The sequence below is a fragment of the Nitratireductor sp. ATLC21 genome, from assembly GCF_057196525.1.
The window spans coordinates 570,571-628,241 of sequence record NZ_JBXUOU010000002.1 but is presented as its reverse complement, the minus strand read 5'-3'; the positions used below and the strand labels follow the sequence as shown (position 1 = coordinate 628,241).

Genomic DNA, 57,671 nt, shown 5'->3' with positions numbered 1-57,671 from the left:
CAAATTCCGGCCGTCGGCCGGGAAAATCTTAAAAAGCCGAAGGTAACGGATGCCAAAGGAAGAAGTCCTGGAGTTTCCAGGCGTGGTCACGGAACTGCTGCCCAACGCGATGTTTCGCGTCAAACTGGAAAACGAACACGAGATCATTGCCCACACGGCCGGTCGCATGCGCAAGAACCGCATTCGCGTTCTTACGGGCGACAAGGTGCTCGTTGAAATGACGCCTTACGACCTGACCAAGGGTCGCATCACCTATCGCTTCAAGTAAACGCTGTCGCGGCTGGTGGAATTGCAATGAGCGCACTGCACAAACTCGTGCTGGCTTCCGGCTCACCCCGCCGCGTCGAGCTTTTGCAGCAGGCCGGTCTCGAGCCTGATCGCCTGGCGCCTGCAAACATTGATGAAACGCCGCTCAAGAGCGAACACCCGCGCTCGCTTGCCAAACGTCTGTCGCTGGGCAAGGCAGAGAAGGCGTACGAACGCCTGAAGAAGGACGATGAGGCAGAAGGTTGCTATCTGCTGGCTGCTGACACGGTGGTTGCTGTCGGGCGGCGCATTCTGCCCAAGGCCGAGAGGGTAGACGAGGCCTCCAACTGCCTGCAACTCCTCTCCGGACGCACGCACCGGGTCTACACCGGTCTTTGTGTCATCACGCCTTCGGGAAAGGTGCGCCAGCGCCTTGTCGAATCGCGCGTCCGCTTCAAACGTCTCTCGCATGAGGAGCTTGAAAGCTATCTGGCGTCCGGCGAGTGGCGAGACAAAGCGGGCGGGTATGCCATTCAGGGGCTGGCAGGCACTTTTGTGGTCAAGCTTGTAGGCTCCTACACCAATGTCGTAGGGCTGCCGCTCTACGAGACCGTCAACCTGCTGGTGGCAGAGGGATACAAGGTCCATTTCAACTGGCTCTCAGGTGCCGGAGCCCGTTAGAATGAACCAGAGTTCGACTGAAAAAGTCACGCCGCTGCGTCCAAAACGCCCCTGCCCTGAATGCAGCAAGCCCTCGGAACGGGCATTCTACCCGTTCTGTTCGAAACGCTGCAAAGATGTAGACCTCAATCGCTGGCTTTCGGGCAGCTATGCAATCCCCGGTCGCGCGGTGGACGAGGAAGACGGCGACCCCGCCTGATCCGTTTGTTCCATTCCGACAAAAAAAGCCCGGTCCGAGGGACCGGGCAATGTGCAGGCTGCCGGGGGGAAGCCGGCCTAGCGGGAGTCATGCCTGCATAGGGAGCTGAATCTTCTTGCTCTCAGAATCTCGGCGCTGTCAGGCTCCAGGCGTCGCCCCGCCGTGGAGCGCGCTCATGCGTGTGCGTTCATGTGCGATTTCCTGAAGAGCCTGCGTTGCAAGCTTTCGCGGTGCCCGCAAAGTCACCATGTCCACATCGCTTCGTGTCAGACCGATGTCGGCGAGTTGCCAGTCGGACATTTCCGACAAATGGCGCATCGCGGTTCGCGCCTGCCAATAATTCTTTGTCTTGGCCAGAATCGACACTGCAATCGCGCGCACCACGCCGGCCGGCTGTGAAACAGCGGTCATGGCGAAGGTCTGGGTCTCGGCGCGGGTCATCGTTCTGATCCTTTGTGTCTTGAACGAAAGTGATGAGCGGGCATCCCATCCGGCAGATCCGAAGGGCCCGTCTCGTGAACGATGGCAGAGTGACAAACTGTTATTGATTAGTCGAACGAATGTTTTTAATCTCTGTCATCAACATCTATGATAGGTTTTACCATGGCGGCCCCGCTCGACCTCGACCAGCTCTCGACCTTTATTGCAATTGCCGACACGGGAAGCTTCACGCGGGCGGCCGAAGAAGTGCACCGCACCCAGTCGGCCGTCTCCATGCAAATGCGTCGTCTTGAAGAGCGTATTGGCAAGACGCTCTTTCAGAAGGATGGCCGGACCAATCGGCTGACCGAGGAGGGCGAGCGGCTCCTGACCTATGCGCGCCGCATGTTGCGCCTCAACCGCGAGACCTTGGCGGCCTTCGACGACGCCAGCCTTGAGGGCCACATCCGCATCGGCACGCCGGACGACTATGCCGATCGCTTTCTGCCCGAGATCATGGCGCGCTTTTCCCGATCCAATCCAAGGGTCGAACTTTCGGTTGCCTGCGAACCCACAACCAATCTTGTAGAGCACATCAGGCGTGGAAACCTTGATCTTGCGCTTGTGACCCATGACGATTCCAAGGGTGGTTCGGAGCCGGTCCGGCGAGAGCCGGTGCTGTGGGTGAGCTCGGCAAATCACACGGTGCACGAACGCGATGTGCTGCCCATGGCGTTCGGACGACCCAACTGCCTGTGGCGACGCACCGCCTGCGCTGCGCTGGAAGAGGAAGGCCGGCAGTATCGAGTCCTGTTCACCAGTTTTTCGGCCACGGTGATCGCCACCGCCGTTCTGTCCGGGCTTGCGGTCTCTGTGCTGCCGGAATGCGCGTTGCGGCCCGGCATGCGCGTTCTGGGCGAGGCTGATGGTTTCAAGCCCCTGCCCGATTGCCATATCGGGCTCATGCGCGGACATACCGGACAGGTGGAGATCATCGATGCACTCGCGCGGCATATCAGCGAGAGCCTGGACAATCTCTCCGTCCCGGCATTCATTGAAGAAAACGGCAGTTTCGACTTTCAAGGCGCGTTTCTCAATTCGCGCAGCAAGCGGCTGCGGCCCGGTCAGGTGATGAACGGCTGGTAGGAGAGCCATGTGGATGGACTTGGCTCGCGGGCTTGACCCTGCGGGTGCGGCCCGTCTCAATTCCGTACCATGAACACATCCCGCCCAGCCGATTCGCAGAGCAATGTCGCGGAATTTTCCGTCAGTGAAATTTCCGGTGCGCTGAAACGCACAGTGGAAGACGCGTTCGGCCATGTGCGCGTGCGCGGTGAAGTCTCCGGCTATCGCGGGCCGCATTCCTCCGGCCACGCCTATTTTGCCCTCAAAGACGATCGCGCACGGATCGAAGCCGTGATCTGGCGCGGGGTTTTCTCCAAGCTGAAGTTTCTCCCGCAGGAGGGCTTGGAGATCATCGCCACCGGCAAACTGACCACGTATCCAGGCTCCTCGAAATATCAGATTGTCATCGACAGCATCGAGCCGGCCGGCGCCGGCGCGTTGATGGCACTTCTGGAAGAGCGCAAGAAGAAACTTGCCGCCGAAGGCCTGTTCGATGACGCCCGCAAGAAGCCGCTGCCGTTCATGCCGCGCGTCATCGGCGTGGTCACCTCCCCCACCGGCGCTGTCATCCGCGACATCATCCACCGGATTTCCGACCGTTTCCCCGTTCATGTCATGGTCTGGCCTGTGCGTGTGCAGGGAGAGACCACGGGCGAAGAGGTTTCCAATGCCGTTGCCGGCTTCAATGCTTTGCCACAAGAAGGCCCGCTGCCGCGGCCGGACCTTCTGATCGTTGCGCGTGGGGGTGGCAGTCTTGAAGATCTGTGGGGCTTCAACGATGAAGCGGTGGTTCGGGCCGTTGCTGCATCCGATATCCCGGTCATCTCCGCTGTCGGTCATGAAACGGACTGGACGCTGATCGACCTCGTTGCCGATCGACGCGCGCCCACGCCCACGGGAGCTGCGGAAATGGCAGTTCCGGTCAAGGCGGAGATGGAAGCCTCGCTTGCGCGGCTTTCGGCACGGTTAAAGGGTGCGATCTCCCGTGAGGGAGACCGCAAGCGGCAGGCTTTGCGGGCGCTTTCACGCGCCCTGCCTTCGCCCGACCAGCTTCTGGCCCTGCCCCGGCGGCGCTTTGACGAGGCAGCGGGCCGGCTAGGCCGTGCCCTCTCGGGAGCCACGCAGCGCAAGCGCATTGCCTTCAACAGCCTGCGCCTTTCGCCAGCGACCCTGGAACGCCGGTTGAGCGAGGCGCGGCGTCGCACCAACGTCTCCGGCGAGCGGCTGCCGGGCGTTTTTCTCGCCCTTGTGCGCGCCCAAAGGACTCGCTTCGATCGCGACGCAGCCCGCGTGTCTCCCGTTGCCCTTAACCAGCGCATCGCCCATTGGCGTGATCGTCTTGCTCAGACAGGGCGGCGCGCGGACACTCAGGTCGATCTGCTGTTGAAACACGGCCGCGCCAGTGCGGATCAGGCCATGCGGCTTGCCAAGTCGCTTTCTCACGAAGGTGTTCTGGAACGCGGGTTTGCTCTCGTGCGGGGGCCAGACGACCTGCCGTTGAAGCGCGCGAGCGAGATCCAACCCGGTCTCGAACTGCAAATTCAGTTTGCCGACGGGGTGGCACGTGCCGTTGCCGCCAGCGATGGGCGAAAAACTGCGGCAAGCGCAAAGAAAATCAAAGCTTCCGAGGACGGACCGAAGGGTCAGGGCAGCCTCTTCTAGAGACGCGCACAGGAAGCCCATGAATGGGGCTTCCTTTACCCCATGGAAACCTTGAGGGCCTACCGTTCCCGCAGAATGAGGGCGGTAGAATGACGACAGCGCTGCTGGTTTCCGGCGTATTGCAGAATTTGGGGATCGCGGCGATTGCCGCATTGTTTTACGATATCGTCCTGCGCAGTTGTCCTACGCCCAGTGTTCGTCACACGCTGGTTGCGATGGTTTTCGGTGCCGGCGCTGTCGGCTCGATGATGCTTCCGGTGGAGGTAGCCCCAGGCATTATTTTCGATCTGCGCAATGCATTCGTCATTCTTGCGATGACTTTCGGTGGATGGCTCGCCGTCGCTGTTACGACCCTTGCAGCCTTTTCCTATCGAGTGTGGCTGGGCGGCGCTGGCGCAGTTCCCGGTGGTGTCGGCATATTGATGTGCGCAAGTGCCGGCATTGCCTTCGCCCTCTACTTCAAGGGTCGACGCACTGGGCTGGTCGCCTTCGCCCTGCTCGGTGTTTTCTGCGCGGCTTCGCTGGTCTCGATGTTTCTTCTGCCATTCGAAACAGCGATAGCCATCTTGAAAAAGGTCGGCCCCGTGATGCTGGTCATGAATATTCTGGGCACAATGATTGTCGGAGGTATCGTCGATCGGCAAAAGCGACAGTTTGAACGTGAGAGCGTCCTTAGCCAGGAAGCTTCCACGGATTCCCTGACGCGTCTGGCAAACCGGCGCGCCTTCGATCTGCGGGGGCCGGATCTGATGGAATCAGCGAATCAGCGGGGCGACGCCTGCGCACTCATGCTGATCGACATCGATCACTTCAAGCAGATCAACGATGCGCACGGGCACGATGTTGGAGACAAGGTCCTCCAGCACCTTGCCGTTCTCGTTCGCTCCAACGTCCGCAAGACGGATCTGGTGGCACGTTATGGCGGCGAGGAGATTGCCCTTGTCCTCCCCTCTCATGACGCCAAACGCGCGTTCAGCCTGGGCGAGCGGCTTCGCAAGGCTGTCGCCGGAACACCCTATCGCCATGAAGGAAAACTGGACATTACCCTCAGTGTGAGCATCGGGCTTTACGCAAATGACGGTTCCACGGAATCGGAAGCTTTCACTACCGCCTTCAAGCGCGCCGATATGGCGCTCTACCGTGCAAAGGAAGCGGGCCGCAACCGGGTCGAGATCGCCTTGGCAGCCTGAGAGGCCAAATCTTTGCCAAGCTCATGGACGGTCGATGTTCCGCCATCTTTGAAGCAGTTCTGCTTCCATGCCCTTGAAGCAGAAATAGAAGATCACGATCAGCAGTCCTTTCGCGAGGATTGACAGGAACTGCAGGAGGCCACCGTCTGCAATTCCCATGAGGCCATGCTTCAGGATGAATTCGAGATTCGCCATCGCGATGTTGACGAGCTGAAACGACAAAAATGCTGTGGCGAAGGCACACAGGGCCATCACCAGGAACAGAACCACCCAGTGGTAGCGCGACAATCGAAGCAGGTCTCGCATGCTTGTCCTCGTTTGCGCCGCCGCCCGCGGTCCACTCCCATCACGGGTCGAACTAGCAATGTCGGCCCCTAAAAGCGCCGGCGCACGACGCCGAAAATCATCAGGCTACCGCCGATCACCGACGTGGCTTCCCATGCTGCCGTATCAATGGCAATCATGGCGCCGGCCCCGACCAGTTCCAGCGCATCGTCCACCAGCTTCCTGCGTTCTGCCGGCGTGGCCCGGATCGCATCATTCCTCGCCTTCTCAGCATAGCTGCAACAGATTTCCTTGGACACCTGAAAGAGGCGGTCGAGATCTTCGGTTTCGGTGATCCACCGCTCTGCCTCGGCAGTATGCGTGACGATGCCGCGGAGCGCCGCAAGAAGTCTGTCCGCGACCTGTTCATCCATCTGGGACTGGACGAGGAGTGCGCGTTCGCGCTGTGCAAATCGCTCGAAGAACCCGCGGAAATCTTCAAGCCACCCTGGTGCGTCGGTGTCCACCGTGTCACGCAAGGCGACCACCTCTTCCAGATCGCGCGCGTATTCCGGATCGGCCAACACCTCCGAAAACGTTCGACAGCCGATCTCCAAAATTTCTGAAAGCTCCTGGTTCGAAATCGGCCGGTCGGGTGGCGGAAAGCTCAACCACATCCTGTTTGTGGCCATTACCCAAAACTTCTCATCGACCAGAACACCCATCTCTTCCTCCCTGCCTCGGGCATGGTGGCAGTCTGGGAGAAGCAACAGAGATCGGCAAATGATAAAAAGGCGTAGGCCGCCACCAGGAAACCTGCAGCACCGGGGCTGAATTACTGTAGCGCGGCAAAGAATGGATGGAGGCAGAAGAAATTGGGAGAAATGGTACGGTTGGGTGGATTCGAACCACCGACCTCAGGAGCCACAATCCTGCGCTCTAACCAACTGAGCTACAACCGCACGTGACCGGTGACCGGCGTCCGCGTCAATACGGGCAAATGATCGCTTTTTCAAGCCAAAAGAACAAAAGAAAAAAGACCGGGGGGAGGATCCCGGTCTTTTTCACAAGGGACCGAAGGGAGGAGGTTTCGGGCCCACTCGGCAGCGACGGGAGGAGGAAGGCGCTGCCGGACTTTCTTTTGCGCTAAACGCCTCAGGCGACGCGAAGTTCCTTGACCGTTTTCTCAAAGACATCCTTCATCGGCTTTGCAACCGTTTCGGCCGACTTCTGCGAGGTGGCCTGGAAGTCCTTCATCTGGTCCAGAGCCACTTCCATGCGCTTGCGCATGAAGTTGCTCTGCATCTCGATCAACTCTGCGAAGGAACGGGCGCCAGCCAGAGCCTCAAGATGGGCCAGATTGGCTTCGGTGCCCTCGCGCAGCGCAGCAATCGACTTGGTGGTGAACTCGTTGCCAGCCGATTTGGCATTTTCAAAGGTCGCCTCGAGAGCCTTCTGGGTCTCCTCGGCATTCACCTTCATGCGAGCGTAGACTTCCTTCGTCTGCTCGGCGCTCTTTTCGGCGAAAGCGCGAAACTGCTCGCTCGCCTGCGTCGCGTCAAACGCTGGGAACTCAACGGTTCCGTTGTGTTTCTGCGTGGTCTTGGTCATATCCAAGGTCCTTTGGTTCTCATTCATGGCGGTCTCCGTCTGGTTGACACCCGCCCGACAATTCATGGAGCGTATATAGCACCTCCTATTGTGCATTGCAACATTCATGTTGCGATGCAGCATTTTTGCCCGCAGGCGATTAACCAATCAGCGAGAATTCATAGCCATCGGCCATATGCATTTGTGGACCTCGCCGCCACATGCTTTTATTAATAAGGTGTTAACGTCGTTGTCGGGATGCCGCGTTCTGCGGTTGAGGATGGCAGCCCGATGCTGTTTGAACCGTTGCGATTGCCGTGTCCTGCGAATCTCCGGCCGGCCCGCGTGAAAAAAATTGTTTGGCTCGTTTGAATGGCGTCTGTCTCATATTCCTTTGTTGACATAGCGGTTCTGGATCAGGTGCGGGAGCGCTTTGCGGCTGGCGATGCCCTGCTCATCCTCACCACCGCACTCGACACGGTAATCTGGGCGAACGGCCCGGGTGCCGCGCTGATCGGCCATCGCAATATCGATGAAGCCATTGGCGCCGAGAGCGGCCTCTCCACGACAACCCGGCGCCAGATTTCCGCCGCGCCAGGGTTTCCGAGGATTTCCGGGGAACGCGGTGTCGCCACCCGGCTTGGGCGTGGCGTCAGATCTCCGATCGTCAATCTGAGTGCGTCGACGATTGTGTTGCCCGGCGGCGAGGCGGCAATATTGCTCGCGTCCAAGGCCATTTCCACCCGCATGCGCGACGACAGCTTCCGTGCCACAGCCGCGGTCCAGGGCTTTGACGCGGCAGACCAGTTTGCCGCCCTTGTGGACGAGAACGGCTCCATTGCCGCAGCTTCCAACAATTTCGAGGCTCTCGGCATCGAGCACGAGACGCTCCGCGCGCTCGTTGAAGAAGTGCGCGGTGAGAAAGACCGGTTGGTCAAGCGCATGGTGGAAGGTGGCGCGCGCCGCCGCCCCGCGGCCTTCGCAAGGCTGACTGACGACCCCGCCTGGCATCTGCTCGTGGTTGTCGACGAGCAGAACGCGGCCTTGCAGCAGGACGGGCCGCCGAGCCTGGAACCGGATCTTGCGGGTAGAGACACCGCGCCGTCATTGACGGATCCAGCGCTTGTCGAGGCCCCGGAGGCTGAGGATCCCGAGCCCGTTTCTGACACAGAAGCGCTGGCGGAGACACCTGTCGCAACCGAAGGCGAACCCTCTGGCGACAGGGAAGCCCCGCAGGAAACCCCACCGGAAACCCCGCAGGTCATTGCGGAAGCAACACCTGACCGACCCGCTGCGCACGCGCTTGAAGACGCCCCATCGGCTCCGGCTGAACGGCCCAGAGGCACGGTCCGCTTTGCCTGGCGCACGGACGCTGAAGGCCGCTTCACCGCGTTGTCTGATGCTTTCGCCGAGGCTGTGGGACCGGCTGCAGCCGATGTTATGGGCCGCCGGTTCCGCGAGGTGTCCAACGCGTTCGGGCTGGACCCCGAAGGCCGAATTTCAGCCCTGCTGGAGCGTCGTGATACGTGGTCCGGTCGCACGGTCATGTGGCCTATAGAAGGAACAGACCTGAAGGTTCCCGTCGATCTGGCCGCCCTCCCCATTTATGGCCGTGGCCGCATTTTCGAAGGCTTTCACGGGTTCGGCCTGGCGCGCATGAACGACGCTGTGACAGACCCCGAGGGCATTGGTCTCGTGCTCGCACCCGGCGCGCCCCTACCCTCACACGAGGCACCAGAGACAACTGCGCTGGACGTAAGCCACGAATCCCAACCGCAGCATGACAAGGAACCGGCCGCAGAGCTGCCACACCCGCCAGCCGGTTCCGCCGACGCGGAGGTCGAAATCCTGGCCACGCCTCAGCCTTCTCAGGAACTGGATGAAGCGCAACCCGAGCAGGTGAAGATAATCCGCCTTGCCGAACACCGCACCCCGCCGACCACCGAAGGCGGCCTCTCTCCAACGGAGACAACCGCGTTTCGTGAAATCGGAGCGCGTCTGCGCCGGGAAAATCTCGCAGAGGAAGAATCCGGGCAGAGCGACACACCCGCAGGCGAAACTCCTTCGCAGGCGGGCGAACCGCCATCGGAAAACACCCCAGTCGAGCTGGTGTCTGCCTCCGACAGTGCGCGCGTAGACGAAACCTCACCGGATCAGCAAGAGCCTGATGCAGCCGCGACAGATGATGTGGCCGAGCACTCCACCGAAGGTGATAAACCTGCGCCTGCTCCGACTGCGTCACCGGCAATCGTTCCCTCGGCGTTCTACACCATGCCAGCAGGCAGCGACGAGAGCAGTCCCGGTTTGCTCGCCGGGCTACCACTGCCAATACTCATTCATGCGGGAGACAGGCTCCATTACGCCAACAAGGCGTTTTTCGATCTGACCGGCTATCCGGATTTGAAAGCGCTTGAGGAAAGCGGCGGCCTCGACGTGCTTTTTCCGGAAAGCTACGGGGCTTCCGACACCGCAACCGACGCCCAGGCGTTGACAATTCGGACCGCCCAAGGGGACGAGCACGATGTGCATGCGCATCTCCAATCCGTTCCCTGGCGCGATGGAAAAGCCCTTCTTCTCGCGTTACAGCCCATCGAAAGCGAGATAGAGGCTGCTGCCACAACGGCAGAGGCCGGCACAGCTGACACTCAGGCGGAAGCGGTAAACGATGCCGAGCTCGAGGCGCAAACCGCCGAACTACAGATGCATCTGGCCGAGATGCGGGCGATTGTCGACACCGCGACAGACGGTGTGGTTGTCATCGACAACGACGGCAATGTCCGCTCGACCAACCGCCCGGCGGAAGCTCTTTTCGGTTTCGACGCCCAGGACGTGACCGGCAAACCATTTACCGCATTGTTTGCCATTGAAAGTCAGGGAGCGGTGCGCGCGCACCTGGAAAGCCTTTCCGACAATGGTGTCGCCAGCGTTCTCAACGATGGCCTGGAGGTAATCGGACGCGAGGCTCAAGGGCGTTTTATACCACTCTTCATGACGATCGGACGCCTGCCTCACAGCAGCGGGTTCTGCGCCGTTCTCCGCGACGTCACACAGTGGAAGCGCGCGGCCGAGGAATTGACGCAGGCGCGTGCCGAAGCCGAACGCGCCTCCTCGCAGAAAACCGAATTTCTAGCGCGCGTCAGCCATGAGGTTCGCACACCGCTGAACGCGATCATCGGCTTTTCCGAGTTGATGCTCGATGAGAAGTTCGGCCCCATCGGCAATGACCGCTATCGCGACTACCTGCAGGACATCAACCGTTCGGGCAATCATGTGCTCGACCTGGTCAACGACCTGCTCGACATTTCCAAGATCGAAGCCGGCGAGCAGGAGATGCACTATGAGGCGGTGTCCCTGAACGATGTTCTGGGTGAAACCGTCGCCATGATGCAGCCGCAGGCCAACCGCGAACGCGTCATCATTCGTTCTAGCTTCGCTTCCAATCTGCCGGATGTGGTCGCCGACCCGCGCAGCGTCCGACAGATTGCGCTCAATCTTCTGTCCAATGCGGTGCGCTATACACCCGCGGGCGGACAAGTGATCATCTCGACGGCCTATAGTTCGGACGGCTCGGTGATCATGCGTGTGCGCGACACTGGTATCGGCATGAGTCCCGCAGAGGTCGAAGAAGCGCTGAAACCTTTCAAGCAAATCAACAGCTTGAAGCGTAAGCGCGGGGATGGAACGGGCCTTGGCCTGCCGCTGACCCGCGCGATGGTGGAAGCCAATCGCGCGGCCTTTTCCATCAATTCGGTGCCGGGCGAAGGAACGCTGGTAGAGGTTTCATTCCCCCCGACGCGCGTCCTTGCCGACTGAGCTGCCGGTCAAGCCGATATTAGAAAAGATGACATTTGCAGTTTAGAATATTTCTAAACTAATGATATTGTTTGTATTTTTCTTGACGCACGGTGTTTTTTCCGCGAGATGTCCCCGCATTGCGGAGCAAGAGCTGCGCATTCCCTGGGACCTTTAATCCCACAGGTTTGGAGACACCAATGCTGACAAACAAATTGATCGCTGCCCGCGCCGGTCTCGCCGCGCTCGTCGCAGCGGGAACGCTTGCCACCACCCTGTCTGCGGCCCAGGCCGAGGGAACGGTGAACATCTATTCCTATCGCCAGCCCTTCCTCATCCAGCCGCTGCTCGACGCTTTCACCGAAAAGACCGGGATTGCGACCGAAGTCCTGTTCCTCGACAAGGGTCTTGAGGACCGCATCGCGGCGGAAGGCTCGAACTCGCCAGCGGACGTCATCCTGACCGTCGACATTGGTCGTTTGATGAACGCCAAGGAGAAGGGCATCACGCAGCCCGTCGAGGACGAGACCGTCAATTCCGAAATTCCGTCCGAGTTCCGCGATCCGGAAGGCCACTGGTTCGGCGTCACCACACGCGGCCGTGTTGTCTATGCCTCCAAGGAGCGCGTCGAGCAGGACACGATCACCTATGAAGAGCTTGCCGATCCCAAGTGGAAGGGCAAGATCTGCATGCGCAGCGGCCAGCACAATTACAACATCGCCCTGTTCGCCTCCATGATCGCCCATCACGGCGAGGAGAAGGCCGAAGAGTGGATGAAGGGCCTCAAGGCCAATCTCGCTCGCAAGCCGAGCGGCAACGACCGCGCGCAGGCACAGGCCATCTATGCCGGCGAATGCGATCTGGGTATCGGCAACACCTATTATGTCGGCCTCATGATCAACAATGAGAAAGAGCCGGAGCAGAAGGACTGGGCCGCTTCGATGAAGGTCCTGTTCCCCAATTCCGAGGATCGCGGCACGCATGTCAACATTTCGGGCATGGCAATGGCCAAGCACGCGCCGAACCGTGACAACGCGCTTGAGCTGATGCGATTCCTGGGCAGCGCCGAGGCCCAGTCGATCTATGCCGAGACCAATTACGAATATCCGGTTCTTCCCGGCGCCACGGTTTCGGAAACCGTGCAGTCCTTCGGCAAGATCAAGCCGGACAGCCTGCCGCTTGCCGAGATCGCAAAGAACCGCAAGGCGGCCTCCGAAATGGTTGACCGTGTCGGTCTCGATGACGGCCCGGCGAGCTGATCCATCTTTAACATGTAAAAGCCGGGTCCTTCGCGGGGCCCGGCTTTTTGCATTTGCGGGGACACCCGCAATCATATCGCACCTGTGGTCATGACCCTCCAGCCAGCGCCGACAGCACCTCTTCGTGAACACCGCTTTCCCCGCGTTCGGGGAGAGCGCCACGGTGCCGCGCGGCTTGGCAGTCTCATAATCGCGCTGACGGTCCTTCTTCCCATCGCCACGATCCTGTTCGTTGCTCTCTCCGGCACGGGCGAAGCCTGGCCGCATCTGTTGCGCTACGTGCTGCCGCAGTCGCTCGGAACGACACTCGCGCTGCTCGGACTTGTCGCCATGGGCACGGCCGTCATCGGTGTCGGATCGGCCTGGCTGGTGGTCGGCTACGAGTTTCCGCTGCGCCGGTTCCTCTCATGGGCTCTGGTGCTGCCGCTCGCCGTGCCCACCTATCTGGCCGCCTATGCCTTTGGCGAATTCTTCCACTATGTCGGCCCCTTGCAAACCGCGTTCCGTGCCGTCTTCGGTTTCGAAAGCGCGCGCGACTACTGGTTTCCCGACATCCGCTCCACCTGGGGCGCCGCCCTCGTGGTGACGTCCGTCACCTTCCCCTATGTCTATCTCACGGCCCGCGTCGTCTTTCTCATGCAGGGGCGCAACATCGCCGATGTGGCGCGCACGCTGGGAGCGCGGCCGGCGCGTGTCTTCTTCCGCATTCTTCTGCCCGTCGCCCGCCCGGCCATTGTCGCAGGCCTGGCGCTGGTGATGATGGAAACGCTTAACGACATCGGCGCGGTGGAATATCTCGGCGTTCGCACGCTCACCCTGTCGGTCTATTCCACCTGGCTCAATCGCGGGAGCCTCGAAGGGGCGGCACAGATCGCTTCCGTGATGCTGGTGATCGTGTTCCTGCTTCTGACAGCCGAGCAATGGGCGCGCCGCAAACAGCGCTTTCACAGCGCCCGCGGCACCCAGATGCACGTGCGCCCGCCTCGTCTGCCGCTCAGAGGTTTCAAAGGCATTCTCGCAACCGGTGCTCTCATCCTGCCCATCCTGTCAGGCTTCGGCGTTCCGCTTTTCGTCTTCGGTCGCTACGTCTCGAAGCGGCTCTACCAGTTTGCAGATCCGCAGGTTCTGCAGGCGTTTCTGACCAGCGTGACGGTGGCCAGCATCACCGCGATCGCGACCGTCGTCATCGCGCTGCTGCTTCTCAATGCCATGCGTCTCTCGCGCTCACCCTACACCATGGCGCTCGTGCGGCTTGCCTCAATCGGATATGCCCTGCCCGGCACGATCCTCGGCCTCGGCCTGCTTCTCTCCCTCGCCGCCATCGACAACACAGTCGACAACGCTGCGCGCAACTATGGTGGTTTTTCGACCGGGCTTCTCCTGACAGGTACGGCAGCCTCGATCGTCATTGCCTGCACGATCCGCTTTCTCGCACTTGCTGAAAGCGCGGTCCGCTCGGGTCTGGAAAAACTGCCTCCCAATCTGGATCAGGCCGCCCGCAGCCTCGGCAAGACGGCAAACCAGAGCGCCCTGACCATTCTCCTGCCGCTTCTGAAGCCCGCCATCCTGACGGCGGCCATCCTCGTCTTCGTGGACACGGTGAAGGAACTTTCAGCGACCATTCTCCTGCGCCCATTCGGCTTCCGCACGCTCGCCACGCATGTTTATGAAAACGCGTCCCGCGGCGTGGTGGAGGATGGCGCCGTGGCCGCGCTCCTCATCATCGCGACGGCCATCGTGCCGGTGATCCTTCTGTCGCGCCCACTCATGCGCGACCACAACACCTGACATCCAATCGAGACACTGGTTCGCCCCGTTGATGCACCGCATCGGCGCACAAGAATCCGGGCAAAAAAAAAGCGCCCGGAAAGGGCGCCTGAAGGATCTTGAATGCTGTCAAAAACGGGGCTTGGCGAACATCTGAATGAACAGTCGGAACCTGTGTCCGGCTCGTCAAGTTAGCCGACACTATCGCGGGCAAACCCTTAACAGAACCTTACCGGATCGCGGAGAAATTTACCGAACCGTACCACTTGTGAAGTCTCGGTAAATTTCAGCTTCATCATTTGTTTACCATGCCGACCCGGCCTCAGGCGCGAAGCTCGGGAAGGTCGCGGAATAGATCCAGCGCCTCGGGGTTGGCAAGCGCTTCCCTGTTTTTCACCGCGCGGCCATGAACGATGTCGCGCACGGCAAGTTCGGTGATCTTGCCGGATTTCGTGCGCGGGATGTCCGCCACGGCAACAATGCGCGCGGGCACGTGACGCGGGCTTGCTCCTGTCCTGATCTTGGTGCGGATCGTTTTCTCCAGCGCCTCGTCAAGTGCTACGCCATCAGAAAGCCGCACAAAAAGAACGACACGCACATCGTCTTCCCACTCCTGTCCGATGCAGATCGCCTCCAGGATTTCCGGCAGTTGTTCCACCTGGTTGTAGATTTCCGCCGTGCCGATGCGCACGCCGCCAGGGTTCAGCGTTGCGTCGGAACGGCCATGGATGACGATGCCGCCATGCTCCGTCCATTCAGCGAAATCGCCGTGGCACCACACATTGTCGAACCGGTCGAAATAAGCCGCATGATATTTTTCGCCTTCCGGATCGTTCCAGAATCCGATCGGCATTGCCGGGAAGGCGCGGGTACAGACGAGTTCGCCCTTTCCCTTCTCAAGCGGACGCCCTTCATCGTCCCACACTTCGACCGCCATGCCGAGCCCGGCCGCCTGGATCTCGCCGACCCAGACCGGCAAGGTGGGAACACCGAGCACAAAGCAGGAGACAATGTCCGTTCCGCCTGAGATCGAGGCGAGATGGATGTCTTTCTTGATCCCCTCATATACGAAGGCGAAATTCTCCGGCGCTAGCGGCGAGCCGGTCGACGATATTGTCTCCACCGTCGAAAGATCATGGGTCTGCATCGGCTTCAGACCGGCCTTGCGTAGCGCATCGATGAACTTGGCAGACGTGCCGAAATAGGTCATCCCCTCAGCGTCGGCATAATCGAACAGCACGTTGCCATTGGGATGGAAGGGAGAGCCGTCATAAAGCAGCAGCGTGGCCTCGGAAGCCAGCCCGCTCATCAGCCAGTTCCACATCATCCAGCCGCAGGTGGTGAAATAGAACAAGCGGTCGCCGGGCTTGAGCCCAGCGTGGAGACGGTGCTCCTTTACATGTTGAAGCAGCGTGCCGCCCGCCGAATGCACGATGCATTTCGGGATGCCGGTCGTGCCAGAGGAAAACAGGATGTAAAGCGGGTGCGAAAATGGGAGACGCTCGAAGGTTGGCTCCCTTGCCTCATAGCGCTCCACAGCCTTGCCATAGGCCTCAGCCTTGCCCAGCTTTGCAGCGGATTCTTCCGCATGTCCTAGATAGTCGACGATCAAGGCCAGTTTCACGCTCGGCAGTTTGTCGAGGACAGCAGCTACCTTTTCTGTAACGTCGAAAGACTTGCCACCATACCAGTACCCGTCCGGCGCAATGAAAATTGTCGGCTCAATCTGTCCGAACCGGTCGAGAACACCTTGAACGCCAAAATCGGGCGAACAGGACGACCAGACGGCACCAAGCGACGTCGCAGCGAGCATCGCCGCGAGCGCTTCGGGCATGTTCGGCATCATCGCCGCTACCCGGTCACCGGCTTTCAAGCCCCGGTCACGGAAGAGCTGCTGCAGGCGCGACACCTGCGCACGCAGGGCATTCCAGGAGAGCCTTCGCTCTACCTTGTCTTCGCCCCGGAAAACCACCGCATCATCGTTGCCAGACCTTCGCAGAAGGTTCTCGGCAAAGTTCAGCCTCGCATCGGGAAAGAAGGAAGCGCCCGGCATTTGGTCGCCATTTTCCAGAATGCGCGCACCCTTGTCGCCGATGACATCGCAAAAGTCCCAGACAAGAGACCAGAACGCTTCACGGTCTTCTATCGACCAAGCATGGAGCGCATTATAATCGGGTAGGCTACGGCCAGCCACCTTCTCTGCCCGCCCGGCGAAAGCCGAGATCGGCGCTTCGGTCTTCCGATCCTGAGATGGTGTCCAAAGTGGCTCCGATGCCTTCATTCTTTCCTCCTCACTGCCCTCCAGGCGTCTGCTCTTCTTATGCATTTCCGCCTCGCAACGGCAATGGTCTCTTGAGAAACAATTCCCCTATCGTGCATCAAACCCGCCAGGACGCTGCAGAAAGCGGTGCAATACCCTCCCGCTACGCGACAAGTCCTTGAAATGCCATACGTCATGTTTAAACCCGTAAGGAGCTGTGAAGTCGGTTTGCCGGCATAGCTGTGTTGTGGCATTTCCGGCCATCAAGTTGACCGCGTTCACTCTGGCCCCAAAGCTGCCGGGCGGAACGCCGAGGATGAGGTTCCATGCCCTCGTCGGCAATGAAGAAAAGCATTTGGGCTCTGTTGATCGCCGCCGTGGTTGCGGCGCTGGTGGTCGTTTGTCTGCCTATTCTGGCGTCCACCCAGATTGTGCGCGACAGTGTGGCCCAGCAGCTCAGCGCCTGGAGCGGATATCGCATTCGGCTGGACGATGCCCCCCAAATCCGCGTCTGGCCTTCCTTCAGCGCAGTGCTGAATGATGTCGTCCTGTCCGACTGGAACGCCGATGGCGCGCCGGTCATGGAAGCGGAGCGTGTCGAAATCGACCTTTCCGCACTCGCAGCCCTGCGCGGCAAGGTCGTGTTCACCAAGATCCGGCTGGTGAGGCCAGTGCTGCGGCTGGATGACACCGACGGTGTGATGCGCGTTCCGACCATACCCAATTGGGGCAAGCTCGCCCAATCGGTCGAGGCGGCACGCGAACTGCTTGCGGCGGATCCGGCAGCGCCTGACAAAAGTGCATTGCCAAGCGACAGTTTCGCAACCGTCGAAGTCGAGGATGGCCGGGTCATCGCGCTCAACGGGGCCAACAAACCGCCCTTTCTCAGCGGTCTCACGGGGACCTTCAATTGGCCCGCCCTCAACCGCGCGGCCACCCTGTCGGCCAAAGGCATATGGCATGGCGAAAGCCTCTCTATCGATGCCTCGACCGACGAGCCGCTCTTTCTGCTCGCGGGGGGGAAGACAGCTCTTTCACTCTCGCTGAAAAGCGCCCCATTGACGCTGTCGTTCAAAGGTGAAGCCGATCTCGTCGACAATGCCTTCATCAATGGCACTCTGGAAAGCTCAGCCCCCTCCCTTCAGCGTGTGCTGGAATGGACATTGCTTGAGGACTGGCCCGGCAGCACGATCAAGGCCGCGAAGCTCCGGAGCACCGTCATAGGCGACGCCAAGCGCGTCAAATTCGAGGCCACGGCGTTCAGCCTCGGAGACAGCAGCGCAACCGGTGTCTTCGACGTGGCTTTCAATGATCCACGCCCGACCATTTCCGGCACTCTTGCCTTCAACGCTCTTGATCTTGGCGCACTTTTGAAAACCCTTGCGCCCGAGCCCGACACGCCGGCGCAGGCAGTAGCGGCTTCTTGGGCGCACGATCTCAACTTCGACCTCCGCCTCTCGGCCACGGAAGCATCAGCCGGTTCCGTGTCGATGACCGATGTGGCCGCAACCGCGCAGGTTCGTGACGGGCTCGTGAGCCTCGATATTTCCGATGCCACGGCTTTTGGAGGCATGCTTCAACTCGGTGTCCGTCTCGACAATGTGGAGGGCCGTGATCACGCCGAACTTCGCATTGCAGCCGAGAACATCGATGGCGGGCTGATGGGAGAGAAGCTCCATTTCACCGCCTTCATGCCGAGAGCCAAAGGCTCGTTCTCGGTGTTCCTGAAAGGACATGGCGAAACGCTGAACCAGATCCTGGAAACATCAGATGGTTCCATCTCGGCCAGCTTCGGCAAGGGCAGCATTGTCGGCCTCAATCTCGAGACCTTTCGGGAGCACAATGACAAGGGCAGCTTTTTCCCCTTGCAGGACATTGCCGATGGCGAACTCCCCATCGAGGGCGCGGATCTGAAGGCCACACTGGCAGGTGGCATTGCGTGGATCGATACTGCGGAAGCGCGCCTGAGCACCGGAGAAAAGATCACAATTGGCGGGCTGGTCCCGTTTGCTGGCCGGGGCATTGCCCTTTCCGGCAGCATCATGCCGCCGCAAACACCGGCCAGCGGGGAGACTGCCGCAGAGGAAGACAGTCAGGATCAGGGACCGCGCGAAACCTTCTTCGTCGGCGGGTCCTGGAATGCGCCCTTTATCGCGCCGTTTCTGATCGAATAGCCGGGGTCCAGCGTCTGGCTCAGGCTGCCACTCTTATGGCCGCCTGCTCGTCGCGGCGCCGCTGAACTTCCTGCCGTTTGGTGACGATCGATGCGGCAATGACGCCCAGCGCCACAATCCCGATCAAAATGGTACAGACCGCATTGATTTCCGGTGTCACACCGAGCCGTACCTGGCTGTAAATCTTCATGGGCAGCGTCGTCGCACCGGGACCTGAGGTGAAGCTTGCAATCACGAGATCATCCAGTGACAGAGTGAAAGCCAGCATCCACCCTGAAATCACCGCCGGCAAAATCACCGGAAGCGTCACCTGGAAAAACGCCTTCACCGGCGTCGCGCCGAGATCGAGCGCAGCCTCTTCAAGCGACTGGTCAAAGCTCATGAGGCGGGACTGAACCACCACGGCCACAAAACACATGGAAAAGGTGATGTGCGCGATGGTGACGGTGAAAAACCCACGATCGAAATTGATCGCCACAAAGAGAAGCAGCAGCGAAAGGCCGGTGATGACTTCCGGCATGACGAGCGGCGCAAACACCATTCCGGAAAACAAAAGCCGTCCGCGAAAGCGCGTGTAGCGTGTCAGAGCGATGGCCGCCATCGTGCCGAGCACGGTTGCCACCGTTGCCGAAAGGAAGGCGACCCGTGCCGTCACCCAGGCGGCGTCCATCAGGCCACGATTGGAGAAAAGCTCCACATACCACTTTGTCGAGAAGCCGGCCCACACCGTGACGAGACGCGACTCGTTGAACGAATAGATCACCAGAAGAAGGATCGGCAGGTACAGAAAGGCAAAGCCCAGCACGAGCGACACGATGTTGAAACGTCCCCAGCTTCCGGCCATGGCTAATTCCCCGCCTCGCGTGAGCGCGCCTGTGAACGCTGGAAAAGCATGATGGGCACGATCAGGATCAAAAGCAGGATCACCGCTACGGCGGAGGATACCGGCCAGTCGCGATTGTTGAAGAACTCGGTCCAGAGTGTCTTGCCGATCATCAGGGTCTGCGATCCGCCGAGCAGATCGGGAATGACGAATTCGCCCACCGCCGGAATGAACACCAGCATGCAACCGGCCACCACACCAGGCAACGACATGGGAAAGGTCACTTTCCAGAACGCGGCCATGGGCGGACAGCCGAGATCGCGCGCGGCCTCGATCAGAGACCCGTCCATCTTTTCCAGCGTCGAATAGAGCGGCAGAACCATGAAGGGCAAATAGGAATAGACAATGCCGATATAGATGGCGGTCGTGGTGTTGAGGATGACGAGCGGCTCGTCGATCACCCCCAGGAACATCAGGAACTGGTTGAGCAGCCCCTCCGGCTTCAGGATGCCGATCCAGGCATAGACGCGGATCAGGAAGCTGGTCCAGAAAGGCAGGATCACCAGCATGAGCAGCGTCGGCCTGATGGAGGCCGGTGCACGCGCCATGCCATAGGCGATGGGATAGCCCACGGCCAGTGTGATCAACGTGGAAACGCTGGCAATCCAGATGCTAGACAGATAAGCATTCACATAGAGCGGGTCATCGAACAGCCACAGATAATTGCCGAACGAGAGCGCGCCCAGTTTCTCAAAAAGCGCCGGAAATCCTGCAAAGAGATCGAAAACCGGTTGATAGGGCGGCATGGAAAGCGCCGGTTCCGAAAGGGAAATCTTGAAGACGATCAGAAACGGCGCAAGGAAAAAGACAAGCAGCCACAAATAAGGCAGAGCGATAACGAAACGGGCAGCCACTGCTGAGATGAAACGCGCCATCGTCAGCTACCGCGTCAGCACGACGCCGGCATCCGCCGGAAAAGAGATCCAGGCGCGATCATGCCATGTGAGCACATCGTCTGCGGCGCGGCGGCGATTGATGCTGCTGGTCTTTACAATGCGACCGTCATCGAGCTTCACATGGTGAATGGTCATGTCGCCCAGATAGGCGATGTCCCAGACCTCTCCCTCAACCGCGTTGATCGCGCTCTCCGGGCGATTGCGGGATATGTCTACCTTCTCGGGACGGACGGCGAACCACACATTCGCGCCCTTCTGCGCGCCGGCGCCATTGAGCACCGAAAGTTCAAAGCCGGATGCGTCCGCAATGCGGGCCATCTCGCTGTCGGCAGCCGTCACAGTTCCCTCGAACATATTGATGGAGCCGACGAAATCGGCAACGAAACGCGAGTTCGGCGCCTCGTAGATTTCAGCCGGGGTGGCCACCTGGATGACCTTGCCCCGATCCATCACGGCGATGCGGTCGGCCATGGTCATGGCCTCTTCCTGATCGTGGGTGACAACCATGAAGGTGAGGCCGAGATCATATTGCAGATCGACCAGCTCGAATTGGGTCTCTTCACGCAGTTTCTTGTCGAGTGCACCCAGCGGCTCGTCCAGCAATAAGAGCTTCGGCCTTTTGGCAAGTGAGCGGGCGAGCGCCACACGCTGACGCTGGCCGCCCGATAGCTGGTGCGGCTTGCGCTTGGCGAACGGTTCGAGCTTCACCAGCTTCAGCATGGCAGCGACGCGGTCAGCGATCTCGTCGGCCGGCATCCGGTCCTGCTTCAGGCCGAAGGCGATGTTCTTTTCCACCGACATGTGCGGGAAAAGCGCGTAGGACTGGAACATCATGTTGACCGGCCGCTTGTGCGGAGGGATGCCCGACAGATCCTGCCCGTCGAGGAAAATGCGACCGGAAGTGGGCTGCTCGAAGCCCGCCAGCATGCGCAGCAGCGTGGTCTTGCCACAGCCCGAAGCGCCCAGGAGCGCGAAGAACTCGCGCTCATAGACATTGAGGGACAGGTCATCGACCGCCGTGAAGTCACCGAACCTCTTGGTGACATTCTCAAACGAGATATACGGCTTCGCCTGGGGATCGGCCCAGGGGGCGAAGCTGCGACGTGTGCTGCCGAGCGATTTCATCGGCGTCCCCTGCCCTGAAACGACCTACTGGCCGGTCACCACCTTGGTCCACATACGCGTCACCTGGCGCTGTGTGCGCATGTCATAGGGGAGCGGCGCCTGCAGTTTCTCCACGGTCGCCTCGTCGGGATAGACAGCCGGGTCGCCGACCACTTCTTCGTCCATCTCCGCCTGGGCCGCCTTGTTGCCATTGGCATAAACGACATAGTTGGACGCCTTGGCGATCACATCCGGACGCATGATGTAGTTGAGGAATTCATGCGCTTCCTCGACATTCTTTGCATCAGCCGGGATGGCCATCTGATCGAACCAGAGAAGAGCGCCCTCCTTGGGGATCGCATAGCCGACGGTTACGCCCTGATCGGCTTCCGCCGCACGGTCGCGCGCCTGGAAAATGTCACCCGAATAGCCGAGCGCCAGGCAGATGTCGCCATTGGCAAGACCGTTGATGTATTCGGAGGAGTGGAATTTGCGCACGTAAGGACGCACCGAAAGAAGCAGTTCTTCCGCCTTTGCCAGATCATCCGCAGAGGGTGCATTCGGATCAAGACCCAGATAGATGAGTGCCGAGCGCACGACCTCGCTGGCTGAATCCAGCATGTAGATGCCACAATCCTTGAATTTCGCGGCCAGTTCCGGCGTGAACATCACATCCCAGGTATCAACCTTGGAGGTGCCGAGGATTTCCTCAGCCTTGCCGACATTGTAGCCGACGCCTGTCGTGCCCCACATATAGTTGATCGAATATTCGTTGCTGGGATCGTAGACCGCCACGCGGTCGTTGATCATGTCCCACATGTTGGACAGATTGGGGAGCTTGTCCTTGTCGAGCTTCTGGAAAACGCCTGCGCTGATCTGCCGGCCGAGAAATTCGCCCGACGGCACCACCACGTCATAGCCCGAGCCGCCCGCGAGCAGCTTGGTTTCCAGGATCTCGTTGGAATCGTAGACGTCATAGACGACCTTGATGCCCGTTTCCTCGGTGAAATCCTCAAGGATGGAGTCATCAATATAGTCCGACCAGTTGTAGACGTTGACGACGCGATCCTGTGCATTCGCCGCCACCGAAATCGAGAGCGCAGCAAGGGAAACGCAGGAGGCTAGAAGGGTTTTACGCAGCATGGAAATTCTCCCCAAGGGACTGTTTTTGCCGGCACACAAATCGCCGCCGACACCCGCATGTTTTCATCAACCCTATTGTCGTTTCAGGGATGCGACAAGCGGCAAATTTCTGTTCGCGCTCAAAGATAAGTCGTGCGCTCCAACGGTGTGATCTCACTCCAGAAGGCGACGATTTCAGCGCGTTTCAAATCGCGATAGACTTTCGCCAGAAGCGGTCCGAGAGCCCGATCGATGAAACGGCTTCTTGAAGCAAGTTGCAGCGCGTCATCCATGTCGTCGGGCAGTTCTCTCCCGATATCCGCCCTTTCGTCATAGGCACTGCCTTCCACCGGTGGCGGCGGCTGCGCGCCCGCTTCGATGCCCTCGATCATGCCCTGGATGATCGCCGCCATGACGAGATAGGGATTGGCGTCCGCACCTGATATCCGATGCTCCACGCGGCGGTTCTCCTCGGTCGACACGGGGATTCGCAGTGCCACAGAGCGGTTGTTTTCCGCCCACACTGCGTGGGTGGGCGCATAGGACCCGGGCGTGATGCGTCGGAACCCGTTCCAGGTATTGATGTAGAGAATGAGCGATTCTGGCATCGTGTCGATCAGACCGGCCACCGCTGACAGTAATCGTTCGCGGCCCGTCTCGCCGGCAAACACGTTTTGCCCGTCTGCATCGAGCATCGATGTATGCACATGCATTCCATTGCCCGCATAGTCGATGAAAGGCTTGGCCATGAAGGTGGCGGTCAGCCCGTGCTCACGCGCACAGCCCATCACGATGCGACGCAGAAGGATGACATCATCCGCCGCCCGCAAAGGGTCTGCCCGATGTTTCAGATTGACCTCGAACTGGCCGGGTGCTGCCTCCTTGATAATCGTGTCTATGGGCAGGTTCTGGGCATCCGCAGCATCGCGGATCATGTCGAAAAGTGCCGCGTTCTCGGCCAGATCGTCGAGCCCGTACATGCGCAGCCGGTCCGGACCTTCACCCGCGCCAAGCGGTGCCGGCATACCGGCGGCATCCGGCTTGTCAGGGTCGAGCAGGTAGAATTCCAGCTCAAACGCGGCGACCGGAAAGAAACCCTTTGCATTTGCTTCCGCCACCTTGTGCTTCAGCACCTGGCGTGAATCCGCCATGAAGGGTTCACCCTCCGGCGTGAAGGTCTGGAGCAGAACCTGCGCCGTCTTGCGTCTGGCCCATGGGACGATCGCAAGCGAGCCACGCGTTGCCCGGCAATAGCCGTCCTTGTCGCCGGTTTCGATGTGCAGCCCCGTTTCCTCGACCTCGCGGCCCCATACATCCAGGCCGTGCAGCGACATGGGAAAGTTCACACCTTCCTGAAACGCCTTTTTGAGGCTGTCGCCGGGCGCCCATTTCCCGCGAATGATTCCGTTGGGATCGACAATGAGAAACTCGACCGCCTCCAGGTCTGGATGCTGTTCAACAAAAGCGCGGTATTCGGCCTCGTGGTCGGCGGAGATGAAATCTCCACAGGCAGGATCAGCTTCTGTTGAAATTTCCTCGCCGACTTCTGGCGAAACGGCAGGACTGGGCTTAACGTCTGTATCGATATTCGTTTCGGGGCGGTTCAAGATTGGCCTGTTTCATGATTGCGGATGACAAAGCCTGCGCCGGATTTTCAAACCTTGTCAATGGCTGGAGCGGCTGGCGCTGTGGCGGCGATCGGTGCGGGAGTAAGAAGTGAGAGCAGCATGGTATGAGCGCAACGGCACCGCGCGGGATGTTCTGGAACTGGGCGACATGCCCCTTCCCGTGCCCGGACCTGGCGAAGTGCGAATCCGGCTTGTTGCCTCGGGCGTCAACCCGTCCGATGTAAAGGCGCGACGCGGCCGGCCTCTGAATGCCGAGCGTATCATTCCGCACAGCGATGGCGCCGGCGAGATAGACGCTGTCGGGCCCGGCGTGGATCATGGCCGTGTCGGCCAGCGTGTCTGGGTGTGGAACGGCCAGTGGCGACGTCCCTTCGGCACCGCTGCCGAGGCGATCGTGTTGCCGGAAGCGCAGGCCGTTCCCCTGCCGGCGAATGTCGATTACGCGACGGGAGCATGTTTCGGCATTCCCGCATTGACAGCCATGCATGCCGTCAATCTCTTCGAGACCGTGGGCGGCAAGACAATTCTGGTCACTGGCGCCGGCTCTTCTGTCGGGCATTATGCCACGCAGATTGCCAAAGCCCGCGGCGCCCGGGTTATTGCGACCGCCTCGCCCAGCCGCGCCGCCCATGCCCGCGCTGCGGGGGCGGATTTCGTGATCGATTACAAGGCCAAAGACGTGGCCGCCACGGTGAAAGGCCTCACCTCCGGCAAGGGTGTGGACGGTCTCATTGATATGGACCTCTATTCCACCACCGCAATCATCTCGAATGGCGCGCTGGCGCCCCACGGCAAGATCGTCTGCTATGGTTCCAGCCTGGCAGGCGACATACCCGTTTCATTTCCCACATTGTTGTGGAACAGTCTGACACTCCAGGTTTTTGTGGTCTATGAACTGCTTGCCCGGGAGCGAGAGACCGCGATCGGCCAACTCACCGCCATGCTTGAGAAGAACGCGCTCAAGCATTCGATCGGCGAGCGCTTCGCCCTGCGCGATATCGTCAAGGCGCATGAAGCTGTAGAACGCGGCGACGTTGTCGGGAATGTGGTGCTGGATATCACCTGACCGCGTCATTGAAAATCGAAGGCGCTCAAACCCGTCACCATTTCGTCAAGCCCCAGGGGCCGCGTCACGGGCGGCTCGGCACGGGCGAGGCAGCCTGCACGTTCGCACAGACGGCAGGCCGGGCCCACCGGGGCCAGAGCGTGGGTGGGTGCAGCGCCCGCCTTGCCTGGAGCCCCGGGGAGCGCATCCCCATAGACCACGCTTTCCCGGAAGCCCAGATCGCACCCCAGCAAGATTGCGGTACGGCGCGGACGCTCGGCAAAGGCGCCCTGCGGCCCCTCCAGCGTACGTGCGATCGTGAGAAACTCGGCGCCATCGGGCATTTCGACAGCTTCCACCAGCACCTGACCGGGCTGCGCAAAGGCGGCATGGATTGCAAGCTTGGGGCAGCCCCCTCCAAAACGTGCCTGTGGAAACCCCTGGGCGCCAGCCTTGCGGAAGCGATTGCCCGCATGGTCGACCTCAAGCATGAAGAAGGGTACACCCGAAGCGCCCGGCCGGGCGAGCGTCGTCAGCCGGTTCGTCGCCTGCTCGAATGACACACCGAAACGCGATTTCAGCACATCCGCATCGTATCGCGCGCGCTCTGCCGCCGACAGGAATGCCTGATAGGGCATCATCAGCGCGTGTGCCGCATAGCGCCCGAGTTCAAACCGCGCGAGCCTGCGGGCCTCGTTGCTTGAGAGCTTCAGCGCCTCGATTTCCGCGGCGATCGCGACTGACATACGCAGCAGGCACGCCTCCATGGCGATCTCGCGCAACTGATCGGCCGGCGAAAGCCGTTCGGAAATGAAAAGGCGCTGTGAATGGCGGTCGTAGCGCCGGCGCCAGTTCGGCATCGTCGCCACGGGAAGCAGGCGCACCACGATGCCGTGCTCCTGTTTCAGCCAGCCCCTGATGGCTCCGGAAAGATCGTCGCCCGGACCGATCAGCTTGTGGAAGCTTTCCGCCTCTTCTTCGAGAGAGGCAAAATGGTTTGCATGCCGCTCGAATGTCTCGCGCACCTCGTCAATCGGCAGACGCGTTGCGGAAATGGCGGTGGTGCGCCCTTCCCGCGCAAGCAACTCCGACAGGTCCGACATGCGATCCGCCTGTTCGCGATAGGCGCGGTAGAGTTTTACGAGCGCTGCCGCGGCATTGGGCGCGGCCTCGGCCACATCCACCAGTTCCTGCTCACCGGGCAGTTCACCCGCAAGAAGCGGATCGGAAAACACCTCTCGCAGCGCCGCGAGCGATAAACCCGCCTCGCCCTGCAGCTCATCCGGATCGACCTTATAGACAGAGGCGAGCTTCAGAATGAGCGAAACGGTGAGCGGCCGCTGGTTGCGTTCGATCAGATTCAGATAGGACGGCGAAATGCCCAGCCCTTCGGCCATCGCCGTCTGGGTCAGCCCCTTGGCTGTGCGAATGCGCCTGATGCGCGGCCCGACGAATATCTTCTGGTTGGCCATGATGGAATCCCGTTGTTCTCGGCGCCCCCGGCGACACGCGGCCGTTCCGCTTTACACGACTTTACAAAACTGTCGCACAAACCCGTCCTTACACAATTTACAAATTTACATGTCCACTCTGTCAAATTCCAGACATGCTGACACGAAAATTTCGGCAAAAATCCGGTTTTCTCTCCGCTTTCGCTGCGCCGCAATGTAAATCCTGTAACGAAATCGGAGCGCAAAGGCAAACCGCCAGAATGCTCCGTCAGCGAAACAGATTCCGTACGGAGGCAATCATGACGGATTTTTACAACCTTGTTCCCGGCGCAGCGGAAGGCCGCTTCGATGGCATCGAGCGACCCTACACGCCGCAGGACGTGCAGCGTCTTCGCGGCTCTGTTTCAATCCGCCATACACTGGCCGAGGAGGGCGCAAAGCGCCTCTGGAAGCTGATCCACGAAGAGGACTTCGTGAACGCACTCGGCGCGCTCTCCGGCAATCAGGCCATGCAGATGGTCCGTGCCGGCCTGAAGGCGATCTATCTCTCCGGCTGGCAGGTTGCCGCCGACGCCAACACCGCTTCGGCCATGTATCCGGATCAGTCTCTCTACCCGGCCAATGCCGGTCCCGAGCTCGCCAAGCGCATCAACCGCACGCTGCAGCGCGCCGACCAGATCGAGACGGCGGAAGGCAAGGGCCTGTCGGTCGACACCTGGTTCGCACCCATCGTGGCCGACGCGGAAGCCGGCTTCGGCGGCCCGCTCAACGCCTTCGAGCTGATGAAAGCCTATATCGAGGCGGGTGCAGCAGGCGTTCACTTCGAAGACCAGCTTGCCTCTGAAAAGAAGTGCGGCCATCTGGGTGGCAAGGTTCTGATCCCGACGGCCCAGCACATCCGCAATCTGGATGCCGCGCGTCTTGCAGCCGACGTCATGGGTGTGCCGAGCCTGGTTATTGCCCGCACCGATGCCGAGGCCGCCAAGCTGCTCACCTCCGATATCGATGAGCGCGACCAGCCCTTCGTCGATTATGAGGCAGGCCGCACGGTCGAGGGCTTCTACCGCGTGAAGAACGGGCTCGACGCCTGCATCGCCCGCGCCGTCGCCTATGCGCCGCACACGGACCTGATCTGGTGCGAAACATCGAAGCCGGATCTGGAGCAGGCGCGCAAATTCGCCGAGGGCGTTCACAAGGCTTATCCGGGCAAGCTGCTCGCCTACAACTGCTCGCCATCTTTCAACTGGAAGAAGAACCTGGACGACGCCACCATCGCCAAGTTCCAGCGCGAGCTTGGCGCCATGGGCTACAAGTTCCAGTTCATCACGCTGGCCGGCTTCCATCAGCTCAATTTTGGCATGTTCGAGCTGGCGCGCGGCTACAAGGAGCGGCAGATGGCAGCCTATTCGGAGTTGCAGGAGGCCGAGTTTGCAGCCGAAGCCAATGGCTACACTGCCACCAAGCACCAGCGCGAGGTCGGCACCGGCTATTTCGACGCCGTGTCCATGGCCATCACCGGCGGCCAGTCTTCGACCACCGCCATGAAGGAATCCACCGAAACTGCCCAATTCCGCCCGGCAGCGGAATAACCCAATGGCCGAAAGGGCCAGGAAAGGAGAACGGAAATGACACCGAACACCCGCGTCAAGGAACGAGCAGAGGAACAGGCAAGCGCCATGTCGTCCGACCAACAGGCTCTGATCCGCATGGTGGCAAACGATCTGCACAGGCTTAATCAGGCGGTCATGAAAGCGGTCGATTCCGGTGTGTCCGTGGAACTGGTCCGCTCAGCACGCCACCATGGCGGTGAGGGAAACTGGGGCGACCTCTTGGTGCCGGTCATCGTCACCAATCGTCTGGCCGGCTCCTGACACCAGCCTGACGACCTCCAGTCGAACGCCCGCGCACGGTCTCCCGCGCGGGCGTTTTTATTTCACGTGGGAGCAACCCCGCAGCATGATCAAAAAATAGAATGATTCAACTTTGATTTAGATTTCGGCGCAGAGGCGGAAGGCGGCACCGCTAAACACACCAAGCCAAGAACATGTTGATTCTGACGGAATTGTAACTTGACTTCTCAACTACAGTAATAATGATTTCTTGAACAATTCAACTGGGCATTGAAGCCCGCATTCCAGTTGATGGCGAACGTCAGATGATAGAGAAAGACGCAATCGGCAGGCTTTCAGCCGACACGGAAGGCGCGGCAGCCAGAGTCTGCGTTGCCGACCCCACGCAGGCTCTGGTGGTTGCGGCTTCTCCGGTCAATCGGATCGTTCTTTCGAGGATTGCTCAACGCGCCTATCTGAAGGTTCAGGCTATGGAGCCGGCGGAAGCGCGCCGCATATTGTCATCTTCATCGCCGCTATCCCGTCCGGGTCTCGTGATCGTGGATATCGATGCACAGGTGCAGCCCTCGGACACGCTGTTCCTCCATCTGGAGCAGCATAGAAGCGCCTCGCCGCAGCGGCTTCCTTTTGTCATCACCATCATCCCTTCCCGCTTCGGTACGGCTCCTCAGGCTGACCATGTGGACGCGCAGGTGGTCCGACCGGTAACACCAGAGGCACTGCAACCGGTTATTCAACGCCTGTTGACCGCTGTCCGGCCTTGAGACTCGGCTCTTTCCTTTCCTTCAGACCCAAGTCTATACTCCGGCATCCAAACAATAATCCCTGGTGATTGATGCCTGACAGGAAGAAGCTAGCCCGCCGCGCCGGTCGAGGTGAATCCGTACGCGCGCCCGCATTTCTGAAAAACCTTCGCGGTGTGAAGGACTGGAAGCAGGCCACGGCCTGGCTGGAATGGCGCGGCATCGAGGACATTGAGTGCATCACACCCGATCAGGCCGGTGTTGCCCGCGGCAAGATGATGCCCTCCAAGAAATTCACGTCGAACACGTCGCTGGCGCTGCCCTCGGCCGTGTTCATGACGACGATTTCCGGCGAGTATCCCGAGAACAGCGGCGATTTCGTCTATCCGGAAGACGATGGTGACCTGAAGCTCCTGCCGGATCTCTCCACGCTCTCTTCGGTCCCGTGGGAGACCGATCCGACCGCTCAGGTGATCTGTGATCTCGTGCACCAGGATGGGCGCGATGTTGCGTTCAGCCCGCGCAATGTGTTGAAACGCGTGGTGGCCGAATATGCGAAACACGGCCTGAAGCCCATCGTCGCGCCCGAAATCGAATTCTATCTGGTTCACAAGAACCCCGATCCGGACTATCCGCTCACTCCGCCTGTCGGGCGCTCCGGTCGTCCCATCGGTGGCGGTCAGGGTTATTCCATTGCCGGCGTCAACGAGTTCGACGAGCTGATCGACGACATCTACCATTTCTCCGAGGGCCAGGGTCTCGAGATCGACACGCTGATCCACGAAGAGGGCGCCGGCCAGCTCGAGATCAACCTGCGCCATGGCGATCCGATCGAGCTTGCCGATCAGGTGTTCATGTTCAAGCGCACGATCCGCGAGGCAGCGCTGAAACACGATACCTACGCGACCTTCATGGCCAAGCCGATCCAGAACCAGCCGGGTTCGGCGATGCACATTCACCAGTCGGTGGTGTCGCTTAAAACCGGCCAGAACGTCTTTTCCGATGAGAAGGGCGAGGAGACTGACACGTTCCGCCACTTCATCGGCGGGCTGCAAAGGCACATTCCCAACGCCCTCATCATGCTGGCGCCCTATGTGAACTCGTATCGCCGCCTCACCCAGGGCACGGCGGTTCCCGTCAACACACGCTGGGGCTATGACAACCGCACCACGGCGTTCCGTGTGCCGCGCTCCGATCCCGCCGCGCGGCGCGTGGAAAACCGCATTCCCTCCTCCGATGCCAACCCCTATCTGGCGCTGGCGGCCTCGCTCGCCTGTGGCCTTATCGGCATTCTGGAGAAGAACAGGCCCGATGCACCCGCCGGGACCGCCGTCAACCAGGATGAAATCGAACTGCCGCGGGGCCTTCTGGAAGCTGTCGCCCTGTTTGAGGATGACGAGAGCCTGAAAGAAATGCTTGGCGCGCCCTTCGTCTCCACCTTCGCGGCGATCAAGCGGGCAGAATTCGAGACCTTCATGCAGGTCATCAGCCCGTGGGAGCGCGAATACCTGCTGCTCAACGTTTAGGGTCAGGACCCATGCCCTACCAGTCGCCCGTTTCACCCGGCCTCTCCTGGTATGAAGCGACCGTTGGCACCCGTCCAGAATATCCAGCCCTTGATGGCGACAGTCGTGTCGATGTCGCCGTCATCGGCGGCGGGTTCACCGGCCTTTCCGCGGCTGCGCATCTCGCAAAGGCAGGCGTCAACGTTGCTCTGATCGAGGCGCACCGTTTCGGTGACGGTGCATCAGGCCGCAATGGCGGGCAACTCGGCACCGGCCAGCGCGCCTGGGCCGAGGAACTGGAAGCCGAGCTTGGCTTTACCCGCGCAAAAGCCCTGTTCGACCTCGCTGAAGAGGCCAAGGCCCATCTGCTCGATTTCGCCGCCGCCAACGCCATCGAGATCGACTATCGGCCCGGCCAGCTTTCGGTGGTTCACAAGAAGCGTTATCTGGACGAATACCGCCGACACGCGGACATTATGCGCGACCGCTTCGGCTATCCCCATATCACCTATATGGACGAGGCCCAGACCGCCCAACGCCTCGGCTCAACACGCTATTTCGGGGGCATTCGCGACACCGGCACCGGCCATATCCATCCACTCAAACTGGTGGTTGGCACCGCACGCGTGGCAGCGGAGGCTGGCGCAAAGCTCTTTGAAAACACTCCCGCCACGAAGATCGCTTCAGATGCTGGCGGTGTGCGCATTGTGACGCCCACCGGCACAATAACCGCTGAAAAATGCCTCATCGCCACCAATGCCTATGGCGGCGACCTGGAACCGAAGAGCGCGGCCCATGTCATGCCGATCGGCTCCTTCATCGGCGCCACGCCACCGCTCGGCGACGACAGCCCGGTCCTTCCGGGAGGCGAGGCGGTGGATGATTCCCGTTTTGTGGTGCGCTATTTCCGGCGCTCTGCCGACGGGCGCCTGCTCTTCGGCGGGCGTGAAATCTATGCGCCCGGCGAAGACAAGGCGATCCACCAGCACATCCGCCGCCAGATCGCAGAGCTCTACCCGGCCTTGAGCGATGTGGAGCTCACCCACGCATGGGGTGGTTATGTGGGCATAACCATGCCCAGAAAACCCTATGTGCGTGAGGTCATGCCGAATGTGATTTCCGCCGGCGGCTATTCGGGCCATGGCGTCATGCTGTCGAACTTTGTGGGCAGGCTTTATGCCGAAACCGTGTGCGGAAACCGTGATCGGCTCCACCTTTTCGAAGAGCTGAAGATACCGCCCTTTCCGGGAGGTGGGCGCCTGCGCCCGATCCTGATGTTCCTGGCCCTCAACTGGTACGCCCTGCGCGATCGGCTTTAGGCTCGAAACTCCCGTTGCATTGATGCTGTGCGTGGTTCGACAAGCTCTCACCATGAGGGAGGGTAGAGACCTGCTAATAGCATCGCGCAGCACGTCTTTCTTGCAAGCACCCACATCCCTCATGGTGAGCTTGTCGAACCACGCACCACGCGCAGCGCTGTTGCCCGATCTACAGCGGCCAGAAGAACAGGATCGCGGGCACCGAAACCGCGATGATTAGGATTTCCAGCGGAAGCCCCATGCGCCAGTAATCGCCGAAGCGATAACCGCCCGGCCCCATGATGATCGTGTTGTTCTTGTGTCCGATGGGCGTGAGGAACGCGCAGGATGCGGCCACGGCGACACCCATCAGGAAAGGATCAGGCGAAACGTCGAGCCCCTTGGCGATGGAAAGCCCCACCGGGGCGGCGATCAGCGCCGTCGCCACATTGTTCAAAAAATCCGAAAGCGTCATCGTCACGATCATCAGGATCGCAAGGATCGCCCAGGCGGGCAGAGCGCCCGTGAGCGAAAGAATGGAATCGGCAATCAGCTTGGTGCCACCGGAATCCTCGAGCGCCAGCCCAAGCGGAATGAGCGATGCCAGAAGCACGATCACCGGCCATTCGACGGATTCATAAACTTCGCGCGCGCCGACCACGTTGAACAGCGCATAGATGGCGACTGCCCCGGCAAGCGCCACGGCAAGCGGCATCAGGCCCATCACGGAAAGCGCCACCGCAGCCGCAAAAACACCAACGGCAAACAGCGCCTTGCCGCGCTGGATCACCGTGTGGCTCTTTTCAGCGAGCGGCAGCACGCCCAGCCAGTCGGCTGCATCGTTCACCCGGCTTTCGGGACCCAGAAGAAGCACCACGTCACCCGGCTTGATGACGAGCTTTCGCACCCGCTCGCGAAATCTGCGCCCCTGACGCGAGACACCCAGTAGCGTCACGCCGCGGCGATAAAGCAGCCGCAGATCGTTCGCGGTGCGTCCCACCATATGGGCGTTGTCGGGAACGATGGCTTCCACCAGCACCAGAGACTTGCCGCGAATGCCACCGTGTTCTTCGGAACCCGGTGCATCGAGGTCAGCAGCGCCGATAAAAGCTTCAATGGATTTCGGATCGCCTTCGAGAATGACGTGATCGCTCTTGCGCAATTCCTCGCCGGCGGCAAATCCCGGCAGGCGCTTGCCGCGCCGCACAAGGCCGAGAACGGTCACATCGTGCTCATCGGCAAGCGGGTAGAGTTCGCTGACGGCCTTGCCGATGAAACCGGACTTTTCCTTTACACCCGCTTCCGCAACGAACAGGCCCGCCGCACCATCTTCACCGACAGCCGCCGCCTGTCCAGTATCGGGGATCAGCCGCCACCCGACCGTTGTCACGAACGCGATGCCGACAATGGCGCACACCAGCCCCACCGGTGAAAAATCGAACATGGAGAAGGATTCGCCCAGCGCCCGCCCGCGAAACTCGGCAATGACGATGTTGGGCGGCGTGCCGATCAGAGTGATCATGCCGCCCAGGATCGTCGCAAAGGATAGCGGCATCAGCGATTGCGAGACGGGGCGCTTGGCCTTCTTTGCCGCCTCGATGTCGAGGGTCATCAGCATGACCAGCGCGGCCACATTGTTGATGACGGCCGAAAGCCCCGCGCCAATCACCGACATGAAGCCGATATGCGTGGAAAGGGAACGTCCCGACGAGAGCACGAAACGTGCGATCAATTCCACCGCGCCCGCGTTCATCATGGCGCGTGAGACGATCAGCACCAGAGCGATGATGACCACAGCCTCGTGGCCGAAGCCCATGAATGCGTCATGCGCATCCACAACACCCGCCACCACCGCGATGATCAGCGCCGCGAAGGCCACCAGATCATAGCGAATGCGACCCCAGACAAGGAAAGCAAAGACGACGCCCAGCAGACTGAAAAGAAAGATCTGCTCATAGGTCATGCATGTGCCCCCTGCCTGCGGACGCCGATTGTCTCAATCGCGCCCGGTTAAATGAACCGACAATAAGGAATTCCGCATGAGAGATCTGGTTCCCCAGTTTGCGGAATCCCTTTTCAAGCCCGCATGTTCAGATGCAGCGCCCGCCATCCACTTCCAGTGCAACACCGGTGATGAATTCCGCTTCATCGGAAGCAAGCCACAGGGCCGCATTGGCAATGTCGAGCGGTGTGGAAAGCCGGCCGAGCGGAATGGATGCGCGGAACTGTGCGCGCTTCTCCGGCGTGTCCTCGCCCATGAACTGATCGAGCATGCCGGTTTCGCCCGCCACCGGGCAAAGGCAGTTCACGCGGATGTTCTGCGGAGCGAGTTCCACCGCCATCGACTTGGTCGCGGTGATCGCCCAGCCCTTCGAGGCATTATACCAGGTAAGACCCGGACGCGGGCGCAGGCCGGCTGTCGATGCGGTGGTGATGATGGAGCCGCCGCCCTGCTTGTCCATGATCGGCACCACGGCCTGGGCTGCGTGATAGATCGCCTTCATGTTGACGGCGGTGATGAGATCGAAGGTTTCCTCATCGACCTCGAGCATGGGGCCATTGCGATGCGTATAGCCTGCATTGTTGACCATGATGTCGAGCCGGCCATGGGCCTGCATGGCAGCATCCACCATCGCGTCCACATCGGCCTTCATGGAAACATCGGCAGTGACGGGCAGCGCAGCCTCGCCAATCTCGCCGGCGATCTTTTCCGCACCCTTCGCGTTCAGATCGGCGACGATGACCTTCGCGCCTTCCTCGGCGAAACGCTTTGCCATTCCTGCGCCAAAACCGGACGCCGCGCCGGTGATCACGGCGACCTTGCCTTCAAGTCGTGCCATTTCAAAATTTCCTGTCAGTGTTAGCCGTGGTTGAAAACGATTGTCTTTGTGGCGGACATGTCGAACAGGGCTTCAAAGCCCTTTTCGCGCCCGTGGCCGGACTTCTTGAACCCGCCAAAGGGCAGCTCGATCCCGCCGCCCGCGCCGTAGCCATTGACGAAGACCTGACCGGCACGCACGCGTTTTGCCACACGGTGCTGGCGCGCGCCGTCGCGGGTCCAAACGCCGGCCACGAGGCCGAACTCCGTGTCATTGGCAAGCCGGATCGCATCCGCCTCATCCTCGAACGGGAAAAGCGAAAGGACAGGCCCGAACACTTCTTCTTGTGCCAAGGCTGCCTTCGGGTCGACCGCACCGAAAAGCGCCGGCGCCTGATAATAGCCACCTTCCGGCGCGTCCGGATGCACCGTGCCCTCGGTCAGAAGCGGGATGCCGGCTTCCTTCGCCGCCGCGATGAAGCCCGAAACCTTGTCACGCTGCGCCGGGTTGACCAGCGGGCCGATGTCGAGATCGGCATCATGCGGTCCGGCAACCAGCTTCGAGAAGCGCTCGGCCAGGGCCGAAGCCACTTTCTCGTAAATCGGCTTTTCGATCAGCACGCGGCTGCCGGCAGAGCAGGTCTGCCCGCCATTCTGGATGATGGCATTGACGAGCACCGGAAGCGCCGCCTCGATATCCGCGTCGGCGAACACGATCTGCGGGGATTTGCCGCCCAGTTCCATGGTCACGCCGCGATTGTTCACGGCGGCTGCCTGCTGGATTGCCGTGCCGGTCATCGGCGAGCCGGTGAAGGTCACGTAATCGACCAGCGGGTGCGCGGAAAGGGCGGCACCGGCGCTGCGGCCATAGCCGGTGATGACGTTGAACACGCCTTCAGGAATGCCCGCCTCATGCGCCAGCTCGGCGATGCGGATCGTGGTCAGCGATGCGTCCTCGGCCGGCTTCACCACCAGCGTGTTGCCCATGGCAAGGGCCGCGCCCACAACGCGGGCGAGAATCTGCATCGGGTAGTTCCACGGCGTGATGCCCACCACCACGCCATGCGGCTCGCGCAGCGTCAGCGCCGTGTAACCGTCGAGAAACGGGATCGTGTCGCCGTGGATCTTGTCGGCCGCGCCGCCGTAAAACTCATAATAACGCATGGTGGCCGTCACATCGGCCTTGCCCTGGCGGATCGGCTTGCCGGTGTCGCGCGATTCGAGCGCGGCCAGTTCCTCGCCATGCTTCTCCACCAGATGGAAAAGCCGTGTCAGGCAACGCCCGCGCTCGACCGCCGGCATGCGGCTCCATGGCCCCTCGTCAAACGCCTTGCGGGCGGACTTCACCGCCAGATCCACATCCGCCTCGTTGGATGCGGGGATGGAGGCGAAAATCTTGCCGTCGGACGGGCAGCGAACGTCAATCCGTTCGCCCGAGAGCGAATCGACGGAGCGCCCGTCGATGAACTGCATGAAAGCGCGGCCCTCAGCCACGCTGCGCGAAAAATGGGTTCCCATCCCTGCCGCTCCGGTTTGTAATGTCTGTGTGCAAGCCTATGCTCGCGAAGGGAACCATGGGAAACCCGCCATGCGAAGACATGTCAAGGCACAAATGGTTATGCAGGCTTGGCTCAGCCTCGACATGCGCGTGCGACGGAATCCCATCTGGCTTTCTTAAATCGATTAGACTATAGCAACGGCAAGCTGTACCGACGCAGACGGAGAAACCATGACCAGCCAGACAATTCCGGTCGAACCTTTCGATCTCGTGGTGTTCGGCGCCACGGGCGACCTCTCCGAACGCAAGCTCCTGCCGGCGCTCTATCAGCGCCAGCGGGCGGGACAATTCACCGACCCGACCCGCATTATCGGCTCATCGCGCACCAAGCTCTCCGATGAAGAGTTTCGCACCTTTGCCGAAAAGGCGATCCGCGAGCATGTCGCCAAGGACGATATCGAGCCGAAGGAGCTCAAGCATTTTCTGGCTCGTCTTTCCTATGTGCCAGCGGATGCGAAATCGGGGGACGGCTTTGCCGATCTCAAAACCGAGGTCGGTGACAGCAAGAGCGTGCGCGCCTTCTACATGGCCGTCGCCCCAAGCCTTTTCGACGACATTGTCGGACAGGTGGACAAGCACGGCCTGGCGACCGATACCGCCCGCGTGATCGTGGAAAAGCCGATCGGTCGTTCTCTAGCCTCTGCGCACGAATTGAACGACGCCATCGCCCGCGTTTTCGACGAGCACAATGTCTTCCGCATCGACCACTATCTCGGCAAGGAGACGGTGCAGAACCTGATGGCGCTGCGCTTTGCCAATGCGCTCTACGAACCGCTCTGGAACTCCGCCCATATCGACCATGTGCAGATCACGGTGGCCGAATCCGTCGGGCTGGAAGGCCGTGCCGGCTATTACGACAAGGCCGGCGCGCTGCGCGATATGGTGCAGAACCACATCCTCCAGCTTCTCTGCCTCGTTGCGATGGAAGCGCCCGCCTCGATGGACGCCGACACGGTGCGCGATGAAAAGCTGAAAGTGCTGCGCGCGCTGAAGCCCATCACCACCGCCAGTGCGGAAAAGGCGACCGTGCGCGGCCAGTACCGTGCCGGTGCTTCCAATGGCGGCGCGGTGAAGGGCTATACGGAAGAGCTGGAAAGCGGTGAGAGCAACACCGAAACCTTTGTCGCCATCAAGGCCGAGATCGAGAACTGGCGCTGGGCGGGCGTGCCCTTCTATCTGCGCACCGGAAAGCGGCTCGCCACCCGCGTTTCGGAAATCGTCATCCAGTTCAAGCCGATCCCGCATTCCATCTTCGAGGACGGCGCCGGCAAGGTCTTTGCCAATCAGCTCGTCATCCGGTTGCAGCCCGACGAGGGCGTGAAACAGTGGATCATGATCAAGGATCCCGGCCCCGGCGGCATGCGGCTGCGCCATGTGCCGCTCGACATGAGCTTTGCCGAATCCTTCAGCGTGCGCAATCCCGATGCCTATGAGCGGCTGATCATGGATGTGATCCGTGGCAACCAGACCCTGTTCATGCGCCGCGACGAGGTGGAAGCTGCATGGCGCTGGATCGACCCGATCATTGCCGCCTGGGAAGACAACGAGCAGCCCGCACAGGGCTACACGGCAGGCACATGGGGCCCGTCCTCCTCCATTGCGCTGATCGAGCGCGACGGCCGCACCTGGCACGAGAGCACCTGACCATGGTGGACTGCAAATGGCATGAATTCGCCTCACCCGAGGCGCTGGCAAAAGAGCTTTCGGCCACTGTCGCCGGAAAGCTCACCGCCGCCGTCAAGGAGCGCGGCCGCGCGGCGATTGCCGTCTCCGGTGGCCGCACGCCTGCCCTCTTTTTCGACCATCTGTCACGGTGCGACATCCCGTGGAACAAAATCACCGTCCTCCTCGTGGACGAGCGTTTCGTTCCGGCGGAATCACCGCGCTCCAATGCCCGGCTGGTCGCCCAGCATCTCTTGCAGAACAAGGCCGCCCGCGCCGCTTTCGTGGGCCTTTATCATCCGGCAAACACCATTGCCGAGGCGGCCGAAAAAGCCGCAGACATGGTCGCAAAAATCCCGGCACCGCTTGATGTCGTGGTGCTCGGCATGGGCAATGACCGGCACACTGCGTCATTCTTCCCTGATGCCACCACCATCGAGACGCTGCTCAAACCGGTGGAAGGACCAGACGTGCTCCCCGTCTCTTCCGAAAGTGCCGGGGAGCCGCGCCTGACCCTCTCCATGAACCGCATTGCCGGCGCGCGTTTCCTTGCTCTCCATATCGAGGGAGACGACAAGCGCGAGACGCTTGAAGGAGCGCTTGCCATGCAACCCGGCCCAGCCGCGCCAATCACAGCGGTGCTTGCCGGGGCAAAACACCCGGCCCGGATCTTCTGGGCACCCGCCAGCCAGAGCTGAGGCGCGGGACCAAACGTAAAAACAGGACGCAACGCCATGACCGCCAGACCCGAAATCGAAGCCGTCACAGCCCGCATCCGCGAGCGTTCGCGCGCCAGCCGCGAAGCCTATCTGGAGCGTGTCGACCATGCTGCCGGTCAAGCGGTGCACCGCTCCGTTCTCTCCTGCGGAAACCTCGCCCATGGCTTCGCCGCCTGCGGCCCGACCGACAAGGCTGCACTTTCCGGCGACCGGGTCCCCAATCTCGGCATCATCACCGCCTATAACGACATGCTCTCGGCGCACCAGCCCTTCGAGCCCTATCCCAATATGATCAAGGAGGCCGCGCGCGCGGCCGGCGGTGTGGCGCAGGTGGCAGGCGGTGTGCCCGCCATGTGCGACGGCGTCACGCAGGGCCAGCCGGGCATGGAGCTTTCGCTCTTCTCGCGCGACGTCATCGCCATGTCGGCGGCCGTCGGCCTGTCGCACAACATGTTCGATGCGGCCGTCTATCTCGGTGTCTGCGACAAGATCGTGCCGGGTCTGGTTATCGCTGCCCTCACCTTCGGCCACCTGCCCGCCGTCTTCGTTCCAGCCGGGCCCATGACGTCGGGCCTGCCCAATGACGAAAAGGCCCGCATCCGCCAGCTTTATGCGGAGGGCAAGGTAGACCGCGCTGCCCTGCTTGAAGCGGAATCGAAATCCTATCACGGACCCGGCACCTGCACCTTCTACGGCACCGCCAATTCCAACCAGATGCTGATGGAGATCATGGGCCTGCACACGCCGGGTTCCTCCTTCATCAACCCCAACACGCCCCTGCGCGACGCCCTGACGAAGGAAGCGGCCAAACGAGCGCTTGCCATCACGGCACTCGGAAACGAGTTCACGCCCGTTGGCCGCATGATCGACGAGCGCTCCATCGTCAATGGCGTGGTCGGGCTCAACGCCACGGGCGGCTCCACCAACCACACCATGCATCTGGTCGCCATGGCGGCGGCAGCCGGCATCAAACTCACCTGGGACGACATTGCCGAAATCTCCGACCACGTGCCACTTCTCGCGCGCGTCTATCCCAACGGGCTTGCGGACGTGAACCATTTCAACGCTGCCGGCGGCATGGGCTTTCTTATCCGCGAACTGCTCGATGACGGCTATCTGCATGAAGATGTGCGCACCATCTGGGGCGAAGGTCTGCGGCCTTACACGGTCGAGGCGAAGCTTGCCGATGATGGGTCGGTCGCACGCCTGCCCGCGCCCGCCACCAGCGGCAACGAAAAGGTGCTCACCACTGCCGCCAAACCCTTCCAGCAGACCGGAGGCATTCGGGTCCTGTCTGGCAATCTCGGCAAATCCATCATCAAGATTTCCGCCGTGAAACCCGAGCACCGTCTCATTGAGGCACCGGCCATCATCTTCAACTCGCAAGATGAGATGCAGGAGGCCTTCAAGGCTGGCAAGCTCGACCGCGATTTCATCGCCGTCATCCGCTTTCAGGGGCCCAAGGCCAATGGTATGCCCGAACTGCACAAGCTCACGCCTGCTCTTGGCGTTTTGCAGGATCGTGGCCGGCGCATCGCGCTCGTCACCGATGGCCGCATGTCGGGCGCCTCCGGCAAGGTGCCGGCAGCCATCCACGTCACGCCTGAAGCGCTCGACGGCGGCATGATCGGCAAGCTGCGTGACGGCGATCCGATGCGCCTTGATGCCGAGAAAGGCACAATCGAGGTGCTGGTCGACGCGAACGAACTCGCCGCGCGCGAAAGTGCTGCACCGGACCTCACCGCCAACCAGTTCGGCATGGGGCGCGAGCTTTTTGCGGGTTTCCGCCAGCTCGCGGGACGGGCCGATCAGGGGGCTGCCGTTTTCTGATCTGGAACCATAAGCCGTTACCGTGCATTCTTTCTTTGATCGGAGGGGCCGTGAACGGATACTGGTTTCTATTCAGACGATTTTCGCGGGCCCTTTGGTTCTTGCCCGCACTGTTCTGCGTATCGGCGCTGATCGTTGTCGCGCTTGCCTATCTTTCCGCCGGGTTCTTCCCTGAAGGGCTTGAAGAAAGCGCGATCCCGATCACAGTCTCGGCCGATGCGCTGCGCAACATTCTCAGCATTGTCGCTTCGAGCATGCTCACGGTGGCGGTGTTTGCGCTCTCCACCCTCGTGAATCTTTTGACCAGCGCCGCGCAGACCGGTTCGCCGCGCGCTGTCCCGCTCTTTTCGGGCAATCGTGCCGCGCGCACCACGATCTCGGTCTTTATAGGCGCATTCCTCTTCTCGATCATCGGCATTATCGGCCTGTCGAGCGGCATCTATACGCTGGGCGGACGTCTGATCCTGTTCATCGCCACCCTCTTTGTCGTCTTCGCGGTTGTCTGGGCTTTGATCCGTTGGGTACGCGAAATCTCGGTTGTGGGCCGCGTGGTGGAAATGACGAGCCGTCTGGAAGATGCGACCAGCCAGGCGCTCGACCGGCTTGGCCGAGACGGGCTATATGGATGCAGCGCGGGCGAGGGATCACCCATCGGGCACGAGGTTGCGGCAGGCAGCGTCGGCTTCGTGCAGCATTTCGACCCTCACGCGCTACAGGACCTGGCGGAAGACAAGGGGCTTGTCATTCACGTGCGTGTCCGGCCCGGAGACTATGTGGACCATACTGCAATCATTGCCGTGGTCGTCGGTGAAGCGGATGAGGCCGTGTTGAAGGCCATCCGCGGCGATTTCATCATCGGAGAGGAGCGCACCTTCGATTCCGATCCCGGCTTCGGCTTTCTCGTTCTGGCGGATGTGGCGCGGCGGGCCTTGTCGCCCGGGGTCAACGATCCCTCCACCGCCAACCATGTCCTCACGGTGCAGACGCGTCTTCTGGCCAATTGGGCGCTGAAGGAGAAGGAAGAGGAACGGAAGGATCCACCTTATCCGCGCATTCGCTTTATGCCGGTCAGCCCGGAGCGCTTGCTGGACGAGGCCTTTCGGCCGATCTCCTATGAAGCCGCATCTGCGGCGCCTGATGTTCAAGAGGCACTGTTGCGCGGCCTGACCTCGCTCGCCCGCGTCGCACCGGATGCGTTCGAAAGGGCCGCTGCGAAACTCGCGGAGGATTTCATGGCCCGCGCCGACTCTGAAGGTTCGCACGAGCCCGACATTGTCGCTCTGCGAAAGTTGGCAGCCGGCTTGACCGAAGGCACCGAGCGCCCTCTCCCTTCGACAAGCTCAGGATGAGGGCCACTACAGCGTTGACGGATAGCGTGGCTGGCGACATACGTCTTGCGCCTCAACAGCCCTCATCCTGAGCTTGTCGAAGGGAGAGGGCGCCTGGCACCACCATCGAAACCAGCCGCCAAACGCACTCAATAGGTGGTGCGCCGCTCTTCGGAGGGCGGTCGCCCGAACTGCTGGCGGTAGCTCTGCGCGAAATAGGAGTGCGAGGTGAACCCGGTGGCGATTGCCACATCGAGAATGGCCATGTTGGTCTGGCGCAGAAGCTCGCGCGCCCGCTCCAGCCTCAACCGCATGTAATAACGCCCCGGCGTCATGCCCAGATGCCGCAAAAACAGCCGTTCCACCTGCCGCACTGAGAGGCTTGCGGCTCGTGCGAGCTGCACCGCCGAATAAGGCTCGACCAGATTGTCGGCCATCAGTTCGACGATCTTCTTCAGCTTTTCCGATTTTCCGGTAAGGTCACGCTCCGGCCCCGTCCGCTGGCGGTCGCCCGGCGAGCGGATGCGCTCGTGCTGGAACTGGTTGGCCACTTCGTTGGCCAGTTCCACGCCCAGGTCGCTTCGAACGATCTCCAGCATCAGGTCTATGGAAGTGGTCACGCCGGCGCAGGTATAGCGCTTCCGGTCGATCTCATAGACATTGCCAGTGCACTCGATCTCTGGAAAGCGCTCCATGAAGGAGGCCCGGTTCTCCCAGTGTATCGTGCAGCGATGCCCCTCAAGCTGGCCGGCCTCTGCCAGAAGATAGGATCCCGCCGCCAGCGCCCCGAGAGCCGCGCCGCGACGGCCGAGCGAACGCAGACCCGCCAGCACCGTGCTCTTGCCGGGAAACTCCGTCGTCAACCCGACACAGACAAACAGAATATCGACCGGTGGCAGGTCGGCGATCGCGTAGTCGATCTTGATCGGCAGACCGTTGGAGGCCATTACCGCTTCACCATCGGCGGAGACGGTAACCCAGCTATAGACATCCCGTCCCAGAAGACGATTGGCCGAGCGCACGGTGTCGATGGCCGCCGCCAGCGAAAACATCGAGAATTTGTCTACCAGCAGAAAGGCAAACTGCCGGGTATCCTGCCGTGCCTCGCCCATGGCCAATTGTTGTAAAGCAGGCTGTTCGGGCAGGAAAGACATGGCTGATGATCCAGACTGGCTCAGGCGCTAGAAAACAGGAGGCTCAAGTCCCGCCTTGCGGAATGCCGATGTCAGCGTGTTCGCCATCAGCATGGCGATTGTCATCGGCCCGACGCCACCCGGCACCGGCGTGATCGCGCCGGCGTTTTCCTTCGCCTCGGCAAAAGCGACATCGCCGACAAGCCGGGTCTTCCCCTCGCCTTTTTCCGGAGCGGGAATGCGGTTGATGCCCACGTCGATCACCGTGGCGCCGGGTTTCACCCAATCCCCGCGGATCATCTCAGGGCGTCCGACCGCTGCCACAAGAATGTCGGCGGTCCTGGCAAGCGCGGGAAGATCCTTCGTTCGGCTGTGGGCAATCGTCACCGTGGCGTTGGCGGCCAGAAGCAGGTTCGCCATCGGCTTGCCAACGATGTTGGAGCGCCCGATCACCACCGCCGAAAGACCGGAAAGGTCGCGGCCGCGCACCCGCTCCAGCATCAGCATGGCGCCAGCAGGTGTGCAGGGCACAAAGGCGCTGTCGAGTTCGCCGGTGCCAAGGCGCCCCACATTGATGAAGTGAAATCCATCAACATCCTTGTCCGGGTCGATGGTCTGGATGATGCGACCCTCATCGATATGCTTCGGCAGGGGGAGCTGCACCAGAATGCCATGGATCGCGGGATCGGCATTGAGCTCCTCGACCAACGCCACCAATTCTTCCTCGCCGGTCTCCTCCGGCAGCGAATGCTGCACAGAGTGAAACCCACATTCCTTCGCGCGGCGCGATTTGGAGGCGACATAAACCTGGCTGGCCGGATCCTCACCGACGATCACCACAGCAAGCCCCGGCGTCACACCGGTTTCAGCGAGCCTGGCGGTCTCGGTCTTAACCTTCGCCACCACATTTTCCGCAAGGGCTTTTCCGTCAATGATTTCGGCCATGTCATTCCCCGGTGCAGCTATCAAGCGGTGCAAGGTGACTCTTCGCGGGAAGAGGCTCGCACATGAGCCCGCATAATGGGGAAAACACAGAACCGCAATCCCGTCACAGCGCCGTTCCCTGACGTTATTGGAAAAGGCGGTGTTTCAGATCAATAACGATACCTGTTGGACCGTCGTGCCGTCAGCGCATCCACTTCGCGGCGCACAGCCTTGAGGCGATCATGGATCTCATCGAAGCGTTCGCTGCCTTCATCCTGGTCCTCGTCTTCGACACGCTCCCGCGCTTGCTGCGGCATGACACCGAAATCAGCCTGAAACGGCATGGGAGCCTGCTGCCACATTGGATAGGGCTGCATCATCGGCATTCCCACGACCTGGGGCATCGGTGCCATCATCTGCATCGGCCCGGGAACCATCATGCCCGGCTGTATCGCCATCTGCGCTGCCGGCCAAGTCGGTGGGTAAGCCGGGGCGCTTACGGTTTGAAAATTCGATGCGGGTGCCTGCTGGGGCGGGTGCTGGGCCGCGACATGAGGCACTGGCTGAGGCTGTGCAGCCGGTCTGGCGCGTTTGCGAGGTTGCTCCTGCACCTGCTCGACGAGCTCCGCGCTTTCATTGGCATCGAACGCATCGGCAAACGCCTCCTCATTCTCCACCTCATGACTTGCCTGCGCGGTCGTATAGCGTTCGTTCGGTCGTGGACGCCGATCCTGCAAGTGTTCCTGCGAGACATCGTATCGACGGCTACGTTCTTCAATGTCGCGCCGGCGCGTGCCGCCTCGCGGCGGGGTGGGGTCGGGTTCGGGATCGCCTTCGTCGGCATCCCCCCCGTCGGCGTTCCATCGGCCACTGCCGCCGTCACGGTCGCCAGCCTGTCGCTCGGCCATATTTTCACGCAGGCTGCGAATTGCTCCACCTGTCGCGCCAAGCCCCACACCGAACATGAAGCCCAGGATCATCCCCGCCATCGCAATCGACGAACGCGAGGGGCCGGTGGGGTCCAGTGGTGGTACGGCCTGCGAAATCACGCTGACATTCGCTGTGTTCAGGCGCTCCTGCTGGCCGGTTTCACGTGCCCTTAAAAGCAAGGCCTCGTAGACCGATCGCTTGGCGTTGGCTTCGCGCTCCAGTTCGCGCAGCGTCACGCGCTCCGACTCCAGGTTCCCTTTCTGCACCTTTAGCCGGGCAAGCTGCCCCGATAGATCCTGTTCGAGTTGGACCGCGCGCTGCAATTCCACCTGATTGGAGGCCACCACACGGCGCAACTCGCGTGCAATCTCATCACGCGCGCCGGCCAGTTCCGCGTCCACGGCCTGCCGGTCCGGATGGCGCGGGCCGAACCGAACCGCCAGCCGTCCAGCCTGCTGTTTCAGGCTTGCATATTGTGCGAGCAGTTCCGTCATCACGGGTGAGGCAACCTGCTCCGGCAGAGCGCCGCCCAGCACCGTCTCCACATCCAGCGAGCGTGCTGCAGCCGCGCGCGCATTCAGCTCGGATGTGCGCGCCCGCGCGGCCGAAAGCTGCTCGTTGAGGCGCAGAATCTCTTCGTCAGTGATCAGGCGCCCCTGGGCATCCACGATGTCGTTCTTGGCCTTGAACTCGGCAACAGCGCGCTCGGCCTGTTCGACTTCGTCCCGCAGTGACTGGAGCTGATCGGTGATTTCGCGGTTGGCACGGCCTGCCGTCGCCGACTGCAACTCACCATAGGTGGAAAGGAAGACATCCCGCGTCGTTGTTGCGATCAACGCCGATTTTTCGGCATCTTTGGTGGTGGCGCCGATGGTGATGATAAATGTTTTCGCGTTCCGCCCGACATCCAGGGCCTCGAAGAGATTCTCGACCGCAATCGTATGCCGGGCCGAGCCACCATCCTCATCATTGCCGTTGATCAGCGCCGAGATCAGCGCACGCGGGCTCAACAGCAGGCTCAGAATACTGCCGCTACCTGAGCCGTTGAATTCCGGATCATCAGCGAGATCGAGCTCATCCACCACCCTGGACAAAACATTGCCTGAGGTTATGACCGCGACCTGGTTTTCGATAAGTGCCAGCGTTGCGTCGGAAGGCAGGCCGCCGCGCGTCAGGTCGCGTTCAACGATCTGCAGATCGCGTGGATCAAACAGCAACTGCGTGGCCGCGTAATACATTTTCGGCGTGGAAAGCGCGATCATCACACCAATCACCGCGCCGAGGATTGTCGTCAGAAGAATGAGCCATTTGGCCCGCAGGATTCCGCCGATCACCTCAACTGGATCAATCAGCGGCCGCCATACCTGCTCGTCCGAGTTCGGTTGCTGCGCACCGGGGGTCGGCCGGCGATGCTTTTTCGTGTGATCAGGCTCTTCATCGCTGAAGGTTACGCGTTGCGTGGTCCCCCTTCCCACTGGACGACGCGCGCGCTCAGCCCGCTGCGTTTTCTGAGGGGAAGATCCAACCTCGGGCAAAGGGAAAAGCCGGCCGATCAGCCGCTCGCGCAAGGGTGGCTTGCCGGCATGTGTCGCTTCAGGCCGTATGGCGGGCTGCCGTTGCGTTTCCGCGCGCCTCGCCAATTCAGGGTCCGTTGCATCTCTTTTGGCTTCCGCCCGCCGAAGATAGGCATCCGCCGAAGATGCTCTTTCCCGTCGGGTATCCTGAGCGGCGCGCTCCTCTTGCGCGCGCGAAAGCAGCGATCCTCCGCCGCGATCCTTGCGCACCGAACTCTGCTGTTGGCGGGGCAGCTCCGGAAGCTCCTCCTCTGGTGCCCGTATTGACAGCAGTGAACGCACCTGTCCGCCGCTCCGAGGCCTTTTCTTGCTTGGATTGTCGGCGTCGAACATTGTACGCGCAGCTCTCGCTCATGAACGGGAAGCGGGCGCATAAGCCCGCGATTATGTTAACTCAAGCTAAAGAGGCACGGGTAACAAAGAGTTAACGGTAAGCATTTCGAAACAGGTTTTTTGCCGGCGTGGGAATTTGCGGAACAGCGCATTAAGTTTTGTCGGATAGTGTCGCCGCAAACCGCTCATCGAAACCAGGCGATCCGGGGTCTTCTCATTTCGTTCCGTGACATCATATCCAGTCAGCGACAGGTGCTGCGCGACTATCTCGCGGCCGTCAGCGGGTCGGCCGGGCGGTTGGTCTTTTCTCTCGCCTATTTCGTCATTCTGGCTAACAGCCTGACGATTGCCGATTTCGGGCTGTTTGCGACAGCCTCCGCCGCCGGTGTGATGGTCGGGCGGATCCTTGCACTCGGCTTCACCGCCACGCTTTATCGGATCGCCACGGTGAAGCCTCGGCTTCTGGGAACCTATGCCGCCGGCTTCCTTGTCCTGGCCCTTGCCTCGCTGCCGCTGATCGCGCTCGCCAGCACCGTTCTGTATCTGGTGTTTTTCGCAGGTGACTTGCGGGTGCTTCCTTTCGCCCTCGTCATCGTTTCCGAGGCGGTCGCCTGGCGTCTGACAGAGACCGTGATCGTCGTCAACAATGGTCTCAATCGCTTCGGTCGGGCTGCAACGATCCTCATCGTCAGCATAGCCATCCGCGCGCTTGCGGCCTTTGTGTTTACGTTTCACACCAGCCAAGACCTGTTGAACTGGACCGTGTTCTACCTGGTTGCCAACATCGCCGCACTCATCTTTGCCTTGTTGTTCTATTGCCCCCGGCAACGCCTGCGGCTGCAAACCTCGCTCTATCTGCGCCGGCTCCCCGACGCACTCTACGTCGCCGGAGCGGAGGTGCTTTTCTATCTCCAGATGGAGCTCGACAAGCTCCTCGTTCTCGCCCTTGGAAATCCCACACTGGCGGGCATCTACGCGATCATCATGCGGCTGGTCGATCTTACCGCCATCCCGATCCGCTCCTTCTCCATGCTGCTCGTGCAGCGCATGATGCGGTCCCCTGAAATGCTCAGGAGCTGGACGCTGCGCCTGGGGATCGAGAGTGGGGTTTTCGCCGTTTCGGTGCTTGCGCTGGCGACCATGGCGACAATCCTCGCCTTCTATCCGACCCTGCTCGGCAGCAATGTGGCGGAGGCCGCTCCCCTGGTCATCCTGGCGCTGGCTGTTCCCGGCCTGCGAAACCTGACAGAATATCAGGCAGATCTTCTTTTCGCCCGCGGTCAGACTTTCCTTCGGGCGGTCAATCTCGGCGTGCTCGCTGCTGCCAAGGCCGCCCTCCTCTCGCTGGTGCTGAAGTCATTCACCGAAACCAGCGACATCATCCTGTCGCTGAATGCCGTTTTTGCCGTACTCTACCTGTTGTCGATGGTGCTGACCTATCGCGCGCTCGCCATGCCGGCGAAACGGGTGTGAACCCCGTCAGCGGATCATCCGGCGCAGTGGCTCCAGATCGGTCTCGATAAAAGACTGGATGCCAATGGCCACCTGGTGGGCTTCCATTTCGGCGATGAGTTTTTCCAGACCACCTGTGTCGAGCTCATGGCCGAACCAGAGAACATGACAGAACGCCCGGTCGTCGTGAAAGTGCCCGCGACCTGCAAGCACCTCGTCCACATAACGACCGTAGAGTATGCATTCCGAGAAACGCCGATCTGCAGCCACCGCGCGGATCCAGGGTTTTTCGTGCAAGGTCTCGATATGACGCAGCATGCCGACCACGCTGTCACGCCGCCACGAGATCAGCGTTGTGATATAGTCGTGCTCTGTTTCCTGCCCTGCAGGCAAACCAAGCGCCTGCCCGGCATTTGCCGACCACTGGCGATGACCGAGATCGACCAGCGCATTCATCCCGCCATCGCGGCGGTAGAGCCGCACCTTCTCTCCCTGCCAGAACGCGCTGCAATGGAAAGGTTTCAGGAACACGACATCGGAATCGCAGTAGACCAAAACCTCTTGCTCCGCCTTTTCGGCAAAGGCGATCCGCCGCAATTGCTGCACGTGCCAGCCGCGCAGGGGCGCCAGCCGTGTGCTCAACCATATGTGCCGTCTGAAGAACACGGTGGGGTCGCGCACCGCATGGAGCCAGGCAGGGAGAAGATCGCGCTCATCCACCACCACGCGCCGGTCTGATTCCAGAATCCGAAAGCGCTCGACATCGTGCCCTGCCACCAGAAGATAATGCCGGTCATAACCGGTCACAAAGCGATCTATCGATTCGCAAAGTAGCCGGCAACGCTCGAAGTCACCCGCATAGCTTGGCGTCACGATCGCAGCGCTGTGCCCCACGGTCATGGTTATGCTCCGCCCCGCTTGCCCCGGAATTTCTGCCGGAAAACCCTGAGAAGAAAGATGGGATTGCCCACAACATAGCGGCGCCAGAGACGGCGTGGCTCCAACCCCAGACGAAAGAGCCATTCCAGCCTCAATCGCCGCATCCAGAGCGGTGCCCTCGGCACCGCGCCGCTCAGAAAATCGAACAGAGCGCCCACGGCAATCGGCACCGTGCAATGCTCGGGGCCGAGATGATCGGCAATCCAGAACTCCTGACGCGGCACGCCCATGGCGACGAGCAGCACGTCCGGTCGCATCTCTTTCAATCTGTCAAGAATGACCCCTTCCTGCTGGGCGTTGAAATAGCCATCGTGCAGAAAGATGAAGTCATGCTGTGGCGCCTGCTCAGCCAGTTTCTCGACAGCCGCGAGCGCGTTTTCACGCCGCGCACCGAGCAAGGCGACCGTCAGCTTGTCCTTTTGGGCGCGGAAAAATGCAGGAACGAAATCAGTGCCGTTGAGATTGTCGGGAAACGGCTCGCCGAAAAGAATTCTTGAGGCCAGATCGACACCAATGCCATCGGCCAACACGAGAAACCTAGGCAGGATCCCGCGGAAACGCGTATCTGCGATAGCCACATTCGCATTGTGTGCGTTGAGAAACGTGACGGGTGTGAACTGACAGGTCGCAATGTTCTCCGACAGCAATGCCAGCGCGCCATCCCGGCCGATGACTGTCACCGACGTACCAAGTATGTCGCGTCGCGGCAGCGTTGCGTGTGCAGTGTTTGAAGTTGCCACGTTCATGCGGCTGCATCCCGCCTGCTGAAGCCGGCCTCATCAAGCCCATGAAGAATAGCTGTGTCGAGTGCTTTGCGCTGGGCCTCGTAGAATTTTCGCCCGTCCAGATCGACCGGATCCCTGGCCGCGCGCAGCAGAGCTTCCGCGAAGGTGCGGGGATCATCAGCCACAATACAGTTCTGCGGTTTATACGATATGCCTCGCAGCGCGCTCTGTGTCGCGACACTTGGCAAGCCGAGCTCGAACGTTTCGATGGTCTTGAGCTGGACCCCCGTGCCGGCGCGGCTGATCAAAGGCACCACCTTGCCGCTGCGTACGAATTCCACCGCGTCGGGGACACGCCCGACAAACGATACCCGCTTGTGTCTCTGCGCGAGATCTGCCGGTGCATCGCCCGCCACGGCGATGCGAAAGCTTTCGGGGAGATGCGGCACCACCTCTTTAAGGAACCAGTCGAGGCCGATCCGGTTCGGCGCCCAGCTCCAGGTGCCGATCAATGCGGCGTCATAACGCGTCTTGCGCGGCCCCGCAGAGACGCCCGCCGGTCCATGTGCCACCAGCGGCAGCACCGCCGAGCGTTTGTCACCGGACACGCCCAGAAGCTGGCGATCATCTTCCGACAGCGTGAAGACGAATCGCGCCTGAGCACAAAGTTCTGCTTCCAGCGTTTTGAGAAGGCGCGCCTCACGTCGAAACATGAAACCTCCAACGAAGCCCTGCGCGGCGGCCGCACTTTGCTGCGCGGAGAGGTGCTCCACATTGTGCGCCACATAAATGGACGGCAGCTCGGCAAAGATCTGACGAAACGCTCCGGCAAACTGGACAGAGTTGAAAATCACCCCATCGACCGTCCCAAGCTTGTCCAATGCTGCGCGGATATCTCCGGGTGAGGCGAGCAGCATCTTGGCGGACGAAAACGTCATGCCTCTCATTATCGCTTTGACGAGCCAGCCGAGCTTGGTCAATCCACTGGCGGCTTCCGTGCGCGGGTCCAGTTCTCCAAGCACCAATGATTCTTCGGTCGTGGCATGATCCGCACGTCCCTGCCAGGCAAATCCCATCACCGACATCCGGCAGCCTGCGCGCGCGAGTGCATCGAGAATGGCCGCGTTGGCAATCTCATATCCGCTTTTGGGTGTTCCGTCGGGAACGATGGATGTCGCAAAGACCAGATGCATGCACTATTCCTGTTTGGGACTTTTTTTTCAAAGAGCAATGAACTCTTGATTAAGGAATGGCGACGCCAATCGATTTTCGCTGGCAAATCAACAGTTCCACACCGCAAAAACCCGCCGTATTTAACGCCGCCTTAATTGCCTCGACCGCTTATAGAGCACGAATCAGCAGCGCGTGGCGGGATTGTGACGCAGGAAAAAACAGGCAGAGCGGTTTCAATCGTAGCGCGTACGCCCTCGCTTGACGCGCAATCCCTAGCGTGTGTCATCACCGTACCCACCTTCAAGCGACCGGGCCAGCTTCTGAACACGCTTCACTCGCTGGCCTCGCAAGCGACGGAGCGCCCGTTCGCCGTGATTGTCATGGAGAATGAGGCAGAGGAACGAGCCGGAGCCAACGCCGCCGCACCGCTTTTTGCCGATGGAACATTCAAAGGCCTCGTGATTATCGCGCATGAACGGGGAAATTGCTGCGCCTACAATGCCGGCTGGGAAACGGCCCTCACCGAATTCCCGAACTTCCGTTATCTCGCCGTTATAGACGACGACGAACTGGCATCCCCGCACTGGCTGGAAAACCTCTGTTCCACGGCCGAGCGCTTCGAGGCCGATATCGTTGGCGGCCCTCAGGTGCCCGTCTTCGCAAAGCCCGCGCATGAACGCTGGGCGACCCACCCGGTCTTCGCGCCGCCCTATGATGAGACGGGGCCTGTTCCGGCGCTTTTCTCATCGGGCAATCTCCTTCTGTCGCGGCGGGTTCTGGAGGCGATGCCGCGCCCCTTTCTCGATCTTCGGTTCAACTTCATGGGCGGGGGCGATTCGGATTTCCTGAGCCGCGCCAGCCAGAAGGGCTTCCGCCTCGCCTGGTCGGCGGAGGCCGAGACACAGGAGATCGTGCCCGCCCGCCGCGTCGAACGGGACTGGATCCGCTCCCGGGCGCTGCGCAATGGCGTCATCTCCACGCTTGTCGAGAAGAGGAAGCGGCGAGATCAGAGTTTTGGCAAGCTACGTGTGTTTGCAAAGAGCCTTGCGCTGCTTGCCGCCTCGCCGTTTCGCGGCGCGCTTCGCCTTGCCGCGACGGGCTCCGTCTCCACCGCCATGTATCCGGTCTATGTGGGGCTCGGCCGCGTCATGGCCGAATTCGGCTACGCCAACGAGCAGTACCGCGAGCCGGAAAAGAATTAGCCCCGCAGACGGTCGACTTCCCGCCGCCGATTGTGTATCGCTCCCCTCCCCCAATCGATCCACATTCCGGCAAGGATAGTCCCATGCAAGCGCTCAGCGGCGGCATCGACTTCGGCACGTCGAATTCCACAGTGGGCTTCATGGAGAACGGCGCACCCCGCCTTGTCGCGCTCGAAGCGGGCGAGGTCACCATGCCGAGCGCCGTGTTCTTCAGTTTCGAGGATGACCGCACCTATTTCGGGCGCGGCGCCGTTAGCCGCTATACGGAGAATGTGGAGGGGCGCCTCCTGCGCGCGCTCAAGAGCGTTCTGGGTTCATCGCTCATCCATGAAAAAACGCGAATTAAAGCCCATTCCATCGCGTTTTCCGACATTATCGGCTCGTTTCTGCATTTCTTGAAAGATAATCTGGAAAACCATCTCGGAGGTCCGGTCGACAACATCGTGCTTGGGCGGCCGGTGCAGTTTGTCGATGACAATCCGGAAGCCGACAGGCGCGCGCAGGACGAACTGGAAAAGGCCGCGCAGCGCCGCGGCTTCGCCCATATCGAGTTCCAGTTCGAGCCGATTGCAGCCGCCCTCGATTATGAGCAGCAGGTTGACCGCGAAGAACTCGCGCTCATCGTCGATATCGGCGGCGGTACGTCCGACTTTTCCATTGTCCGCGTTTCCTCCGACCGTGCGAAACAGGCGGACCGCAAGGACGATATTCTCGCTAACCATGGTGTGCATATCGGCGGCACGGATTTCGACCGGCTTTTGAGCCTCGCCCGCCTCATGCCCGAATTCGGCTATCGCACGCAGACGAAAGACGGCAAGCGCTTTCTGCCGGCTGGCTATTTCAACGATCTGGCTACCTGGCAGCGCATCCACATGCTCTACACCAATCGCGCCATGACGGATTTGAAACAGATCCGCTATGAGGCTGCCCAACCCGAGCTTGTCGAGCGGATGATCGACGTGGTCGCCAACCGGCAGGGCCATGCGGCGGTCGGCGCGGTGGAACGGGCAAAGATTGCGCTCACGGACGAAACCGAAAGCGCCATCAAGCTTCCGCTTACCGACGAAACGCTTGACCTGCCGGTCACACGCGACCAGTTGAACGATGCCATTTCAGCCACGGTCGACCGCGTTCAGAATGCCGTTTCGGAAACGCTCGCCCTTGCCCGCATAGCCCCCGAACAGATCACCGCCCTCTTCCTCACCGGTGGTTCCTCTGCCATCCCGCTCCTGCGCGAGAATGTCCTGCGCATGCTGCCCGCAGCGACCGTCGTCGAAGGCGACATGTTCGGCTCAGTCGGCCGCGGTCTGGCGCTGGACGCAGGCCGCAGGTTCGGCACCTAGGGTCAGGACCCATTAATATGGCCGCAATGGCGATCGATAGACCAAGAGATGCAAGGAGAAGCCCGCAGAGCGGGGTCCTCCCCCCGGTCAAGGGGTTTGACGCAGCAGGTCGCCGGTCTATCGAACGTCCTTCGGATCGGCCTGATTTGCACGGCCTACTTTGTCGCAAGACCTTGAAAGACATGAAGTCTTCCTGCGGCCCTGCTTCGCGTATCCGCACAAATCAGGCCGACCATTGCGGCCATACTAATGGGTCCTGACCCTAGGCACGCTTCCCCATTGCATTCCAAGCCCGCACGCGGCATTCCTTTGCCATCATCAAGGGAGAAGTTTCATGGGCAAATCGGTCATCCTCGTCGGCTGCGGCAACATGGGTTATGCCATGCTGAAGGGCTGGATCGCCGCGGGCAAGCTGGCCTCGAAGGACGCAACCGTGGTGGAACCGAATGAGGGTCTGCGCGCCCGCGCTGCGGCCTTGGGTGTAACCGTTGCCGAAAGCGTTGACGAGCTTGCCGCAGGGGCCGACATGATCGTGTTCGCCGTCAAGCCGCAGGTCATCCGCGATGTCGCCCCGGCCTATGCCCGATTTGCCGACAAGGCCACCTTCGTCAGCGTGCTTGCCGGTACCGGCACGGCCACATTCGAGGAAATTCTTGGCCGTCATGCCGCAATCATGCGCTGCATGCCCAACACGCCCGCCGCCATCGGCAAGGGCATGATGGTGCTCTTCTCCAACCGCAATGTGACCGGCGAGGCAAAAGCCTTCGCCGAGGAACTGCTGGCCACCAGCGGAGTTGTCACCACCATCGACAATGAAGAGCTGATGGACGCCGTCACCGCCGTTTCCGGCTCCGGCCCGGCCTACATCTTCCACTTCATCGAGTGCCTGACGGCTGCCGGCGAGAAGGCCGGACTGCCGAAGGAAACCGCGAAGCTTCTCGCCATGCAGACGGTCTACGGCGCGGCCTGCTTGGCCAAAGAAAGCGATGACGAGCCCGGCAAGCTGCGTGAACAGGTGACAAGCCCCAACGGCACCACCGCCGCCGCACTCTCCGTTTTCATGGATGAAAACCGGCTGCTTGATCTTGTGAGCGAGGCCGTCGACGCTGCGAAAAAGCGCTCCATCGAACTGGGGAAGTAGAGGATCGGCGCAGGCCCCTCATCCGCCTGCCGGCACCTTCTCCCCGCCAGCGGGGAGAAGGAAGAAAATCGGAAAGGGAAGCGCCAGCTTCAAGTCCCCAAAGCACCGCCTCCCCTTCTCCCCGCAACCGGGGAGAAGGTGCCGGCAGGCGGATGAGGGGCGAGCGCCCCACCCATCACCCTTCGCCGAACACCATCGCATCCTGCCGCGACCTGAGCGCTACCAGCCGCGAAGCCGCGTCGGGCGCGACATTCGCGTAGGACAAAAGCGCGCCCTTCTTCACCGGGGCCGTCACCGTGCCGCCCTCAAGGAGCCCGCATGGCACGGCCTTCGCCGTGCGCGCCTCTTCCGCCGTCATGATCCACGAGCGGTAGGAATATTCGCCGATGGCGTCGAGCCGGTCGCCGGGATTCAGATCCTTCTTGGCCACCGCGCAGACTTCCGCGACCGGCCTGTCGAGCGGCACCATGTCCGCCTTCCCATAAAGCACGGCGCGCGCGCAGGTGAGCGGCACTTCCAGCGATGTCAGATGATAGGGCCGGAAGAAGGTGTAATAGGGCCCCTCGCCGAGCTTCAGATCGTTCATGCGCTCGCGCAGGCGCGGATGATCCATCTCCGCCACCACGAACACGCCAGGCGCGACACCCTTGCCGACCGTGAAGTCGACACAGCCCTTCTTCGAGAGCACGCCGCCATCGGCAATCGGGCAGAGAACGCTTGAAAGCTCCTCGCGGCTTGCCGCCGGGCCATGCATGCCCGGCTTGTCCGGCACGAGGCCCGTGGCATTGGCGATGGCCGCCATTTCCACCATCGTCTTGGAGCCGTCGACGAACTCGACCAGCATGCGCACATTCATGTTGCGCCGTTCCGCTTCCTCGGCGTAGTCGTCCGGCACAGCGTCGATGTTGAGCGGATTGTTCTTGCCCTTGCCAGCGGCAACGATGTCGTGCCCCATGGCCGAGACGAACTCGATCAGCTCCATGCAGGAAGACGGCTCGTCGCCCGCGCCCAGCGAATAGGTCACGCCCAGCCGCGCCGCTTCACGCTTCAGATAAGCGCCGATGGTCACGTCGGCCTCGACATTCATCATGACGAGATGCTTGCCGGCCTCCATGGCCGAAAGCCCGATCTCCGCGCCCACCGCCGGCTTGCCGGTGGCGTCGATCACCACGTCCACAAGATCGTTCTGCGCCACCATCAGGGAATCGCCGCAGAGCGCCGTTTTCCCGGACCGGATCGCATCGCTGATCGCGCCTGCCGTTGCCGCCTCCACCGCGCTCCCGACATCCCGCCCGGCAATCTCGATGGCCTTTGCCGCGCGTTCGGGCCGTGTGTCGGCGATTGCCGCCACCTCGATGCCCTTCATGCGCGCCACCTGCGTGACGATGTCCGTGCCCATCTCGCCGCAGCCGATCAGGCCGATGCGCACCGGCCGCCCCTCTTCCGCCCGCTGCTCAAGATCGCGCGCAAGACCGGTAAGCGCCACATTCGTCATTCGAACTCCTCCTCATTTGGCGCCCGAAAGGGAAGTGACCGAACGCCGATTGTCAATTGGCCTTAAGCTGCACCGGAACAGGACTGTTCTTCTTGATATCTTTCAGAACGAGGTTGGTGCGCACATTGGCGATGCCCGGCAGGCGGAACAGAAAATCCTCCAGAAACCGGTTATAGGCGGCCAGGTCCCGGCACACGACGCGCAGATGATAATCCGCCTCTCCCGTGGTGGAGTAGCAGTCGAGCACTTCGGGCCGCCGCCGCGTCTCGGCGATGAACGTGTCCACATGCCGGTGATCATGCCGCGTCAGCGACACATGCACGATGGCCTGAAAACCGAGCCCCGCCTTCTCCACGTCCAGCAGAGCCGCATATTGCGTGATCAGCCCCGCTTCCTCCAGCGCCTTCACCCGCCGCCAGCAGGCCGAAGCCGACATGCCGGCCCGTTCCGCGAGCTCCTGGTTGGAGAGCCGGCAGTTCTCCTGCAGGGCGTCCAGAAGCCGCTTGTCCTGCTCGGTCAGCTTTTCAGCCACTATCTGAAATCCTGAATAATTATTCGTTTAATCCGACATTATCGGATAATTCCACCAGAAACCATATTTCAAACGCCAAATCTGGCACAATTTTCCAGCGCCCCCGGTTTAGAATTCTTCCAGTCTGCACCGGAGGAATTGCATGACCGTCCAACCCAAGGCCGGCGAACTCGCGCGCTATCAGCTCGAGGACCGCTACACCCAGGAAAAGGGCCGCGTCTTCATGACCGGCACGCAGGCGCTCGTGCGCGCCGTGCTCGATCAGGCGCGCCGCGACCGCGCGAGCGGCCTCAACACGGCAGGCTTCATCTCCGGTTATCGCGGATCGCCGCTGGGCGCGCTCGACCTTGAGTTATGGAAGGCGAAGGACCGGCTCGACGCCGCCCGCATCGAATTCCTCCCCGCCGTCAACGAGGATCTTGCGGCCACCGCCGTGCTCGGCAGCCAGCAGGTGGAGACCAACCCGAAGCGCGAGGTCGAAGGCGTTTTCGGCCTCTGGTATGGCAAGGGCCCCGGCGTCGACCGCTCGGGCGATGCGCTGAAGCATGGCAACGCCTATGGCTCCTCGCCCCATGGCGGCGTGCTGGTGGTTGCCGGCGACGATCACGGCTGCGTCTCCTCCTCCATGCCGCACCAGTCGGACGTCGCCTTCATGGCGTGGTTCATGCCCACGCTCAATCCGGCCAGCGTGTCGGAATATCTGGCC

At 61.0% G+C, this 57,671-nt stretch carries 47 protein-coding genes and 1 tRNA gene (1 of these 48 running past the window's edge); 25 read left to right on the top strand and 23 right to left on the bottom strand.

All coding sequences use genetic code 11. The features are described from left to right. The first annotated feature begins 49 nt into the window (after positions 1-49). From infA to yacG, 3 genes are read left to right on the top strand one after another with little or no spacing between them, the layout of a single operon-like run. Positions 50-268, top strand: coding sequence for a translation initiation factor IF-1 (gene infA / locus AC2CHD_RS10530; protein WP_006200926.1), 219 nt, complete (start codon positions 50-52; stop codon positions 266-268). Between the two features lie 26 nt (positions 269-294). After that, the gene (locus AC2CHD_RS10525) at positions 295-927 is read left to right on the top strand and encodes a Maf-like protein (protein WP_484553629.1); all 633 of its coding nucleotides are present in this window, start codon (positions 295-297) and stop codon (positions 925-927) included. A gap of 1 nt (position 928) precedes the next feature. Next, complete coding sequence (gene yacG, locus AC2CHD_RS10520) at positions 929-1,126, top strand: DNA gyrase inhibitor YacG (RefSeq protein WP_229447883.1); 198 nt, start codon at positions 929-931, stop codon at positions 1,124-1,126. A gap of 138 nt (positions 1,127-1,264) precedes the next feature. Here the strand turns inward: yacG and AC2CHD_RS10515 are convergent, their stop codons facing one another. Further along, the gene (locus tag AC2CHD_RS10515; RefSeq protein ID WP_229447884.1) at positions 1,265-1,567 is read right to left on the bottom strand and encodes a DUF1127 domain-containing protein; all 303 of its coding nucleotides are present in this window, start codon (positions 1,565-1,567) and stop codon (positions 1,265-1,267) included. A gap of 162 nt (positions 1,568-1,729) precedes the next feature. Between AC2CHD_RS10515 and AC2CHD_RS10510 the strand changes: the two genes are divergently transcribed. From AC2CHD_RS10510 to AC2CHD_RS10500, 3 genes are all read left to right on the top strand, one after another. Then, positions 1,730-2,692 (top strand): LysR substrate-binding domain-containing protein, encoded by a 963-nt coding sequence (locus AC2CHD_RS10510; RefSeq protein ID WP_229447885.1) that lies wholly within the window; start codon positions 1,730-1,732, stop codon positions 2,690-2,692. 69 nt (positions 2,693-2,761) lie between these two features. Further along, on the top strand, positions 2,762-4,333 hold the full coding sequence (gene xseA / locus AC2CHD_RS10505; RefSeq protein WP_484553628.1) for an exodeoxyribonuclease VII large subunit: 1,572 nt from the start codon (positions 2,762-2,764) through the stop codon (positions 4,331-4,333). 89 nt (positions 4,334-4,422) lie between these two features. Then, positions 4,423-5,523, top strand: a complete 1,101-nt coding sequence (locus tag AC2CHD_RS10500; protein WP_229447887.1) for a diguanylate cyclase — start codon at positions 4,423-4,425, stop codon at positions 5,521-5,523. A 21-nt stretch (positions 5,524-5,544) separates the two neighbouring features. Here the strand turns inward: AC2CHD_RS10500 and AC2CHD_RS10495 are convergent, their stop codons facing one another. The 4 genes from AC2CHD_RS10495 to AC2CHD_RS10480 form a co-directional block, all read right to left on the bottom strand. After that, the gene (locus tag AC2CHD_RS10495) at positions 5,545-5,829 is read right to left on the bottom strand and encodes a hypothetical protein (protein ID WP_484553627.1); all 285 of its coding nucleotides are present in this window, start codon (positions 5,827-5,829) and stop codon (positions 5,545-5,547) included. 68 nt (positions 5,830-5,897) lie between these two features. Next, on the bottom strand, positions 5,898-6,512 hold the full coding sequence (locus AC2CHD_RS10490) for a hypothetical protein (protein WP_484553626.1): 615 nt from the start codon (positions 6,510-6,512) through the stop codon (positions 5,898-5,900). 160 nt (positions 6,513-6,672) lie between these two features. Continuing rightward, positions 6,673-6,749 (bottom strand) — tRNA-His (locus AC2CHD_RS10485). Positions 6,750-6,942: 193 nt separating this feature from the next. Beyond that, positions 6,943-7,398 (bottom strand): phasin, encoded by a 456-nt coding sequence (locus AC2CHD_RS10480; protein ID WP_484553625.1) that lies wholly within the window; start codon positions 7,396-7,398, stop codon positions 6,943-6,945. Positions 7,399-7,749: 351 nt separating this feature from the next. On the opposite strand from AC2CHD_RS10480, the gene AC2CHD_RS10475 reads away from it, so the two are divergent. The 3 genes from AC2CHD_RS10475 (at position 7,750) to AC2CHD_RS10465 (ending at position 14,216) form a co-directional block, all read left to right on the top strand. Then, a complete protein-coding gene (locus tag AC2CHD_RS10475; protein WP_484553624.1) occupies positions 7,750-11,190 on the top strand; it encodes a PAS domain S-box protein in 3,441 nt (1,146 codons plus the stop codon). Positions 11,191-11,369: 179 nt separating this feature from the next. Beyond that, positions 11,370-12,428: a Fe(3+) ABC transporter substrate-binding protein gene (locus AC2CHD_RS10470; RefSeq protein ID WP_484553623.1), complete on the top strand. Its 1,059-nt coding sequence runs from the start codon at positions 11,370-11,372 to the stop codon at positions 12,426-12,428. Between the two features lie 90 nt (positions 12,429-12,518). Then, complete coding sequence (locus AC2CHD_RS10465) at positions 12,519-14,216, top strand: ABC transporter permease (RefSeq protein ID WP_484553622.1); 1,698 nt, start codon at positions 12,519-12,521, stop codon at positions 14,214-14,216. 301 nt (positions 14,217-14,517) lie between these two features. Here the strand turns inward: AC2CHD_RS10465 and AC2CHD_RS10460 are convergent, their stop codons facing one another. Beyond that, entirely contained in the window at positions 14,518-16,476 is a 1,959-nt protein-coding gene (locus AC2CHD_RS10460) for an acetoacetate--CoA ligase (RefSeq protein WP_484553621.1), read from the bottom strand. 305 nt (positions 16,477-16,781) lie between these two features. Here AC2CHD_RS10460 and AC2CHD_RS10455 point away from each other — a divergent pair, with 305 nt between their 5' ends. Further along, the gene (locus AC2CHD_RS10455; RefSeq protein ID WP_484553620.1) at positions 16,782-18,629 is read left to right on the top strand and encodes an AsmA family protein; all 1,848 of its coding nucleotides are present in this window, start codon (positions 16,782-16,784) and stop codon (positions 18,627-18,629) included. Between the two features lie 19 nt (positions 18,630-18,648). Here AC2CHD_RS10455 and AC2CHD_RS10450 read toward each other — a convergent pair whose 3' ends face one another. From AC2CHD_RS10450 to AC2CHD_RS10430, 5 genes are all read right to left on the bottom strand, one after another. After that, positions 18,649-19,473 carry an ABC transporter permease gene (locus tag AC2CHD_RS10450; protein WP_223019704.1) on the bottom strand — a complete coding sequence of 275 codons (825 nt, stop codon included), beginning with the start codon at positions 19,471-19,473 and terminating at the stop codon, positions 18,649-18,651. Between the two features lie 2 nt (positions 19,474-19,475). Then, on the bottom strand, positions 19,476-20,387 hold the full coding sequence (locus tag AC2CHD_RS10445; RefSeq protein ID WP_484553619.1) for an ABC transporter permease subunit: 912 nt from the start codon (positions 20,385-20,387) through the stop codon (positions 19,476-19,478). Between the two features lie 6 nt (positions 20,388-20,393). Beyond that, a complete protein-coding gene (locus AC2CHD_RS10440) occupies positions 20,394-21,533 on the bottom strand; it encodes an ABC transporter ATP-binding protein (protein ID WP_484553618.1) in 1,140 nt (379 codons plus the stop codon). 24 nt (positions 21,534-21,557) lie between these two features. Continuing rightward, entirely contained in the window at positions 21,558-22,655 is a 1,098-nt protein-coding gene (locus AC2CHD_RS10435) for a polyamine ABC transporter substrate-binding protein (RefSeq protein WP_484553617.1), read from the bottom strand. 119 nt (positions 22,656-22,774) lie between these two features. After that, the gene (locus tag AC2CHD_RS10430; protein ID WP_484553616.1) at positions 22,775-24,241 is read right to left on the bottom strand and encodes a glutamine synthetase family protein; all 1,467 of its coding nucleotides are present in this window, start codon (positions 24,239-24,241) and stop codon (positions 22,775-22,777) included. 109 nt (positions 24,242-24,350) lie between these two features. Here AC2CHD_RS10430 and AC2CHD_RS10425 point away from each other — a divergent pair, with 109 nt between their 5' ends. Beyond that, entirely contained in the window at positions 24,351-25,328 is a 978-nt protein-coding gene (locus AC2CHD_RS10425) for an NADPH:quinone reductase (protein WP_484553615.1), read from the top strand. A gap of 5 nt (positions 25,329-25,333) precedes the next feature. On the opposite strand, the gene AC2CHD_RS10420 is transcribed toward AC2CHD_RS10425, so the two are convergent. Further along, positions 25,334-26,779 carry a helix-turn-helix domain-containing protein gene (locus AC2CHD_RS10420; RefSeq protein ID WP_484553614.1) on the bottom strand — a complete coding sequence of 482 codons (1,446 nt, stop codon included), beginning with the start codon at positions 26,777-26,779 and terminating at the stop codon, positions 25,334-25,336. 278 nt (positions 26,780-27,057) lie between these two features. Between AC2CHD_RS10420 and aceA the strand changes: the two genes are divergently transcribed. The 5 genes from aceA (at position 27,058) to AC2CHD_RS10395 (ending at position 32,175) form a co-directional block, all read left to right on the top strand. Continuing rightward, positions 27,058-28,347, top strand: a complete 1,290-nt coding sequence (gene aceA / locus AC2CHD_RS10415) for an isocitrate lyase (RefSeq protein ID WP_484553613.1) — start codon at positions 27,058-27,060, stop codon at positions 28,345-28,347. Between the two features lie 36 nt (positions 28,348-28,383). Then, positions 28,384-28,629: an SMc00767 family acetate metabolism repressor gene (locus tag AC2CHD_RS10410; protein WP_223019696.1), complete on the top strand. Its 246-nt coding sequence runs from the start codon at positions 28,384-28,386 to the stop codon at positions 28,627-28,629. A gap of 284 nt (positions 28,630-28,913) precedes the next feature. Next, complete coding sequence (locus tag AC2CHD_RS10405) at positions 28,914-29,372, top strand: response regulator (protein WP_484553612.1); 459 nt, start codon at positions 28,914-28,916, stop codon at positions 29,370-29,372. 71 nt (positions 29,373-29,443) lie between these two features. Then, positions 29,444-30,877, top strand: coding sequence for a glutamine synthetase family protein (locus tag AC2CHD_RS10400; protein WP_229447905.1), 1,434 nt, complete (start codon positions 29,444-29,446; stop codon positions 30,875-30,877). Positions 30,878-30,888: 11 nt separating this feature from the next. Next, positions 30,889-32,175 (top strand): NAD(P)/FAD-dependent oxidoreductase, encoded by a 1,287-nt coding sequence (locus tag AC2CHD_RS10395; protein WP_484553611.1) that lies wholly within the window; start codon positions 30,889-30,891, stop codon positions 32,173-32,175. A 169-nt stretch (positions 32,176-32,344) separates the two neighbouring features. Here the strand turns inward: AC2CHD_RS10395 and AC2CHD_RS10390 are convergent, their stop codons facing one another. The 3 genes from AC2CHD_RS10390 to AC2CHD_RS10380 all read right to left on the bottom strand — a co-directional run bounded on the left by AC2CHD_RS10390 (position 32,345) and on the right by AC2CHD_RS10380 (position 36,490). Beyond that, positions 32,345-34,117, bottom strand: a complete 1,773-nt coding sequence (locus tag AC2CHD_RS10390) for an SLC13 family permease (protein ID WP_484553610.1) — start codon at positions 34,115-34,117, stop codon at positions 32,345-32,347. Positions 34,118-34,244: 127 nt separating this feature from the next. After that, the gene (locus tag AC2CHD_RS10385) at positions 34,245-34,994 is read right to left on the bottom strand and encodes an SDR family oxidoreductase (RefSeq protein WP_229447907.1); all 750 of its coding nucleotides are present in this window, start codon (positions 34,992-34,994) and stop codon (positions 34,245-34,247) included. Between the two features lie 20 nt (positions 34,995-35,014). Next, positions 35,015-36,490: an aldehyde dehydrogenase family protein gene (locus AC2CHD_RS10380; RefSeq protein ID WP_484553609.1), complete on the bottom strand. Its 1,476-nt coding sequence runs from the start codon at positions 36,488-36,490 to the stop codon at positions 35,015-35,017. Positions 36,491-36,701: 211 nt separating this feature from the next. Between AC2CHD_RS10380 and zwf the strand changes: the two genes are divergently transcribed. The 4 genes from zwf (at position 36,702) to AC2CHD_RS10360 (ending at position 42,090) form a co-directional block, all read left to right on the top strand. After that, entirely contained in the window at positions 36,702-38,174 is a 1,473-nt protein-coding gene (zwf, locus tag AC2CHD_RS10375) for a glucose-6-phosphate dehydrogenase (RefSeq protein WP_484553608.1), read from the top strand. Between the two features lie 2 nt (positions 38,175-38,176). Continuing rightward, the gene (gene pgl / locus AC2CHD_RS10370) at positions 38,177-38,890 is read left to right on the top strand and encodes a 6-phosphogluconolactonase (RefSeq protein ID WP_229447910.1); all 714 of its coding nucleotides are present in this window, start codon (positions 38,177-38,179) and stop codon (positions 38,888-38,890) included. A 36-nt stretch (positions 38,891-38,926) separates the two neighbouring features. After that, on the top strand, positions 38,927-40,741 hold the full coding sequence (gene edd, locus AC2CHD_RS10365; RefSeq protein ID WP_484553607.1) for a phosphogluconate dehydratase: 1,815 nt from the start codon (positions 38,927-38,929) through the stop codon (positions 40,739-40,741). A 101-nt stretch (positions 40,742-40,842) separates the two neighbouring features. Then, a complete protein-coding gene (locus AC2CHD_RS10360; protein WP_484553606.1) occupies positions 40,843-42,090 on the top strand; it encodes a DUF2254 domain-containing protein in 1,248 nt (415 codons plus the stop codon). A gap of 128 nt (positions 42,091-42,218) precedes the next feature. On the opposite strand, the gene AC2CHD_RS10355 is transcribed toward AC2CHD_RS10360, so the two are convergent. The 3 genes from AC2CHD_RS10355 to AC2CHD_RS10345 all read right to left on the bottom strand — a co-directional run bounded on the left by AC2CHD_RS10355 (position 42,219) and on the right by AC2CHD_RS10345 (position 46,531). Beyond that, positions 42,219-43,181: a GlxA family transcriptional regulator gene (locus AC2CHD_RS10355; protein ID WP_484554230.1), complete on the bottom strand. Its 963-nt coding sequence runs from the start codon at positions 43,179-43,181 to the stop codon at positions 42,219-42,221. Positions 43,182-43,250: 69 nt separating this feature from the next. Continuing rightward, positions 43,251-44,147, bottom strand: coding sequence for a bifunctional methylenetetrahydrofolate dehydrogenase/methenyltetrahydrofolate cyclohydrolase FolD (folD, locus tag AC2CHD_RS10350; RefSeq protein ID WP_484553605.1), 897 nt, complete (start codon positions 44,145-44,147; stop codon positions 43,251-43,253). 149 nt (positions 44,148-44,296) lie between these two features. Beyond that, positions 44,297-46,531, bottom strand: coding sequence for a GumC family protein (locus AC2CHD_RS10345; RefSeq protein ID WP_484553604.1), 2,235 nt, complete (start codon positions 46,529-46,531; stop codon positions 44,297-44,299). A gap of 666 nt (positions 46,532-47,197) precedes the next feature. Between AC2CHD_RS10345 and AC2CHD_RS10340 the strand changes: the two genes are divergently transcribed. After that, the gene (locus tag AC2CHD_RS10340) at positions 47,198-48,436 is read left to right on the top strand and encodes a lipopolysaccharide biosynthesis protein (protein WP_484554229.1); all 1,239 of its coding nucleotides are present in this window, start codon (positions 47,198-47,200) and stop codon (positions 48,434-48,436) included. Between the two features lie 6 nt (positions 48,437-48,442). On the opposite strand, the gene AC2CHD_RS10335 is transcribed toward AC2CHD_RS10340, so the two are convergent. From AC2CHD_RS10335 to AC2CHD_RS10325, 3 genes are read right to left on the bottom strand one after another with little or no spacing between them, the layout of a single operon-like run. Then, entirely contained in the window at positions 48,443-49,315 is an 873-nt protein-coding gene (locus tag AC2CHD_RS10335) for a DUF6492 family protein (RefSeq protein ID WP_484553603.1), read from the bottom strand. Between the two features lie 2 nt (positions 49,316-49,317). Then, a complete protein-coding gene (locus tag AC2CHD_RS10330) occupies positions 49,318-50,100 on the bottom strand; it encodes a WecB/TagA/CpsF family glycosyltransferase (protein WP_484553602.1) in 783 nt (260 codons plus the stop codon). Further along, the gene (locus AC2CHD_RS10325; protein WP_484553601.1) at positions 50,097-51,272 is read right to left on the bottom strand and encodes a glycosyltransferase; all 1,176 of its coding nucleotides are present in this window, start codon (positions 51,270-51,272) and stop codon (positions 50,097-50,099) included. The genes AC2CHD_RS10330 and AC2CHD_RS10325 overlap by 4 nt, the downstream gene beginning before the upstream one ends. 183 nt (positions 51,273-51,455) lie before the next feature. On the opposite strand from AC2CHD_RS10325, the gene AC2CHD_RS10320 reads away from it, so the two are divergent. From AC2CHD_RS10320 to proC, 3 genes are all read left to right on the top strand, one after another. After that, positions 51,456-52,454 (top strand): glycosyltransferase family 2 protein, encoded by a 999-nt coding sequence (locus tag AC2CHD_RS10320; protein WP_484553600.1) that lies wholly within the window; start codon positions 51,456-51,458, stop codon positions 52,452-52,454. 83 nt (positions 52,455-52,537) lie between these two features. Beyond that, positions 52,538-53,797: an Hsp70 family protein gene (locus tag AC2CHD_RS10315; protein WP_484553599.1), complete on the top strand. Its 1,260-nt coding sequence runs from the start codon at positions 52,538-52,540 to the stop codon at positions 53,795-53,797. A gap of 334 nt (positions 53,798-54,131) precedes the next feature. Beyond that, positions 54,132-54,938, top strand: a complete 807-nt coding sequence (proC, locus tag AC2CHD_RS10310) for a pyrroline-5-carboxylate reductase (protein WP_484553598.1) — start codon at positions 54,132-54,134, stop codon at positions 54,936-54,938. A 175-nt stretch (positions 54,939-55,113) separates the two neighbouring features. On the opposite strand, the gene AC2CHD_RS10305 is transcribed toward proC, so the two are convergent. Beyond that, the gene (locus AC2CHD_RS10305) at positions 55,114-56,433 is read right to left on the bottom strand and encodes an NAD(P)H-dependent oxidoreductase (RefSeq protein ID WP_484553597.1); all 1,320 of its coding nucleotides are present in this window, start codon (positions 56,431-56,433) and stop codon (positions 55,114-55,116) included. Between the two features lie 52 nt (positions 56,434-56,485). Then, entirely contained in the window at positions 56,486-56,965 is a 480-nt protein-coding gene (locus AC2CHD_RS10300) for an Lrp/AsnC family transcriptional regulator (RefSeq protein WP_484553596.1), read from the bottom strand. 142 nt (positions 56,966-57,107) lie between these two features. Here AC2CHD_RS10300 and AC2CHD_RS10295 point away from each other — a divergent pair, with 142 nt between their 5' ends. After that, positions 57,108-57,671: the beginning of an indolepyruvate ferredoxin oxidoreductase family protein gene (locus AC2CHD_RS10295; protein ID WP_484553595.1), read on the top strand. Its footprint extends 2,856 nt past the window's final position; only the first 564 of its 3,420 coding nucleotides appear in the window; it begins with the start codon at positions 57,108-57,110; the stop codon falls past the right edge of the window.

Excerpts from the sequence above, each read along its gene's own strand:
- infA (WP_006200926.1), top strand. The coding sequence starts at position 50 with ATGCCAAAGGAAGAAGTCCTGGAGTTTCCAGGCGTGGTCACGGAACTG.
- AC2CHD_RS10525 (WP_484553629.1), top strand. The coding sequence starts at position 295 with ATGAGCGCACTGCACAAACTCGTGCTGGCTTCCGGCTCACCCCGCCGC.
- yacG (WP_229447883.1), top strand. The coding sequence starts at position 929 with ATGAACCAGAGTTCGACTGAAAAAGTCACGCCGCTGCGTCCAAAACGC.
- AC2CHD_RS10515 (WP_229447884.1), bottom strand. The coding sequence starts at position 1,567 with ATGACCCGCGCCGAGACCCAGACCTTCGCCATGACCGCTGTTTCACAG.
- AC2CHD_RS10510 (WP_229447885.1), top strand. The coding sequence starts at position 1,730 with ATGGCGGCCCCGCTCGACCTCGACCAGCTCTCGACCTTTATTGCAATT.
- xseA (WP_484553628.1), top strand. The coding sequence starts at position 2,762 with ATGAACACATCCCGCCCAGCCGATTCGCAGAGCAATGTCGCGGAATTT.
- AC2CHD_RS10500 (WP_229447887.1), top strand. The coding sequence starts at position 4,423 with ATGACGACAGCGCTGCTGGTTTCCGGCGTATTGCAGAATTTGGGGATC.
- AC2CHD_RS10495 (WP_484553627.1), bottom strand. The coding sequence starts at position 5,829 with ATGCGAGACCTGCTTCGATTGTCGCGCTACCACTGGGTGGTTCTGTTC.
- AC2CHD_RS10490 (WP_484553626.1), bottom strand. The coding sequence starts at position 6,512 with ATGGGTGTTCTGGTCGATGAGAAGTTTTGGGTAATGGCCACAAACAGG.
- AC2CHD_RS10480 (WP_484553625.1), bottom strand. The coding sequence starts at position 7,398 with ATGACCAAGACCACGCAGAAACACAACGGAACCGTTGAGTTCCCAGCG.
- AC2CHD_RS10475 (WP_484553624.1), top strand. The coding sequence starts at position 7,750 with ATGGCGTCTGTCTCATATTCCTTTGTTGACATAGCGGTTCTGGATCAG.
- AC2CHD_RS10470 (WP_484553623.1), top strand. The coding sequence starts at position 11,370 with ATGCTGACAAACAAATTGATCGCTGCCCGCGCCGGTCTCGCCGCGCTC.
- AC2CHD_RS10465 (WP_484553622.1), top strand. The coding sequence starts at position 12,519 with ATGACCCTCCAGCCAGCGCCGACAGCACCTCTTCGTGAACACCGCTTT.
- AC2CHD_RS10460 (WP_484553621.1), bottom strand. The coding sequence starts at position 16,476 with ATGAAGGCATCGGAGCCACTTTGGACACCATCTCAGGATCGGAAGACC.
- AC2CHD_RS10455 (WP_484553620.1), top strand. The coding sequence starts at position 16,782 with ATGCCCTCGTCGGCAATGAAGAAAAGCATTTGGGCTCTGTTGATCGCC.
- AC2CHD_RS10450 (WP_223019704.1), bottom strand. The coding sequence starts at position 19,473 with ATGGCCGGAAGCTGGGGACGTTTCAACATCGTGTCGCTCGTGCTGGGC.
- AC2CHD_RS10445 (WP_484553619.1), bottom strand. The coding sequence starts at position 20,387 with ATGGCGCGTTTCATCTCAGCAGTGGCTGCCCGTTTCGTTATCGCTCTG.
- AC2CHD_RS10440 (WP_484553618.1), bottom strand. The coding sequence starts at position 21,533 with ATGAAATCGCTCGGCAGCACACGTCGCAGCTTCGCCCCCTGGGCCGAT.
- AC2CHD_RS10435 (WP_484553617.1), bottom strand. The coding sequence starts at position 22,655 with ATGCTGCGTAAAACCCTTCTAGCCTCCTGCGTTTCCCTTGCTGCGCTC.
- AC2CHD_RS10420 (WP_484553614.1), bottom strand. The coding sequence starts at position 26,779 with ATGGCCAACCAGAAGATATTCGTCGGGCCGCGCATCAGGCGCATTCGC.
- aceA (WP_484553613.1), top strand. The coding sequence starts at position 27,058 with ATGACGGATTTTTACAACCTTGTTCCCGGCGCAGCGGAAGGCCGCTTC.
- AC2CHD_RS10410 (WP_223019696.1), top strand. The coding sequence starts at position 28,384 with ATGACACCGAACACCCGCGTCAAGGAACGAGCAGAGGAACAGGCAAGC.
- AC2CHD_RS10405 (WP_484553612.1), top strand. The coding sequence starts at position 28,914 with ATGATAGAGAAAGACGCAATCGGCAGGCTTTCAGCCGACACGGAAGGC.
- AC2CHD_RS10400 (WP_229447905.1), top strand. The coding sequence starts at position 29,444 with ATGCCTGACAGGAAGAAGCTAGCCCGCCGCGCCGGTCGAGGTGAATCC.
- AC2CHD_RS10395 (WP_484553611.1), top strand. The coding sequence starts at position 30,889 with ATGCCCTACCAGTCGCCCGTTTCACCCGGCCTCTCCTGGTATGAAGCG.
- AC2CHD_RS10390 (WP_484553610.1), bottom strand. The coding sequence starts at position 34,117 with ATGACCTATGAGCAGATCTTTCTTTTCAGTCTGCTGGGCGTCGTCTTT.
- AC2CHD_RS10385 (WP_229447907.1), bottom strand. The coding sequence starts at position 34,994 with ATGGCACGACTTGAAGGCAAGGTCGCCGTGATCACCGGCGCGGCGTCC.
- AC2CHD_RS10380 (WP_484553609.1), bottom strand. The coding sequence starts at position 36,490 with ATGGGAACCCATTTTTCGCGCAGCGTGGCTGAGGGCCGCGCTTTCATG.
- zwf (WP_484553608.1), top strand. The coding sequence starts at position 36,702 with ATGACCAGCCAGACAATTCCGGTCGAACCTTTCGATCTCGTGGTGTTC.
- pgl (WP_229447910.1), top strand. The coding sequence starts at position 38,177 with ATGGTGGACTGCAAATGGCATGAATTCGCCTCACCCGAGGCGCTGGCA.
- edd (WP_484553607.1), top strand. The coding sequence starts at position 38,927 with ATGACCGCCAGACCCGAAATCGAAGCCGTCACAGCCCGCATCCGCGAG.
- AC2CHD_RS10355 (WP_484554230.1), bottom strand. The coding sequence starts at position 43,181 with ATGGGCGAGGCACGGCAGGATACCCGGCAGTTTGCCTTTCTGCTGGTA.
- folD (WP_484553605.1), bottom strand. The coding sequence starts at position 44,147 with ATGGCCGAAATCATTGACGGAAAAGCCCTTGCGGAAAATGTGGTGGCG.
- AC2CHD_RS10335 (WP_484553603.1), bottom strand. The coding sequence starts at position 49,315 with ATGACCGTGGGGCACAGCGCTGCGATCGTGACGCCAAGCTATGCGGGT.
- AC2CHD_RS10330 (WP_484553602.1), bottom strand. The coding sequence starts at position 50,100 with ATGAACGTGGCAACTTCAAACACTGCACACGCAACGCTGCCGCGACGC.
- AC2CHD_RS10325 (WP_484553601.1), bottom strand. The coding sequence starts at position 51,272 with ATGCATCTGGTCTTTGCGACATCCATCGTTCCCGACGGAACACCCAAA.
- AC2CHD_RS10315 (WP_484553599.1), top strand. The coding sequence starts at position 52,538 with ATGCAAGCGCTCAGCGGCGGCATCGACTTCGGCACGTCGAATTCCACA.
- proC (WP_484553598.1), top strand. The coding sequence starts at position 54,132 with ATGGGCAAATCGGTCATCCTCGTCGGCTGCGGCAACATGGGTTATGCC.
- AC2CHD_RS10305 (WP_484553597.1), bottom strand. The coding sequence starts at position 56,433 with ATGACGAATGTGGCGCTTACCGGTCTTGCGCGCGATCTTGAGCAGCGG.